The sequence below is a fragment of the Moraxella canis genome (genome assembly GCF_002014965.1).
GTDB classification, from domain to species: Bacteria; Pseudomonadota; Gammaproteobacteria; order Pseudomonadales; family Moraxellaceae; genus Moraxella; species Moraxella canis.
The window spans coordinates 57,672-101,674 of record NZ_MUXT01000006.1; the positions used below are offsets into that span (position 1 = coordinate 57,672).

The window sequence follows — 44,003 nt, forward strand, 5'->3', positions numbered from 1 at the left end:
CCTAAGCTCAGCTGCCAAATTGGCTTTTAGCTTAGTGTACCCAGATAGTCTTGATAGATTATTAGATAAACTTCATAATATTCTCGAGTACAATCCGGAGGCAAGTGTTATCATTGCTCATGTCAATCCGGAGAGACTAAGCCAAGATGTAATGCAGAAGGTTAAGACCTTTGAAAAAGAGAATAGCATTAAGGTTGTCATTAACCATGAATTGGATTATAGTAATTATAAGTTTAGACAGGTAGAGTATCTTGTTAGTAACTTTAATAAACTACTTCGTACTGGAATAGAATTTGATTATATTATTTTTGATAATTTTGATAGCTTATATGTGCAGCATCACTCTTACGACTATATCAAAAAAGCTGATATCGGAATGAATTTTGGTAAAGTCAATGGTTATTGGCAAGACAAAATTCTATCCCATCAGTCTCTTAAGCAGTGGACCAAGCAATATCTCAATAAAGATATTGCTGACATTCCAATTAAGGGTGCAGCCCAAGGAATGTTTATGAGTTATGAGGTAGCTAAACCAATTTTTGAGTTGCTAGAACAATTCTTAGAATTGTGTAAAGCAAATGACGATTACCCAAAGTATTTGGCAGAGGAAATATTGTTTCAGCTTATGACTTTGATATTAGAGAATCGGGATGGAATAAGCCTTAAGCGGTGTAATGCTTTAACCTATATGCCTTGGGAGCGAAAACTTCAATGGACCGAGCAACAAATTGAAGAAGCAAAGCAAGGGGTTGGTATTGCTAAGAATAAATTTATTATATATCAACTATAATATTTGAGTGAAATGAGTGAAATGAGTGAAATGAGTGAAAAGACAAGTTTTGTTACAATAACTTACCAAAATGATTTACGCATGGTGCTTCTGCAATTAATATCGGTTGATAGATTATTTGATATTAAAGCATTAGAAGAGTATTTTATTATTATTAATGATAAAAATACGCATTTGGAGGAAGAATTAAGAAACAAGACTCAATTATTTTTGAGTGAGGCTTTATTTTCTAAGCTGCGTTTTATTAGTTCTCATCACCTGCTATCAAAAAGAGACTTTGAAAAATCTGATGGACAGCGCTCTCAGCAGATTTTAAAAATGATTATTGCTAGCAAAATTAAGACCAAGACTTACATACTCTTAGATGCAAAAAATTTCTTCATAAAAAAGGCAGATTTAGCACTGTTTATAGATAGGGATTCAGGAAAATATACTACCAATTTTTCTCAATTGGGCGATAATTGGAGAGATTATGTTAAAAATTCTTTTAAAGCAATTGAATGCGATGAAGATATTGAAGATAAAATTATACCTACTATTACCCCTTATGTAATTGAAACAAACATAATGATACAGTTGCTAAAATACCTTCAACCACGCATTGGTAATGATTTGAGTAAATTATTTGAAAGCTTTCATGGTAAAATAACAGAATTCTTCCTATATTATGCTTTCCTATATAAATATAATTTACTTGCTAAATACAAACACAAGCCTATCATTTGCCGAACTCTCTTTGCTATTTACCCTTCTAATTATGCTGATGTCGATAAAATGATTAAGAATTTGAAAGAGGATAATATTTATCTTTTGGGTTTGCATCGAAAGAGGCTGGCTCAATTGTCAGTAGAACATACAGAGATAATAAATTTACTATTAAATGAAATACTAATATTTCCTTGGGAGAGGTTGGATTGGTTTATTGACCCAAAAAATCAATCTACAATTTAATAATAATTCTTTATGAAACTTAGATTATATGAAAAAAATCACAATCGCAGGCACAGGCTATGTTGGACTGTCTAACGCTGTATTATTAGCCCAAAAACATGATGTCATCGCTTTGGATATTGATCAGCGTAAAGTAGATAAAATTAATGCTCGTCAAACACCCATTGAAGATATCGAAATAGAGAACTTTTTGGCACGCAAAGAGCTTTCACTGATCGCAACGACGGATAAAACACTGGCTTATCAAGAGGCGGACTATGTCATCATCGCCACACCTACCAATTATGATACACAGACTGGTTATTTTGATACCAGTAGTGTGGAGGCGGTGATTAATGATGTATTGGGTATTAACCCCAAAGCATTGATCATCATCAAATCTACCATTCCTGTGGGCTTTGTGTCTGAGCTTAAAGATAAGCTTGGCGTGGATAACATTATCTTTTCGCCTGAGTTTTTAAGAGAAGGTAAGGCATTATATGATAACTTGTATCCAAGTCGGATTATCGTCGGTGAGAAATCTGAGCGTGCCAAAGCATTTGCTGACATGCTTCTAGACTGTGCTGTTAAAGAAGAGGTAGAGATTTTATTAACGGACAGTACCGAGGCTGAGGCGATTAAACTGTTTGCAAATACCTATTTGGCACTGCGTGTCGCTTATTTTAATGAGCTTGATACTTATGCAGGGGCTCATGGACTAGATACCGCTCAAATCATTAAAGGCGTGTGTTTAGACCCCCGTATCGGCAATTATTATAACAACCCATCATTTGGTTATGGTGGCTACTGCTTACCCAAAGACACTAAGCAGCTTTTGGCCAACTATAAAGAAGTGCCCCAAAATCTCATTCAAGCCATTGTAGAGTCTAATACGACCCGTAAAGACTTTATTGCCAAAGACATCGCCGCCAAAAGCCCCAATACGGTAGGTGTATATCGCTTGATTATGAAAGCAGGCTCCGATAACTTTCGGGCATCTGCGATGTTTGGGATCATTAAAAGATTGCGTGGACGCGGTATCTCTGTCATCATTTATGAGCCAAAGCATGATGCTGATGAGCTGGATAAAATGCAAGTGGTTGCAGATTTAGCTGAATTTAAACAAAAATCAGACATTATCATCGCCAATCGCATTACTGATGACTTGACAGATGTGCTAGACAAAGTCTATTCTCGAGACATCTCAGGTGTGGATGATTGAGCCTGTTGTTTAGAAGATGAATGGTTTTTTACCAAATCAGTTTTGGCAAGCGTATCAGCTTGGGCTGTATGAAAAGGTGCGCCAACAAAAATTTTATTTACCAATAAGGCAAATAAAAACCATTCGTCAGTTGGCAGCGCTTAAGCGCTTTGCTGTCAGTGAGCCGCGCTTTATGATCGGTCAGCTCCTTGATCAGCATCAAAATGATAAATGGTTTAAGATTATCATCAAAGAGCTATCACCAGTTTATCCCAAGATTATTTTTGACTATTTGCAAAACCATTTTGATCGACTACCAAGATGGTCTTGGCTGAGCCAAATTTATTTTGCCCTATCGCTTGAGTATGGCCAAATAAGACAGGAATTAATGACGGAGTTGGATAGCGATGAGCGCTTGCTGTTTTTGAGTAATCTTACTATTGATCGTCAGCAAAAGCGGGCATTGTTTAATGAATATCTACAGTGCTTTGACTTATTGCCTTTGATAGATGGTGATGGCTTTGGTTTGGATGCGTTTGAGTTTTTACCGACAGACAGCATCAGCAGTCCGCATCAAGTCACAATTTTGGTCACTGCATTTAATGCCGCCAAGACCATCACATCTTGCCTGAAAAGCCTGCTCAGCCAGTCTTGGCAAAACATACAGGTGATCGTCATTGATGATCAGAGTGGTGATGATACGGTCAGTCAGATTAACTCTATTGAAGATAAGCGAATGATGCTGATTAGACTGCCAAAAAATGTTGGCACTTTTGCTGCCAAAAGTATCGGGGCGATGTATGCCACGGGCGAGTTTATGACTTGTCAGGATTCGGACGACATCGCACATCCTGATAAGATCAAACAACAGGTAGAGCCTTTGATCAACGATGCTGATTTGATGGTGACTAATTCTTATTGGCTGCGCATTGATGATCAGGCAAATTATTACGCTCGGCAATATTATCCTTTGTTGCGTCAAAATCCAGCATCGCCACTGTTTCGCCGCCAACAAGTACAAGAAGAAGTCGGGCTTTGGCACGCAGTGCGTACTGGTGCAGACAGTGAATTTTTCGAGCGGTTAAAACTGGCTTATGGCGAGAGGTTTATTTCTATCAAAAAACCACTGACATTTGCCAGGCATTCTCATGATTCGCTGATGAATTCGGAGGATTACGGCATCCATAATAAGGCATCAGCACTCGATCGCTTGGATTATTGGGAGGCTTGGCGTCTGTGGCACATTGACCGTATCAAAAAAGGCCAGCTGCCTAATATGCCTGGTCTAGAACGGCAGATGCAAGAGCGATTATTTGATGTTCCTAATAAGCTAATGGTGAGTGCTGACGATATTCGCTATAATTTAAATGATTTACAAGAGAGTAAACTATGAACACCCCCACCCACGCCATTATCCCCACCGCAGGCTTTGGGACGCGTATGCTACCTTTGTCTAAGGCGGTGCCCAAAGAGCTTTTACCCTTAGGAGATAAGCCTGCCATTCATTATGTGGTTGCAGAAGCGGTGCGTGCCGGCATCAAAAACATCGTGCTGGTCAACCACGCCCAAAAGTCCGCCATTGAAAACTACTTTGACATCAACGCTGAGCTTGACAGTCAGCTACGCCAAAAAGGCAAAGACAGTTTGGCAGACAGCCTAAACTTTTTGCCTGCTGATGTGCGTGTGGTGAGTGTACGCCAAGGCAGACCACTGGGGCTGGGTCATGCGGTGCTACAAGGGCGTGCGGTGGTGGGCGACAATCCCTTTGCCGTGCTGCTGCCCGATGTCGTGTTAGACCCATTTACCACGGATTTTGGGGTGGATAATTTGGCGTATATGATGACTCAATTTGCTCAAACAGGTCGCAGTCAGATCTTGGTTGACCCTGTGGCGGATAGCGATGTGCATAAGTACGGCATCGCACGGCTCAGTGATAAATTAAGCATCCAAAAATCAGGTACCAATCAATCATTTGACGTACTGGGTTTTGTAGAAAAACCCAGTCTGGATGTCGCACCGTCCAATTTGGCGGTGGTGGGGCGGTATGTGTTTAGTCCAGAGATTTTTGAGTATTTGGCAAAAACCAAGCCAAGTGTGGGCGGTGAGATTCAGCTGACCGATGCCATTGACGCACTCATCAGCCAGCAGGGTATGGATGTGGTTACGATGAAAGGGCCAAGCTTTGATGCCGGTGATATGACGACCTATATACAGGCATTTGTTTATTTTGCCAGTCAAGTGGGTCAGTCGTTTTAATTTTTATCAAACCATAAAATAAGGACGTCTGATGACGACTTGGCATGATTTACAGGCGCTGGCACGCACACCGATCGATTTGCAGCAGCTATTCGCTGACGATGAGACACGCGGTCAAAGACTGTCTGCTTTTGCTTGCGATATTTATATGGATTTTAGTAAGCAGGCGATCGATGATGAAATTTTGGCAAAGCTCATCCAGCTTGCCGATACATTTGATTTATTCCAAAAAATCAGTGATCTTATCACTGGCGAAAAGGTCAATGACACCGAGCAAAGGGCAGCGCTTCATACCGCGCTTCGACTACCCAAAGGTGAAGCGCTTATCGTCGATGGCGCCGATGTAGGGCAGCAGGTGCATGATAGCCTAGATCAATGCGAGGTGTTGGTCAATCGCATTCGTAGCGGCGTGTGGCGTGGCTATTCGGGTAAGGCGATACGCGATGTGGTCAATATCGGTGTGGGCGGTTCGGATTTGGGTCCTTTGATGGCAGCCACCGCGCTGTCAGAGTGGGCGGATACGGATATTTGCGTTCACTTTGTGTCTAATATGGACGGCACGCAGTTAGACAGCCTATTAAAAGTGCTCAATCCGCAGACGACCTTGTTTATCATCTCATCAAAATCTTTTGGGACGATTGATACTTTATCCAATGCCAAAACTGCCCTAAGCTGGCTTTTGGCTGCTCATGATCATAAGCCGACGATTTTACGCCGTCATTTTATCGGCATCTCCACGCGACCTGATAGGATGAGCGATTGGGGCATCCATTCGGATAATCAGCTGCTTTTGTGGGACTGGGTTGGCGGCAGATTTAGTATGTGGTCAGTGATTGGGCTTGCGATCGCAGTGCGTATCGGCATGGCTAATTTTCGGGCACTACTGGCAGGCGCGCATGAGATGGATCGGCATTTTGCAAACACCGATTTTTCAAAAAATTTACCAGTGCTCATGGGGCTGATAGGGGTGTGGAATGCCACTTTTTTGGGCATTAATGCACATACCGTGCTGCCTTATGATGGCAGGCTTGAGTATTTCCCCAATTATTTGACGCAGCTTGAGATGGAGTCTAACGGCAAATCGGTCAAACGATGCGGCGAGTCGGTGGACTATGGCACTTGCCCGATTTTGTGGGGTGATATCGGCTCAAATGCACAGCATGCATTTTATCAGCTTTTGCATCAAGGCACGCAGCGGGTGTCTTGTGATTTTATCACGCCGATTCGCCGCTATAATGATGCACAGGTGGCAAATGCTTACTTGGCTGATCAGCACAAATTATCTTTGGCAAACTGTCTGGCGCAGTCGCAAGTGCTTGCTTTTGGCAATGCTGCCCTACCTTCTAGCATGACAAATAGCGCCGATGATTTTGCTAAATTTAAAGAATATCGGGGCAATCAGCCCTCAACCACGCTGTTATTAAGCGATCTAAACCCCAAGACTTTGGGTTCTTTGATTGCCTTATATGAGCATAAAGTCTATGTGATGAGCGTGCTTTGGCAAATCAATCCCTTTGATCAATGGGGTGTTGAAGTCGGTAAGGTCATGGCAAACCGTGTCTATGACGAGCTATCAAGCGTGCATGATGCAGATCAATTTGACAGCTCTACCAATACGCTTTTGTCTGTCATTAAGCGTATCCGAGGATAATTTATGAAACACATCTATGTGATCGGTCATCAGCACGAAGCCATCAATGCTTGCTTGTGGTTAGCAAGTTTGGATTATGAAGTTTGTCTGTTTGCAGATGAGCAAGATATCCAAGCGACACTTGAGCATTATCAATTTGACCATCAAATGTCGGCGCTGTGGCAACTGTACCGCGCTGAACAAAAAATCAAACTGTGTGATGAAAGTGTCCATGCTTTTTTAGCATCTGCACAAGCCAAGCTTTTGTGGCTGTTTTTGGATGATGTCGATGAGGATCTGATTGATCAAGTCGTCCATGCAGTGGACAGTCCGCACAGTCAAGTGATCTTAAGCGGTGTGCGCTCAATTGGCGATGTCGGGGCACTGGCACAGCGGATGAAGTCATCTTGGGTGTATTATTTGCCCATCAGCTTTATGAAAGATGGGGCGAATTTTAATGCGTTTTATCATTCAGACTTGGTGATGATTGGCGAAAAAACCAAGGACAGTGTGGCGCAGTGTGAGATGTTATTAAGACTCAAGCAGCACGCCAAGGACTGCCAAATCGCTGATATCGTCACAATAGAATTTGCCCGAAGTGCCATGATGGCGATGCTTGCAACTCGGCTGTCCTTTATGAATGAAATGGCAAGACTTGCTGATAAGCAAGGGGTAAATATCAAGTCAGTTGAGCGGATCATCGCCCAAGATAGCCGTATCGGTCCTGCGTATCTGTCGGCAGGGTGGGGTTTTGGCGGTAAAACATTACCGCATGAGCTTGAGCTTTTGATGGATAAGTTTAAACAAAACCGTGTCGATACCTCGCTCATCAGCGCCGTCAATCACATTAATGATGACCAAAAAGAGCTGATTTTTCGCAAGTTTTGGCGATATTTTAATGGCTTTATTGAGCAAAAGGCAGTGATGATTTGGGGTACTGGCTATCGAAATGGCGCCTCTCGCATGACTCATTCTGCCATTCATCCACTACTGAAGCTTTTGTGGTCTTATGGGATTCATACTCGTGTTTTTACGCGTAACACCGCCTTTGAGATGCAGTCAATTTATGGCGGGCATCCGCTGTTGACTTTGATCCATGATCCATATCAGGATTTATCAAAGGTGGATGCGCTGTTTATTATCAACTGGTCTTTGCTGACTCAGCCAGACATTCATGCGCTTAATCAGGTGAATATTCCGATTTTTGATGCCAAAAATATTTTGGACGATGACAGTGTTGTGGCGCTCACCGCGCCCTATTATGGCATCGGACGAGAAAAACGAGACTAATTTATCACAGAGGGGGGATACTATGCAAAATCACACAGTTAAAAAAATATTAGTCACCGGCGGGGCGGGTTATATCGGTTCGCATACGCTGATTGAGCTGGTTAAATCAGGCTTTAAGCCGGTGGTGTATGACAATTTATCCAATTCAAGCCCTGTGGCGATAGAGCGGGTAGCGCAGATTGTCGGTCAAGCAATCACCTTTATTCAGGGTGATGTGCTGGACAAAGACCACCTAAGCCAAGTCTTTTCTGAGTATGAGTTTTTTGGGGTGATACATTTTGCTGGTTTGAAGGCGGTTGGCGAAAGCGTGGCAAAGCCTTTAAAATACTACCAAAATAACGTGGCAGGCACGCTCAATCTTTTGGAAGTGATGACGGCATTTGGAGTCAAAAACTTCATCTTTTCATCGTCCGCCACCGTGTATGGCACGCCTGAGATGTTGCCGATTGTGGAGACTGCCAGACGCTCTTGTACCAACCCTTATGGGCAATCCAAGCTTATGGTGGAGTATGTTTTAGAAGACTTGGCAAAGTCAGAAAATGTGCCGTCATGGAACATTGTCAGTTTGCGTTATTTTAACCCCATTGGCGCGGATGTATCAGGCTTGATTGGCGAAGACCCAAGCGACATTCCGAATAATTTGATGCCTTATATCTCACAAGTGGCGGTGGGTAAGCTTGAAACGTTGTCGGTCTTTGGGGATGACTATGACACGCCAGACGGCACGGGGGTGCGCGATTATATTCATGTGGTGGATTTGGCAAAAGGTCATGTCAAGGCACTAGAATATATCGCCAAGCAAGCGTCGGCTTTTGGCTTTGAGCCGATCAATTTGGGCACAGGGCATGGTACCAGTGTGCTGGAGCTGGTTGGTGCCTTTGTCAGCACCACCGGTCAGCAGGTGCCTTATGTGATTGCCCCAAGACGAGCTGGGGACATTGCGATGTGTTATGCCAGTGCCGACAAAGCCAAAGCTGTGCTTAATTGGACGGCTGAGTTGGACATTGAGCGTATGTGCGTGGATACCTGGCGATGGCAGTCAAGCAATCCTGAGGGGTATCGCAACTCCTAATCAATAAGCTGTCATACAGATGGTTTATTGGTATTGATAAACTTGCTCAATTCGCTTGTCTGTTTTGGGGTGGGTGGACAATAATGACCAGTGTCCATGCCCATTACCTTGCTCTTGTTTCATTCTTTCAAAAAAATCAGCAAGATGTATCACAGAGACATTCAGGCGTTTTAGCTCATCAATGGCGAATCTATCGGCTTGCAACTCTGCTTTTTGTGAGTAGTCGGCGACAGTCAGTAGGGCAGGTAAGGTCAGCAGCATGTCAGACGTATCGCCTGTGATGACTACGATGAGCACACTTATCCCGAGGCTGTTGATGGCTTGTTCTAGGCTGTGGCGATGCACCAAATGCCCCTGTTCATGAGCCAGTACGGCTAGAATTTGGTTGTCATCGTCCGTCAGATGAATGAGTTCATCGGTGATGATGATGGTGTTATTGGGTATGGCAAGGGCATTTGCACCAACATCGCCACCGCCTCGCACGATGATTTTGGCTTTTGGGTTGCCATCTAGCTTATCATACAAAGCGACGATGTCATCTTGGCGAGATTTGGGTAAAGTGCTGGGCGTGGTCATGTCCATCACATAGCTTTCGGCTTGGTCGCCCACCGCCATCATGGTATCTGCAGGCAGTCTTTGAGCGATGTGGTGTGCCGCTAGGGGAATGGCAAATTTAAACATGCCAAATACCAACACACACATGATGACCACGCTTGTGCCAATCCACACCCATTGGCTCTCCATGCGAGCGATTTTGGCAAACAAAGACTGCTTTTCAAGCGTCAGCCATTCAGGCACACCATGGATGAATTCTATTCTAGACCCATCTTTCATCATCAACGCATGGGGCGAACCGCCTACCGCAGGCAGGTATTCGCCATCGTCGCTACAATAACGCAGCTCATGACCGCCGTAGCTTATGGTGAAGCCGTCTGTCTTGCCCTGATGAGACAGGGGCATGATGTCAGCTGTGTGAGCGGTGCTGATTTTGCCATCAAAATAGCGAACTTTTGTCGGTGTTGCCATCATTGTGATTACCATGAAATGTCAAAATCAAACACATCGCCAATTTCTTCTCCAAGCGGTGAGACATTGTCTGGGCTAGGCGTGGTCATCTGTGTAAAGTCGTCATAAGCAATCAAGCGAAGCGTGTGGGTTTTATAACGGTGAATGCGTACTGCTGCCCAAGGATGAAGCAGCCCAAGGCTAAATATGATGGCGATGTAGTTGGTCAGTTGGATGAGTGCAAATTTTAAGGGGCTAAAATCTATCAGCTCAAATTCGTTATCCCCCAAGGTCAGATGACGCCAAATCGCCTGATGGACATAGCCTTGCATGAGTGGCACTATCAGCAGCATACAAAGATAGAACACCCCAATCATCACTAAAAAGGCAGAGCCCATGACCACATCGTTGTCTTGACCGACTGTGCCTGCCCCCGCAAAAAATACCCCGCCTACGATGGCAATGATAAGTAGCAACAATATCGGCAGCAGCGTCGCTTTATAAAAATCCCAAATGCTGGCATGAAACCCAAAATTTAATTGCCCAAAATAGGTGTTGTCAAATTGATAGCGTTTAAACAGCCACCATACCAAAGGCGCAAGCAGACCGCCACTGATGGGAATGAGTATGACACCAGCAAGTAAAATCAGATACGCCGAGCCTAGCGAGCCTTCAAAGGCAAAGCGAACATTGTTGTACTGGCTATTTCTTGCTCGAAATCGCATGGTAGAACGCACAATCCAAGGCATGACCACAAAGATAATCAAAGAGCCCATCGCTGCGATTTCAGGCGAAAACTGCCCAAACACAGCAATCACCAAATAAATGCCAAGGGCGATGAGACGCCCAACCAAGATACGCTTGGGATTTGCAGTAAAATCAAATACTTGCCCATCAATCTGTGTATGACCATAAAAATAACGAAGCCTGCGTACTTTTGCCCAAGGGGAATAAAACCCAAGCGTGATGATGGTCAGCACCAAATTGACAATCCAAATTTTAAAATACCCCATGCCCGTACCATGAAAATAAAAATCATGCACGTCAGGTGCTTGCTGATAAGAATGATGGCGATTAAGTGGTGGGGGCGTGGGGTGAGTCATGATACAAATGATTTTAAAAATGATAATATTTCGCCATTGTATCAAAAATGTAGTAAAAATAAAATATTCTTTATCTTGATAAGGGTTTTATTGTCAAATGGCTGATCACTGTGGCTTAGAAGATTTGGAATGATTGACCTAGATCATCTTGATAAAGTATGTTTAAAAGTTGAATTTATCGTCTTTTGATGATTGAAAATATCAATGATATATTAAAAATTTTGTTGGTTAAATAAAAAAGCCAACCTTGCTAAAGGTGATCTCTTTAGCAAGGAAGCTTGATTAAAAATAAGATGATTTAGCACCAAAGCTCAAGTGTAGGCGAGTAATTAGGTATCATACTCGACCGCCACTTGAGCCATTTTCATCACTCAACTGTCACGGATTTGGCAAGGTTTCTTGGCTTATCAACATCAGTGCCGCGTACAAGCGCCACATGATAAGACAGCAGCTGCACAGCGATCGTATGCACAATCGGCGATAAAATGCCGATGTGACGCGGTGTGCGAATCACATGGATGCCTTCGCTTGCGGTGTAATCGCTGTCTAAATCTGACAATACAAACAGCTCGCCGCCGCGCGCGCTTACTTCCTGCATGTTGGCTTTGACTTTATCAAGCAATCCATCATTAGGCGAGATCACGACTACGGGCATATTTTCGTCGACCAAAGCCAGCGGACCATGCTTGAGCTCCCCGGCAGGATAAGCTTCAGCGTGGATATAAGTCAGCTCTTTTAATTTGAGCGCCCCTTCGAGAGCGATCGGATAATGGATGCCACGACCCAAAAACAGCGCACTGGGTTTATTGGCAAAGCTTTGTGCCCATGACGCAAGCTGCGGCTCCAAATTAAGCGCGTGCTGGATACTGCCTGGCAGTAGACGCAAATCTTCGGCGTAGTTTTGTGCTTGTGATTCATCGACATGACCGCGCATGATGCCCAAGGTTACCGCAAGACCAAATAACACCACCAACTGCGTGGTAAATGCCTTGGTCGATGCCACGCCGATCTCAGCACCGGCACGAGTGAAGATGGCAAGCGTGCTTGCGCGCGGCAGGGCAGATTCCATCACATTGCAGATCGATAAGCTGTAGCGGTGACCTTGTGCCATGGCGTATTTAAGTGCTTCCATGGTATCCAGCGTCTCGCCTGACTGACTGATGGTGATAATCAGCTCATTAGGATCTGCGATCACATCACGGTAGCGGTACTCACTTGCGATCTCGACATCGCAGCGAATCTTGGCGATGCTTTCAAGCCAATATTTGCCGGTCAATGCGGCATAATATGATGTGCCGCATGCCAAAATTTTGATGCTTTGGATTTTAGCAAAAATTTCAGGCGCATCTTCACCGAAGTTATCAGCAATGAATCCGCCTTCTAAGAAAATCTCAGCGGTATCAGAAACTGCGCGTGGCTGCTCGTTGATTTCTTTTTGCATGAAGTGGCTGTATGGACCAAGCTCAAGAGACGCCAAAGACATCTCTGAAGTCTTGATGGCGCGGTCGGCTTCGTTGCCGTCTTTGTCAAGCAGCTTTTGGATGCCATCGGCTTGGAGTAGAGCGATGTCACCATCTTCTAGATATGTTACGCGGCGTGTAAAGGCAATGACTGCTGAGACATCAGAGGCGATGAATACTTCATCATCACCGAATGCCACTAATAATGGACAGCCCATGCGTGCAACTACCATCTGATCTGGTGCATCATTGGCGATCACGGCGATGGCATAAGCGCCATGAAAGCGCGAACACGCTGTTTGCACCGCTCGATACAGATCGCCGCCATTGGTGGTGTATTCTTGATGGATACTATGAGCGATCACTTCGGTATCGGTTTGGGATTCAAACTCATAGCCTAAGCCTTCAAGACGACTGCGCTCTGACTCAAAATTTTCAATGATGCCATTATGCACCACTGAGATTAGCCCTGCAGAGATATGCGGATGCGCATTGGGCTTGGTGACACCACCATGTGTCGCCCAGCGCGTGTGACCGATGCCAGTCAGACCATAAATTTCTTTTTTCTTCGCGGCTTCTTCCATGAGCGCCACCCGCCCCACACGGCGTACGCGGCGAATGCCTTCATCGGTCTGCACGGCGATGCCTGATGAGTCATAGCCGCGATACTCTAGGCGTTTCAGCCCGTCTGTCAAAAAATCTACCACATTGTGATGCGTACGAATGGCACCAACGATACCGCACATAAGCTGTTCCTTAGTATCAAATTAAAAATTAGCAATCAATGACGCTGCCATGCCCCAAATCGTTAGGCAAAGCAGTAGATGAAAATTGTCATCAATCTGATAAATTATAGCACATCAGATAGGGGTAAGATGTTGATTTTTGATAAACAATCTGCTGATATTTTGAATCAAGGTTTAGGCGATGCGGCAATTGCAAATGATCAATTGATCCCCATATTAGCCTAAACACACCAAAAACGGACATAATATGACAGCCCAAACTTTGAATGACTACCGCCAACGGTTTTTTATTGATGACTCGGTGGTGCGTGGCGATGTGGTGAAGCTCACCGACGCTTATCAGACGGTCATCGCCCAAAAAGAGTATCCTGCTGCCATCAAAGCGCTGCTTGGCGAGATGCTTGTTTCGGCAAGCTTATTGATCAGCACGCTAAAGATAGACGGCAAATTATCCATTCAGCTACAAAGCTCTGATCCGAACGCTCGCCTTAGTTGGGCGATGGCGGAGTGTGATCACACCGGCGCTGTGCGAGGCTTAGCTGGCTTTGACGCCATAGGTGATCATGATGCAGTGTGGCAGCACCTGACAACTAGTGATGAAGCCTTCGGTGAGCTTGGCAAAGGCGTGCTGTTCATCAGCATCCATCCTGAAAAAGGCGAGGCGTATCAAGGCATTGTTGAGCGAGTCAGTGATAATTTGGGGGAATGTTTGGCGCATTACCAAAAGCAGTCTGCCCAAATCCCAACCATCATTAAGCTTGCCACTAATGACACGACCGCAGGCGGTGTTTTGGTGCAGCTGCTGCCCCAAAGCGATGCTGACAAAGAGGCTGACCCTGATTTGTGGGATCGCTTAACGGCGCTCACCGATACACTAAAGGTGGATGAGATCACCGATTTGGATGCCAACGAAATTTTGTATCGGCTATATCATGAAGAAGAAGTGGTGTTGCCAAGTCTTGCGCCGCTGCATTTTGCGTGTACTTGCTCAAGCGAAAAAAGCGAAGGCGCCATCTTGCAGCTGGGCTATGACGAAGCCAAGCAGGCGGTGATGGCACATGGCGGAGAGCTGACACTGGACTGCGGTTTTTGTGGTAGGACGTATCGATTTGATGATCAAGCGGTGGATCGCTTATTTGCAGATGCTCAAGCCTAAGTGCTCAACTTTCAAAGATTCCAAACCGACACCCACAAATTGCTTGGGTGTCGGTTTATAAAATAAAGCTATAAATCACAATCACCGTGATGATCCCTGCCATCACGCCTGCCAAAATATCATCCAGCATGATACCAAAGCCGCCAGACATTTGCTTATCTGCCCAAGAAATCGGAAAAGGCTTGACGACATCGAACAGGCGAAACAAGACAAACCCAAGCCCAAATAGCCAAGCCATCAGTGATGCATCACCATATAAACCGTTTAATAAGTCCATGTGATGCAGCACAAACACGGTCGGCAAAAGCGTCAGCCACATGCCCACCCACTCATCCCACACAATGTGCGGATCGTCATGCACATTCATCAGCTTAGAAGTTGTCTCACAAATATAATGCCCAAGCAGCAAGCCTAATGCGGTAGTCAGTACCAGTGCCCAAGCCCCAAGTGGCAGCAGCACCAGGGCGACCACCAAGCCGCCAACAGTGCCCCATGTGCCAGGCGCACGCTGCGGCAGTCCAGAACCAAGCCCAATGCCAAGCCAGTAGATCAATTTCTCTTGGCTGCTTGCGCTTAGCGGGCAGGGCGGGCAGGGATTGGCTTGATGGATATCGGGCTTTTGCTGTGTCATGAGTGTGGTTATTTAATGAGTTGATATGAGTGATTGACTGCTAATTGATCTAAAAATGCTGCCAACCTTTGATGGGAATTTCGACTGGCTCATCATGGTGCATCAAGGTTAGATCTTGAGCATCAATAATCTTACCAATCGGATAAATCGCCAAGTCAGGAAAATCTCTTTGAAATGCCATAAAACGATCAGGCGATAGACTAAAGCACAGCTGATAATCATCGCCACCATTTAATATATGTTGCCATTTTGACTGATTGGGCAACTCATGTAAGAGCGCATCAGTGGGAATTTTATCCAAATCCAGCCTTGCACCCACGCCGCTGGCTCTCAGAATGTGCCCAAGATCTTGCCCGAGCCCATCTGAGATGTCTATCATCGACGAGGCATAGCCACGCAGCGCCTGCCCAAGAAGCACCTGCGGTGTCGGATAGTCAAGCGCTGATCGCAACGGCGTATCATTACCTTTTAAAATGTCTGACAAAGCAAAACTTGCCAAGCCAATCTTACCGCTCACGCAGATGAGATCGCCGGATTTTGCCCCTTGTCTTTTGATCGCCTGACCTTGGGGGATAAATCCAAGCGCCGTCACCGTCACCGCCAGAACATCACTGCCAGTGGTGTCACCGCCAATCAGCTCCACCCCAAATGGCTGACACGCTGCTTTGATGCCTTGAGCAAAATCGTGACAAAATGCATCATTGGCAAGATGATCTGGCAAAGAGACGCCCATCAAAATCGCATAAGGCGTTGCCCCCATTGCCGCAAGATCGGATAAATTGACGGCTACCGATTTATAGCCAATGGCGTGGGGCGAGGTCGTGTGCGGAAAATGCCTGCCTGCCACCAAAGTATCCAAACAGCTGACCAATTCACTGCCTGTGGGGGGTTGGCTGATGGCACAATCATCGCCAATGCCTAAGATGGTATTGGCGTGGGTCGGAGTGGCGCTGCCAAAATGACGATAGATTAAGGAAAATTCGGACATTTTGAGCTATTGGGTGTCTGCTGATGCTGAGCTTTTGCCCTTATCGGCATTGACTTCTAAGCTGCGCGCTTGTTTGGCGTATTTATCCAACACCGCATTAATCAGCTTATGAGCATCGGTTGCGCCAAAATGCGTATTCAGCTGCATCGCTTCATCAAGGACGACTTTATAAGGAATGTGTAGGCTGTATTTGAGCTCATAAGCACCGATCAATAAGATCGCTTGTTCGACAGTGTCCAGCGATCCAAAATCACGGTCAAGATGGCTTGAGATATCAGCAATCAATTCATCCACAAGCTCAGGAATGCGGCGCATCATTTCATGATAATAGCCCAAATGCACCGTGTGCATGGCATTGTCAGCGCGAGTGCGTGCCACGATGGCGTGCGGCTCATTACCGCCGGCAAGCGCACGATCGATTTTGTTTAGGCGATAGTCTGTCGTGAGCCACTCATACAGACCTTGAAGGGCAAATCTGCGTGCCTTACGCACAGCAGTGTGAGAGGTTTTGTAGCCTTGTTCGGCAAGAAGAATGTCATGATCAGTCATAATGTTCCTAGCTTTAGAGTGCTTTGGCAAAGATAGTCATATCATAAAATAAAACTTGCCAAAGTCCAAGATGAATTGATTGTTAAATAGTATTGGAAAAATCCAAAAGCACACCGCATAAGTGTGCTTCAGTGGTCAGCTAAAGGGTAAATGCCATAAACGCTCAATCAGTCATGGCGTTTGAGATCATAGTGCTTTTAGCACAGAGACCATCTCAAGCGCAGTCATCGCTGCTTCATAGCCTTTATTGCCCGCTTTTGTGCCGGCGCGCTCAATGGTTTGCTCGATGTTTTCGGTGGTTAAGATGCCATTAATCACAGGGATATTGTGATGTAGTGCCACATGACTTAAGCCCTTAGCAGACTCACTGGCGACAATGTCAAAATGCGGCGTGGCACCGCGGATGATGGCACCAAGCACCACGATGGCGTCATATTTTTCAGACAGTGCCAGACGCTTGGCGACCAATGGCAGCTCAAAGGCGCCAGGTACGCGCACCACATCAATGTTCTCGCCGGCGACGCCATGGCGCACCAAGGCGTCTAGTGCGCCTTCAACCAAGCTTTCAACCAAAAAACCATTAAAGCGACCGACAGCGATGCCGATGCGTACTTTTTTATTACTGTCTAGCGCGCCTTCGATATGGGTGATGGCGGCTTTTTGTGCGGTATAAGTTGTCATAAGATGCCCTTAAATAAACGGTGTATTTTGCTTGTTATTCCGCCTATTTTACCACAATTTACCCAAAAATTTGCCCAGTTTATAAAATACTTCGTGATCACCACGCGGTCGGCTCAAATCGGACGGATAGGAATGCCTTGGGCTGTCATATATGCTTTGGCTTGTTGAATGGTATAATCGCCAAAGTGAAAAATGCTCGCTGCGAGCACCGCATCGGCTTTGCCTTTTAGGACACCGTCGGCTAAGTGCTGTAAATTACCCACGCCACCTGAGGCGATGACAGGGATATTGACCAAATCACTGATGGTGCGTGTCAATAACAAATCATAGCCTTGGCGCGTGCCATCGCCGTCCATGCTTGTCACCAACAGCTCGCCTGCACCGCGCTCGGTCATCTGCACCGCCCACTCGATGGCATCGATGCCTGTGGCTTTGCGTCCGCCGTGCGTAAAAATCTCAAAACCAATACTGCCATCAGCTTTGGTAACGCGTTTGGCATCAATCGACACCACGATGCACTGACTGCCAAACCGTGCGGCGGCATCATTGACCAAGTCAGGATTGGTGATGGCGGCAGAGTTGATCCCAACCTTATCGGCGCCTGCATTGAGTAGATTGCGGATGTCTTCGATCTTACGCACCCCACCGCCGACCGTCAGCGGAATAAAAATTGAGCGAGCGATTTTTTCGACCATATCATAGGTGGTGTCTCTGCCATCTGAGGTCGCTGTGATGTCCAAAAAAGTAATCTCATCGGCGCCTTGGTCATTGTAGCGCTTGGAGACTTCAACAGGGTCGCCTGCGTCTTTGATGTCCACAAAATTCACGCCTTTGACGACGCGACCATTTTCAACATCTAGGCAGGGGATGAGGCGTTTGGCTAACATGAGTATCCTTTACTGTAAGCTAAGCAAGATGCCAAGCATTATAGCAAGTTTTGCCAAATTTTGTGCATGATTTGGGCACACCAAGCTTACCAAAGCTCGAAAAATGCCGTCATCATTCTTTAATAAATTGAGAAAAATTTTATCGCAACTGCCTTAAAATCCATTACAATACAGTTTTTATTTTGCGTTAGGATTGCTCATGTCTGTCTATACTCACTTATCCGATGATGAATTTTTTGCTTTTTGTGGTCTGTTTGGGGTCAAGTTTCGCCGCGCCATTCCGATTGTTCAAGGCATCAAAAACTCAAATTGGTTCATCCAAACCGACAGTGATGAAGGCGATGAGTTTAGCTATGTGTTCACCCTGTACGAAGAGCGCGTCCCTGATGATATCATCAAGATGGCGACCATCATGCACACACTCAAGGACAGATTGCCCATCGCAGCGCCGCTCATCAAGATGACCGCCAAGGGCAATCACATCGGCGAAGACTGCGTGATGCGCTATGAAAATAAAGCCATCTTAATCGTCCCAAAGCTGTCAGGCAGCCATCCTGCGCTGACAGATGCCGCCATGTGTCATGAGATGGGCAAGGCTTTAGCCACTTTGCACAACACCTTGACAACCTTACAGCCGAGCGAAGACTACGGCGTGCCGCTGTATGACTGGACGCGTGTCAAGGCGCGCGAGACGGCATTTATGCCAACTGATGAAGCCAAGCTCATGCATGACATTTGGGAAGCGCACGCAAATCTGCCCCAAGCGTTGCCCAAAGGCTTATGCCATTTGGATTTATTTGCTGATAATACGCTGTGGGATTTTTCAGGGGGTGCTGCCAAATTGACAGGGCTTTTGGACTTTACCGAAGTCTCCACCGAGTATTATTTGATGGACATCGCCATCACGATCAATGATTTTTGTACCACATGGGGCACCGCTAATGATGGCGAGAGCGTGAATTTTGATACCCAAAAAATGACCGCCTTTATCGAAGGCTATCAAAGCGTGCGTGCTTTGACCTCAGCAGAAAAAGACGCCTTGCCTGTCATGTTGGCTTATAGTGCGACGATCTTTTGGCTTTTGCGCCTCAATGTCATTCACTATAACCGAGAGCAAGGGCGCACAGGCGATGACATCATGGTCAAAAATCCTGATCTGATGAAGCGCTTGGCGGCGTATCACTGGGGCAGGGTGGCTTGATGATAAGTAGGCAAGGATGGCGGCAGTGGTGATGGATAACTAACAGATGTTTGCACCCATTATTAACAGTCTGATACCACTTAGCTTGTGCATTGCGACAGGCTATCTGATGAATGCGCACAAGTTTTTGAGCCTAAAAACTTGGCAGCAGCTGGATAAGCTGAATTATTATGTACTCTTTCCTGTGCTGCTGTTTTTAAATCTTGCAACAGCAAAGATGGATTTGGCTCAATTTTCGCTAGCAATTACAGTGGTGCTCTCGGTGCTGCTTGGGGTGAGTGCTGCTATTTTTATCGCTTATGTGGTGTTCAAAATTCACAGCGATCATATTGGCGTCTATACTCAAAGCGCCATACGTTTTAATACTTATGTAGGTTTGGCGCTGGTGGCATCACTATTTGATGAGCTTGGGATGGTGCTATTTTCGCTCATCATTGCACTGTTTATTCCGCTGATTAATATCATCTCGGTGATTTCGCTCACGCTCAAACAAGGCTTTGATGTGCGTGTGCTGATGATGAATTTGCTCAAAAATCCCTTAATTGTCGCTTGTATATTGGCGATGGCTTTTAATGTTTCGCCGCTCAATTTGGCGGTGGGGATTGAGCAGTTTTTGCGTCAATTGGCATCGGCAAGCTTGCCTTTGGGGCTTTTGTGCATTGGGGCGGCGCTTCAGTTTAGATTAAATGCAGGCGAATTTAACATCATTGTGGCAAATAGCCTGATTCGCTTGATGGGTGTACCGCTGCTTGCCTATGGGCTTTGTACTTTGGTGGGGCTTGATGGGATTGATCGGCAAATTATCACGCTGTTTTTTGCGCTGCCCACCGCACCGACGGCGTATTCACTGACCCAAGCTTTGGGCGGTAATCACTTGCTCATGGCGAACATCATCAGTATGCAGACACTGCTTGCGATGCTAAGCTTGCCTGTGATTTTGTGGCTTGTGCTATAATGCCGACTTATTTTTTCATCGATTTATGAAGAGATTCTCATGTGTCAACTGCTTGGAATGAACTGTAATACGCCCACCGACATTGGCTTTAGCTTTGCAGGATTTAGAAAGCGCGGCGGACTGACCGACCATCACGAAGATGGCTTTGGGATTGCGTTTTTTGAGCGGACGGCGTCAGGCGATATTGGACTTCGTCAGTTTCATGATGATAAGCCAAGCCATCTGTCACCTGTGGCGGATTTGGTGAATCAGTATCCGATTCGAGCGATGAATGTGATTGCCCATATCCGTAAGGCGACCACAGGCGGTCATGGGCTTGCGAATATTCATCCGTTTGTGCGTGAAGTTTGGGGCGAGCAGTGGGCATTTGCGCATAATGGACAGATGACCGACAGCTTTATTCGTCGCACCCAAAGGCTGATGAATAATGGCAATGCAGAGCACTACGCGCCTGTCGGCACCACAGACAGCGAGCTTGCTTTTTGTTATCTGCTCAATCGCCTTAAGGCAACTTTTAAAACCCGCCCAACTGATGAGATGTTGTTTGCGTTCTTGACGGCGCAGTGCCGATATTTGGCGGCAAATGGGCTGTTTAATTGCCTGATTTCTAATGGCAATTGGCAATTGGCGTATGCAGGCAGCTTGCTGTTTTATTTGACACGCAAAGCGCCATTTGGCGAAGCTAAGCTGTCAGATGGTGAGATGACGGTGAATTTTAGCGATGTGACCACCGATAAGGACAAAGTGACGATCTTGGTGACCATTCCTTTGACTGACAATGAAAAATGGCAGCAGATGGCGGTGGATGAGTGTCTGGTTTTTCAAGATGGTGAAGTAGTTTTCAAAGACACCCCAAGCAAAAAAACTTATCTAAGCATTGAAGAAGGTGTGGCGCTCGCACGCAGCGTGGGAGCCAGTGTGTGACAGACGCTCAAGACACTGCTCAAGTTGATTTGGGTTTTTGGCAAAGTTTTCAACACATCAACCAAACAGCGCCCCATCTTGCGCCTTATCGTGAGATCCATGCAGCATTTGCCAAGAGTTATCAAGGCGGTCATCTGTCGGCATGGCTCAACGAGTATTTTTCTTCAAACGGCATTGTGCCATATTTGCATGGCACAAATACGCCGCTTCAATTCACTGCTCAAGACGATCTGCCACACGGCACGGCGTACGAAGCATATATTCATCAGACCGCCAAAATCCCCACGCGTGATAATCTGCATGACTGGTTTGGGGCGTGTGTATGGTCGGTATTTGCCAAGTCAAAGGCGCTACTCAACGCCAAGCACATCGCCTATGATGACGATCAAAACAGTGGCAATGGTCGTAGCCGTGTGCGCGATACCATCACCGTTTTTGATGAAAATGGTGCCATCGTGGTGGTGAGCCAAGATACCATCGGCGCGCAGATTGGCAGTGCCTTGGCGGCATTTGATTGGCAAAACTGCTTGGTCAAAACGCGCCAATATTGGGATCATCTGGCATCAAAAGATACGCACGCCAAAGTGTTCGTCTTTGGGCATGCGCTGCTTGAGCAGCTGATATCGCCTTATAAATCTTTATGTGCTCACACGCTCATTTTACATGTGCCCCAAGCATTTTTTGGGCTATCACAGCTTGAGCAGTTAAAGTATATTGATGAGATGCTCTGTGAACAACTCAATGACTTTTTGGTGGCAGGTGTGACCCCAAGGCAGCTGCACCCTTTACCCATCTTAGGTGTGCCGTATTTTTGGGATAATGCCGATCCAGACTTTTATCAAGATGCCTTTGTTTTTCGTACAGGGCGCAAAAACTCCAAGCGCTGACGAGCATCTGGTTCATAAGTTAGGTAATGTGAGCACCGATCACCAAGTGCTGCCCACGCGCATCAGCGCTCGCACAAAGTCAGTTGATGGCGGCGCCAGATAAATCAGCGCCAAGATGGTCATATACAAGCACGCATAACCCACAGGTTTTTTCATTTCAAAAAATTTAAAGGCAGTGCCTGCGGATTTTTTGAGCTTTAAGCCATAAATATTGACGCTATAAATTTCATCTAAGATCAAATGAATCAGCGCGCCAATGAACAACACAGCGCCAAACAGCCAGCTGACAAATGCCGTCAATTTGAGCCCATAAAACGCCCCACAAACTACCATAAGCGCAAAGATAGCCATATAAGGCACCGAATGCACCATGCCACGATGCACCGTCAAGCGGCTAAATGTCTCAAACAGCCCAAGACGCAACAGCAAAAATGCACCTGCCCACAAAATCAAAGAATCAATCAAAAGCTTGTCGGCGTGATAGCGATTGGCATATAAAATGGTGATCAGCGTTGAGATGACCAATGAGGCGATCAAAAAGCCTTGAGAGGCAGGCTTTGAGTGATCAAGATCAATGTCAGGCAGCAGGCTACCTAATGTCCCAACAGCCAGACAAAGCACGGCGGTCGTCAAGCCATATAACTCAAAATAAAAACCAGCCGCCGCAATGATGGCGCTGCCAACAACCCCAGCGGTGAGATGTGTGTGAAAATTTGCCATAGTTTAATATAAACTGTGCTTTAAGCAAAATTATAAAGCAAAAATAGATCAACAAAAAAGCCAGTCATGCGATCAGACTGGCTATTTGCTTCTTTTTCAAGAAAAATATTGGCATCCCATAGGGGATTCGAACCCCTGTTACCGCCGTGAAAGGGCGGTGTCCTAGGCCTCTAGACGAATGGGACGCAAAGGGTTTTGCTTTTGCAAAATAGAATGTAAGAAAATGCCTAGGTGCTTACATTCTTGTATTAACACTTTCTGATGTTCTTGACATCAGAATTTGGTGGAGCTAAGCGGAGTCGAACCGCTGACCCCTTGCATGCCATGCAAGTGCTCTACCAACTGAGCTATAGCCCCGTGCTAATGACAGCGTATTATACAGAATAAATTTTAGCCGTCAAGCATTTTTTTTGAAAAATTTTCAAAAAATATCGCTGCCTGTGCTGCGGCATAAAATTGGTCAAATCATTGCTACGGCACAGGCTTAAACGTTTAGGCTAAAAAATCTGGCAAAGATTGATTTTTCTCTTCTAGTTTTTTGAGCTTTTTCTTGCCAAGTCCGCCGAGCACCTCACACGCATGACGCAGACGCGCCAAAGTCATATCGGCGCCGATGATGTACATGGAATTCATGACAGGTGTGCTTGAATTTGAGCCTGCGATCGCCACAAAGAACGGCTGCATAAAGTCTTTTAATTTGATGTCAAAATGCGCCGCCAAGCCTTTTAGGGTTTGATAAATGTTCTCTTCACTCCAAACGGGCAGGCTTTCTAATTGCCAAGTTGCCAAGTATAAAATTTCCAACAGCTGCTCATGATCTAGGCTTTTATGCACAAAATCTTCGGCTGTGATGGCGGGCAGATTTTGGAAATAAAAACCTGCCCAATTGACCGCATCGGATAGCAGATTAATGCGCGGCTGAATGGCACGAGCGATGGCGGTGAGCTTGTCATCATCGCTTGCCCAGGTCAAAATCTTTGCCTTGAGATCATTAACACTCATGGCGCGCAGATATTCGCCGTTTAGCCAATACAGCTTTTCGATATCAAATACCGGCCCACCTAGCGATACGCGCTGAATGTCAAAGCTTTCAATCATCTCATCTAAGGTGAATTTTTCTTGCTCATTTGGCAAGCTGTAACCCATGCGACCCAGATAATTCATCAATGCTTCTGGCAGTACACCAGCATCGCGGTAGTAGGTGATTGAGGTTGGATTTTTGCGCTTGGACAGCTTAGATTTATCAGGGTTTCTCAGCAGTGGCATGTGGCACAGTGTCGGCATCTGCCAACCAAAATATTCATACAATAGCTGATGCTTGGGCGCCGAAGGCAGCCACTCTTCGCCGCGCAGCACATGAGTGATCTCCATCAAATGATCATCAACCACATTGGCAAGATGGTAAGTTGGCAAGCCATCCGTTTTTAGGAGTACTTGCATGTCCACCTGCTCCCAAGGGATGATGACTTCACCGCGCAGCATATCATGGATCACGCACACACCTTCAGAAGGGACACGCATACGAATCACATACGGTTTGCCTTGGGCGACCAATGCATCTGACTCTTCTCGGGATAAATTGGCATAGCGTCCGTCATATTTGACCGGCAAGCCTGCCGCCATCTGCGCTTCTCGCATGGCGTCAAGCTCTTCAGGTGTACAAAAGCAGCGAAACGCACGACCGTCATCTAGAAGTTTTTCAGCGTATTTTTTATAAATATCGGAGCGCTCAGACTGACGATAGGGCGCGTGTGGACCGCCCACATCTGGGCCTTCCGCCCAAGATAGCCCAACCCACTTTAGCGCATCCAAAATCATTTTTTCAGATTGTTCAGTGGAGCGAGCTTGGTCGGTATCTTCAATGCGTAGGATAAACTCTCCGCCCATGGATTTGGCGAAGGCTAAATTAAATAAGGCGATATAAGCGGTGCCCACATGAGGAAAGCCAGTTGGGCTTGGTGCGATTCGGGTGCGTACAGGTCGTGTCATAATTTTCTCTAAAGGTGTCAATGGGGGTGATAATTGGTTTATGCTATGATAACAAATCGCCACAATTTTTGGTAGATGGTGGTGTCAAGCTTCATGGAATTGTCAAAAATATCGTCGAACTGGCGAGATATGCAACAAAAGCACACAAAAAACCTTGACAAACTTCCCAAAAGCCTTTGATTTACTGCTAAAATAGTAAGGTTATGTTTCCATCTGATGATAGTTTGTTCGGTGACCAGATATCATGAGCAAATATTCTGATGCAGTCATCATTTTTGCTAAATAACCACAGTGAGCGCCATGTCAAACACCCCTTCCACTTCTGCTGAATTTAGCCATACGACGGTTTTGTTACAAGAAACGGTTGCGATGGTGCTTGGCGTCAAACGGTTGGAGGATTTGACTGCAAAAGTTTCAGGCGTGTATGTGGACGCAACGTTTGGGCGCGGTGGGCACAGTCGGCTTTTGCTTGAATATCTGGCACCTGAGGCTACCTTGGTGGTCTTTGATAAAGACCCGCAGGCGATCGCTGCTGCTGAAGCTTTGGCGGCTCAAGATGCGCGCGTCAAAGTCGTGCATGACAGCTTTGCTAATTTAACAAACAATCTACAGGCGCTCGGTATTGATCAGGTCGATGGTCTGATGGCGGATTTGGGCGTCTCAAGCCCGCAGCTGGACGATGGCGCGCGCGGATTTAGTTTTATGCGTGATGGCGCGGTGGATATGCGCATGGATACCACGCGAGGTGAGCCGGTATCTGAGTGGCTACAGCGCGTCTCGGCAGATGAGCTGGCTGATGTGTTATATCAATATGGCGAAGAGCGACATTCACGAAAAATCGCTCGGGCGATCAAAGCGATGGAAAGTTATACGTCCACGCTACAATTGGCAGAAGTCATCAAACAGGCGCACCCTGCATGGCAAAAAGGCAAACATCCCGCCACCCAAAGTTTTCAAGCGATGCGCATTTTTATTAATAATGAGCTTGGGGATGTGGAAGCGTTTTTGGCGCAAAGCATCGGTGTGCTAAAATCAGGCGGTATGCTTGCGGTGATCAGTTTTCATTCGCTTGAAGATCGTTTGATTAAGCAGTTTTTGCAGCGCCACAGCCGTGGGCAGTATGAAGAAGACGCACATCTGCCGATCATCCCCAAGCGTCCAAAATATTTTGGTAAGCCAAAGCGCGTCGGACCCAGCGATCAGGAAGTCAAAGCCAACCCAAGAGCTCGCAGCGCTTGGCTGCGTGGCGCTGAGCGTAGTGATGTCGCTTTGGCACAAGACAAAGCACAAAACGAAGATTGATACATTTTATTTTGATAGGCGGCGATTTTCATGAGCAACACTCCTTTGATGACAACACTCAACTCAAGTATGACTTGGGTTTTGCGTTTGGTGTTGGCGGTTTTGGTTGTGATGATTTTTGCAACCGCTTTGGGTATCGTCACCCAGACCCAAGAGCGACACGAAACCTACATTGAATTACAAAAACGCAGTCGTGAATTAAATGAGCTAAAAATTGAAGAGCAAAGACTGATGATTGAGCAGCAGACCTTCAGTGCCACGCCGCAAGTCGCTCAGCGCGCCGTCAGTGAGCTTGGGATGTTTTTTCCGACCAATGAAAGCCGCCGCGTCATCACACCAGGCACTAAGCCTGACCCTGAGCCAAGCCAAGATAGCGAGTAAAGCATGACCACACAAAGAAAAAATCCAAAAACTGGCTCAGCGACGGTGACGGCTCCTTTACGCCGTCCAAAGACTTCTGCCAAGACTTTTGGGATTTTGACCAAAAAACGCATCAAAAAATCTGGCGCTAATTTGGCTGGTGGCAAGCAGGATGCTTGGCGATATTTGATCATTTGGGGGCTGATGCTGTGCATCTTTGTGACGATTTTTGCGCGCGCATTTTATTTACAGATCATCAATCCGCAGTTTTTTATTGATAAAGGCGATGAGCTGATTACAGGCAAACACACCGAGCCTGCCTATCGCGGCGTGATCACAGATCGCGAGGGTGCGCCTTTGGCTGCCAACGCGCCACTGTATACGGTCTTTTTTGATCCTTATGCCTATGCCGAGGAATACTATCGCTTAGACAATGAGATCAAAACCACCAAAAGCGACGCCGTCAAACAAAAAGCGCTTGAAAAGCTCAAAGAAATGGACTTGGTCAGACTGGCAGCAGCGGCAAATTATCCGCTTGAAAAACTCGAAGCAGCCGTCGGCATCGATCATACGCTTGATACGTCTAACAGCCAAAAAGTCAAAGACGCTTTGCCAAAAGGCGCAAGCTCACGCCGCTTGGTGCTATTAAACCGTGTCTCACCCGAAGTCGCTAAGTCTGTCACGGATTTGGGACTGTTCGCCATCGGTCGTGAGCAGTATTTTCAGCGCTATTATTTACAAGCCGAGCCGAACGCACAGCTTTTGGGCTATATGGCTCAGTCAAGTGATAAAGCTCAAGGCGGCTATATTGGGCGCGCAGGCATCGAGGCAAAATATAACGAGCGCTTGGCAGGTAAAGATGGCGTGGTGCGGATTTTACGCGGTACTGGCAGACAGTCAATTCAAGAGATTGAGCAAATCGAACCGCTCATCGAAGGCGAAAACATTCGCCTAACGATTGACTCGCGCTTACAATATGTGCTTTATAAAGAGCTTGAGCAGGTTGGGCGCTTGCAGTCGGCGCGTTCAAGCTCAGGCATGGTGGTGGATGTCAAGACAGGCGAAGTGCTGGCGATGGGATCATGGCCATCGTTTAATTCTAATAATCTGTCCGAACGCGATGGCGCTAACGAAAGAAACCGTCCTGTGCTTGATGTGTTTGAGCCAGGCTCGGTGATGAAGCCGTTCACGGTGGCAGCCGCGCTTGAATCGGGCAAATACACCACCAATTCTGTCATCGATACCAGTCCAGGCAGCGTGTCGGTGGGTGGATATACGATCCGTGACGGCGGTAATTATGGCGCCATCACGCTAGATAAGCTGATCCAAAAATCCAGTAACGTCGCCTCAACAAAAATTGCGTTAAATCTACCGACTGACGCCATCGCTAATACACAGCTTAAATTTGGCTTTGGTAGTAAGACGGCACTGGATTTGCCTGCTGAGGCATCAGGACGCGTTGGGATTCCAAAAGAGCGCGAGCTGTCACGCCGTGCGACACTCAGCTATGGCTATGGTCAGCAAGTCACATTGGCGCAGCTGACACAAGCTTATGCAGCGCTTGGCAATCGGGGGCTGATGCAGCCTTTAAAGCTTGTCAAAGATCAAGAAGTGCCTGAGCCCACCCAGGTCATTAGCTCAGGTCATGCTGAATCCATCGTGCGTATGATGGAGCTGGTGACAGGGCCGGGCGGCACAGGTCAGGCTGCTGCCATCAATGGCTACCGCGTCGCGGGCAAAACGGGTACCAGCCGCCGCACTAATCCCCAAGGCGGCTATTATACCGATCAGCATCGCACGATCTTTGTGGGTTTGGCGCCTGCGTCAGATCCGCGCTTTGCGGTGACGATCTTGGTTGAAGATCCGCGTCGCCAGTCTTATGCCGGTCAAGTATCGGCACCGGTATTCCACCAAGTGATGAAAGAGGCGCTGCGCTTATATAATGTGCCTTATGATAAGCCGTTACGGGTTTCGGCGCCCTGAATTGACCGACCCATTTAGCTGATTGAGGATATGTGATGACGCCAATAAGTTTTCGTGAAGTGATCCAAAAAGCGGTTGCTACTCCCCATACCGTGACGGCGGCACTGGGTTTGACGGCGCTTAAGTCGTTATTTGCACCGATTTTGGAGTGCCAATTTGACCAATTTTGTTTGGACAGTCGTAAGATTGGCACAGATGATGGGTTCATACTTTTAAAAAGTAGCAGCCAAGATGCTCAAGCAGCCTTAAGCAATGCCAATCGTTATCTGTTGTCGGTCAAAGACAGCGCCGCATTTGTCATCAGTGAGCTTGATTTGGGCGTCCTGGATTTGGAGGGCGTTCAAATACCTGTCATCAGTGTACCAAATATTCGCACCTGTTTGGGTGATCTGATCGCCGCACGCCTTCAGCTGCATCATGCGGTAGCATTACCAAAAGTCATTGCAGTGACAGGCACCAACGGCAAAACCACGGTCAGTCAGCTGATCGCACAGCTTTGCCAAGCATCCGGCATCGACTCTGCTGTCATGGGGACAGCAGGTAATGGGCGGTTGGGTCAGCTGGTACAGTCTGCCAACACCACAGGTGATGTGTTATTGGTGCATCAATTTATTCATCAAATGGCGCAAGAAGGCGTGCAGGCGATTGCGCTTGAGGCAAGCTCCCATGGGCTTGATCAGTATCGCTTACAAGGTGTGCCAATCATTGGCGCCATCTATACCAATTTATCCCGAGATCATTTGGATTATCATCCTGATATGGCGTCGTATCGCGAAGCCAAAGCCAAGCTGTTTGATCAATCATTGTTCCCGACGCTGCGTTTTGGGGTAGTGAATTTGGATGATGAGACTGCTTTATTCGATTATGATGCTGTGGATTTTCAGCTGATTGGGTATAGCCAACAAAAGCCGAGTGCTGATTTTTATGCCAAGGCGGTACGACCAAGCCTTGAGGGCGTTGAGATTGAGGTGCAAACGCCCCAAGGTCAGATGAGCGTCATGAGCCCTTTGCTTGGGCTGTTTAATGTGGATAATTTGCTTGCCAGTATGGCAGCATTTGCCGCTTTAACTCCTGCAAAGCTCGCCGATTTACCAACTTTGATCACCAAGCTACAAGGCGCAAGAGGGCGTATGCAGCGTGCGCCATCTCAGACAGGCTCTTTTATTGTTGATTATGCACACACGCCCGATGCGCTTAAGCAAGTCTTATCAAGCCTGCGCCGCCACTGCACAGGTCGGCTGATTGCGGTCTTTGGATGCGGCGGTGATCGCGATCGAGGCAAGCGCCCGCAGATGACCCAAGCAGGTTTGGCGTATGCAGACCAAGTGATTTTGACCGCCGATAATCCGCGTTCTGAATCGCCATCTGCCATCTTAGCAGATATGCAAAAAGGGCTATCATGTGAGGATCATTACAAGATCATCATTGAGCCTGATCGAAAAAGCGCCATCGAATTGGCAGTCAAAACCGCAGGCGAGACTGACATCGTGGTGATCGCAGGCAAGGGGCATGAAACTTATCAAGAAATCCAAGGCGTGCGCCACGATTTCGACGATTTGGCAGTATTGGGCGAGTTTTTACAAAAATATCAAAAATAACAGTCATTAAAAAGGCAAGAACATGACAAATCCAAGCGCATATCTGTGGCGCCAAGACACCTTAAAACAAGCCACGCAAGGACAATGGCACCATGCTGATGGCGCCAAGATTTGCGCCAGTCGTATCGTGACTGACACACGCCAAATCCAAGCCGGTGATGTGTTTTTGGCGATCAAAGGTGAGCGATTTGATGCGCATGATTTTATCCAAAGTGCGCATCAGCAAGGGGCGTCTGCGGCGATTGTTGAGCGCGTTATTGACTGTGATATGCCGCAGCTGTTGGTGTCAGATACCAAGCTTGCTTTGGGGGATTTGGGCAAGTTTCGTCGAGAGGCGCACCCTGATTTGACGGTAGTTGCCTTGACCGGCTCTAGCGGTAAGACGACGACCAAAGAGATGATTGGTGCCATTTTGGGGCAGATTGCGCCCACGCTCATGACGCGCGGCAATTTGAATAACGATCTTGGCGTGCCGATGATGCTGCTTGAGCTGACTGATGAACATCGGTTTGCGGTGTTGGAGCTTGGGGCAAATCATCTGGGTGAGATTGCCTATACTGCGTCGATGGTGCGTCCTGATGTGGCGCTGATATTGAACATCGGTACCGCACATCTGGGCGAATTTGGCGGTCGGGCTAATATTGCGCGTGCCAAATCAGAGATTTATTCGGCGCTGACAAATCAAGGCGTGGCAATTTTACCGTTTTCAGATGAATTTTATCCAGAGCTGTTCAACGAAGCGTCTCAATTTACAGAGCTGCAGTTGTCATTTGGTGAGCGCACTGTGCCCATTGAGCAAGCAGGACTTGAGCCGGCAGATCAAACGATGCTTGAAGCTGAAGGTGTCAGCTGTGTGCTCATGATGGGGGATTTATTTGCTGATGATATCGAAACTTTTGCCACGCACAGCACATTTAGCCTAAATACCAATATTGACATTGACCAAATCGACAGCTTGCCTGTGCATCTACCATTTATTGGCGAGCATAATGTGGCTAATGCTTTGGCGGCGGCTGCGGCGACTTTTGCCCTGGGTGTACCGCTTGAGCAAATTGTCACAGGGCTTGAGCGTGCGACACCGCCAAAGGGTCGCTTGACGCGTCTGTCCGTGGATGGGCACAGCGTTATTGATGACACTTATAATGCCAATCCCACATCTATGCTTGCTGCAGCAAAAGTGCTCGAAGCTGAATTGGGCACCAAGATACTGGTGCTCGGCGATATTTTTGAGCTGGGCGACGCGGCAGATGATGAGCATGCCAAACTGGGGCATCAGCTGGCTTTACTTGAGATTGATCATGTATTGACTTTGGGTAATCACATGGCGCACACCGCCGCAGCCATCAATGAACAAAAGCCGATTGCCAAGCATTATACAGATAAGCCAAGTCTTTTGAATGATTTGCGTCAGATATTATCACACGGTTCTGCCACCGTGTTATTCAAAGGGTCTCGCGGTATGGCAATGGAGAGCCTGATCGCTGATTTGACCGCTTCTAACCATTGAAACTTAAGGATACTTCATGTTGTATTGGCTATTGCAGCAAACAGACATTGCCATTGGTTCATTGACCTTGCGTGCACTGCTTGCGGTGATCACATCACTGCTTATTGTCATTATTGGCGGTAAGCCTGTGATCAATTATCTGCGTACCTTAAAATACGGTCAAGCCGTGCGTGATGATGGACCAAAAACCCATCTTGCCAAACAAGGCACGCCTACGATGGGCGGTGTGCTGATCTTGGCGGCAATTGGTATCTCAACGCTGGCATGGGCGGATTTGAGCAATCCTTATGTTTGGATTTTGATGGTGGTGATGGTCATTTTTGGTGCCGTAGGCTGGGCAGATGATTGGCTAAAAATCAAGCACAAAAACCCCCAAGGACTGATTGCGCGCAAAAAATATTTTTGGCTGTCGGTCGGTTCGCTGTTTGCTGGCTGTTCGATGTATTATATCGCCACACAGCAAGATGCTGCCACCATGATTGCCATGCAAGACATGCTGATTCCACTGTTTAAAGACATTGTCATTCCATTTTCGGCGATTCCACTGGGTTTGGGATTTATCATTGCGACTTATTTTGTCTTAGCAGGCTCATCCAATGCGGTGAATCTGACCGATGGCTTAGATGGATTGGTGATTTTGCCTGTGGTTTTGGTGGCGGCAGGCTTGGGCGTTTTTGCTTATATTTCTGGCTCGCCAAATTTCGCCGACTACATGCACGTGCCTTACATTGCTTATAATGCTGAAGTTACCATCGTTTGTGCTGCGATGATTGGTGCAGGTTTGGGCTTTCTTTGGTATAACGCGGCACCTGCTGATGTATTTATGGGCGATGTGGGTGCGTTGAGCCTTGGGGGTATGCTTGGTACCATTGCTGTGATGACTCGCCAAGAGCTGGCATTTGCGATCATGGGCGGTATCTTTGTTGCTGAAGCGGTATCAGTGATTTTGCAGGTCGGCTCTTACCGTCTGCGTAAAAAACGCATTTTTCTGATGGCACCTTTACATCATCATTTTGAAGAACTTGGACTCAAAGAAACCAAAGTGGTGGCGCGCTTTTATATTGTGTGTATCATTTTGGTGGTGCTTGGACTAATGACCCTAAAACTACGCTGATTTGCCATCAATCACCGATGATCTGCCCCTTTTGAGCCAGTGCATCAGGTGATTTTGGTGGTATTGAGTTTATAAAATTTTAAAAATTCTTAGGGAAATTGATTAAGTTGGGCTATAATAGCAGGTTCGTTTGGGTATTTTGCTCATCGACTGTCTTATTTAAAGTGTTATAAGGATAGCAACTATGAATGTACAAAGATGCGTCATCGGCAATTGGAAATTAAACCCAGCAACCAAGTCAGAAGCGCATGAGCTGGCGCAAGGCTTGAGCGGCATAGCCTGTGATGCAGTCATGGTGGGCTGTGCACCGAGTTTTGCTCATCTATCGACCGTCTCAGAGGTACTGGCGGGCACGCCGATCTGGGTGGGTGCTCAAGATATTTGCGCGCATACCCAAAGCACAGGGGCTTATACTGGTGATGTGTCTGCTGAGCAGCTGACAGATCTGGGTGCAGGCTTTGTCATCATTGGGCATTCTGAGCGCCGCAGCTATTATCGTGAAGACAATGCCTTATTGGCTGAGAAAATGAAGCAAGCCTTTGGTGCGGATTTGAGTGTTGTATTTTGTATTGGTGAAACCAAAGAGCAATATCAAGCCAATCAGACCTTATCGGTACTTGATGATCAATTATCAGTATTGCAAGCCATTCATGCGCCGCGCGGTAAGCTGATCATTGCTTATGAACCAGTTTGGGCGATTGGCACAGGTCTTACGCCAACTGTCCAAGAAGTCACCACAACCCACAGGCACATCAAGTCAGTCTTAGCATCGTATCATCTTGAGGGCGTGAGCGTGCTTTATGGCGGGTCTGTGAATGAGCAAAATGCTGCTGAATTTGCTCAAGCTGAAGGTGTTGATGGGGCATTGGTTGGCGGCGCTTCTTTGAAAGTGGATACTTTTACACAGATCATTGCTGCATTTGAGTCAGCCTCATAGTTTGTTTTACTTCTTGCATACCACACGATTGAGAAATTTATGCTTACAGTTCTTTTAGCCATTCATATTATTGTTGCCATTGTCATGGTGGGTTTTATCTTAATTCAACATGGTAAAGGTGCCGATGCAGGTGCATCTTTTGGCTCAGGTGCAGCAGGCACAGTCTTTGGCGCAGCAGGGTCGGCGAACTTTTTGACACGCACAACCGCAGTGCTTGCGACGATTTTTTTTATTACCAGTCTGGCACTGGCTCACTTTGCCCAAAAACAAGCCGAAGATCAGCTGCGCTTAGATGTGCCAGCCGTGGTGAGCGAAGCACCGCCCGCCCCTGCTAATTAAGCAATGATTTTGCTTGCACTTGGCAGGCTTTTTGGGTAGAATACACCGACATTTTGCGATCGTGGTGGAATTGGTAGACACGCTATCTTGAGGGGGTAGTGCTTCACGGCGTGAGGGTTCAAGTCCCTCCGATCGCACCAAATACTAGTACGAACGAGTACGAGAATGTGCAGATAAGCCAATAAATACAAGGCTTGAGTATTAAAACAATGTACCATAATGTACGATAATGTACATTGCAAACCGCCAAAAATAACAGTACAATTAGCAGTAAATTTGATTTACTGCTATTTTTTTTTTTTTATTTTTCGTACTGTTATTATGGCGCGCACCACCAAACCACTGACCGCGACCGAAGTCGCAAAAGCCCAGCCAAAAAATAAGCTATACCGCCTTTATGACGGTAATGGGCTTGTACTCAATATCCTACCTTCTGGCACTAAGACTTGGTATCTGCAGTATAAGCACCCACACACCAAAAAAGCTGACATGTATAAGATTGGCAATTATCCAGCCGTCGCTTTGGCGGATGCGCGCAAAGCCTGCCAGGACTGTCATGCGCTCCTTGCTCAAAATATCGATCCTAAACAGCATGCTAAGCAGCAAGACCAAGCCAAGCGCATTGCCTTGGCTAATGATTTTCGCTCGGTGTTTAACGAGTGGCTGGCAACACGTGATTACGCTGATGCAACTGTTAATAAGCTGCAGACTTACACTGCCGAGCTGTTGGCAGTAATTGGCAATAAGCCAGTGGATCAAATCACTGTCATGGATTGCATGACAGTATTACGACCAATTGAGCGCGCTGGACATCTCGAAAAACTCAAAAAAATCCGCAGTCTCATCAATCAAACGATGGCTTATGCGATCGCTACTGGTCGAGCTGAGAATAATCCAGCTGTCAATCTGACAGGCGTTTTTAAATCCCCAAAGAAGAAGCACAACCCTGCCATTTTAGATGAAGCAAGGCTTGCTGAAATGGTGCAGGCTATGGATGGTTATCATGGCTCATTTGTCACTAAAAAATGCTTGATGTTCAGCCTGTACACTTTCGCGCGCCAAGGTGAAATCCGTAATCTGAAATTTGGTGATATTGATTTTGACACAGGCACTTGGCATTACACGCCGTCAAAGACCGCTAATAGCACACAAATACAGCTTAGTACACCACTATCCACCCAGGCAATGGAAATTATCAGGCAGTTGCGAGACCACCACCGTGGCGATTATGTCTTTGTATCGCCTAATACGACACTGCGGCCAATCTCTGAAGGTTTGGTGAATCGAGCGCTAAGACGACTTGGATTTGACAAGGACGAGCAGACGGCACACGGTTTTCGGGCAGTGGCGCGCACCTTGCTTGAAGAAAAGTTTCGCTATGATTATCGTATGATAGAAATGCAGCTCGGTCACCAAGTGCGTGATAGCAACGGCAGAGCTTATAACCGTGTGCAATGGATTGATGAACGGCGTGAGATGCTGCAAGTCTGGGCTGACTTTATCGACGACCTAAAAAATAAGCCCCTTGATTAAGGGGCTTTGGATTAGGCGCTTTGTTGCTGCGCCAGTTTGTCGGCAAGATAAGCCTGTATTTCGTGATGCCACCAAAGCGAACAGTGGCCGTCTTTGTGGCTTTTGGGAAACTGTCCTAAACGCATTCTATCATAGATAGTTGTTCGGCTAAGCTTAGTCATTTCGCACACATCATTAATTCTTAATCGTTTCAATTCCATATTTACTCCGCAATTCTCTCATACACTTTAGCGGTCGCTAACGCATCATCCAGGGCATCATGCGCTTTACCAAATTCAATACCTAGACGCTTGCACGCGTTCACTAGACTTAGCCATTTCTCTTCGCCGAAGTGCGCTTGGGCCATTTGCATGACACAGACGCTTTCAAATACTTGTAGGCATATAGTTGCAGACTGGCGCATCATACGCATATCAAAATCAGCATTATACATGCCCACCTTACGATCACATAACAGGCGTTGAATTGATGCTTCAATATCCCTAAAGTAGGGGTAGCCCTTGATTTGCTTTTTGCCGATGCGATGCACTCGGTATGCTTCTGGGCTAATCGCTGCGTCACTATCTAGATACGTATTGACAATTACATCCCCATCTTCGTCAACAATTGCAAGCTGGATAATTTGTGCTTGTTCGTCCAATCCAGTCGTTTCGGTATCCAAAAACAGCATATTGTATGACTTTCTTTCATCCATGAGATAATCGTCAATTTCGTCCCGAATTAGTTCTATGATGTTTCTTCGGTTCTCAAGCTTGTTTTCTTCGGCTATCATTTTGTCAATCTCATCTTGGATATACCAAATCGCTTTCTGCAAGTCTTGCACGGCTGGCTGACCGCCTTTTAAGCCATTGCGCCATAAGTATTTGACAGCATTGCCAAGATTAAATCCCATGTGTCGAGTTATCTCAATGCACTCGATGCCACTTGGGTGGCTAGTGTAGTGTTTTGGGTGGTTTACTGCGTGTGTCATGGTTTAGTTCTCCAAAAAGCCAAGTTGATCACCACTTGGGTGATGAGCAGGGCAAAATTAAATCCTAGACTCCAATCTGTCAGTGCTTTGTTTGTAGCTATTACACATAGCAGGGTGAATATCCATAGGTGTAGGCATAGTATTTGAATGTGCGCCATTCTCAACTCCTAATGAACGATCAAAAATCTAAACAAGGCAATATTAGCCATGACCAATAATGAAATACACAGAATCAAAATAAACCCTGACATAAATTCGTCGATCAAGATATCCAAAGCGAGTAGTTTTGGTTTATCACCAGCGTTAACTATGCGTTTTGGGCAGTAGTTGATAATAAATGTCTCTGATTTTGTATATCCAATGCGATTCTCTTTAACTCTATAAAAGTAAACATAGTTATCTATCGTGCGCACAATCATTACTTCGTCACCTGTGCTTGTCTTGACCCAAACTTCGCCTTTTTTGTAGCCTTTCATTATTTATCTCTCATAATTTATTGCTCTAAAAATCAAGGTTTTGCGGTTTTTGTACATTTCTTTGGTGATGCTAATGTATTCGCCATCTTGATTAATGCGCTCAGCCGTGAATTTTGGGTTTGTGATACCAAACATCTCTCTGGCTTCGCGGCTGGTCATTGGACATCCGGTCGTCTGCAGGTATTGCAGCCAGTCATCGCGCCGTTTAGCCAGCGCCTCCAAGCGGTTCATGGGTCTGCGCACCATCTTTTTAGGCTTGGTGGCGCTAATAGGTAATTTTTTGCGCACTTGGCGTTGTTGCTTAGCCAGAGCGTCTTTGATTGCTTTGCTATCTAGCCGCTTAACTTGCTTGCGCTTCTCGGGTTTACTCCTGATGCCGACACTGATGCTGTGGTCATAAGCAGTGTTATCAAGACGCTGCACACGGTCAGGATTAGCATTCATCCACGCTTCGACCTGCTCATTGGTTAGAATGCCTGGGCGTTTGGCTAGTGGGGTTTGTCTGATTAACATCTTTTGCTCCTTTTAAACTATCTTTAATGATTACCCCACTCTCGCAGGAGCTCTCGGTCATCACCCAGCATCGGTGTAACCCGATGAAAGGAGCCTGTTGATGACTGCCTAGGTTATTTCCAGTAGCAACACTCTAGGCTTGTCGCACGACGCTCGATTACCAAAGCGTGCTGGGCTGCAAACTACAGTATGATTACTAAGGCGAAAATTCGCCAATCAGCACATCATATTCTTCACCGATGGCGTCTTGGATTAAGTCTGCAAATACTCGAGTACGCTCACGCTCCAGCAATTCTAGACCGTCAATAATGAGCTTAAATTCAGGCTCACCGCCTTGGGTATCAATCGCCAAACGCAATGCAATCTGACGCAATGGCAGGCTTTCATAGCATGCATCTTCAACTACAAAGCGCACTGGCGTATTGTTATTGGCAGTCTTTGCGCTGACTTGCTCAAACTTCGAGCGGCTTTCGCTCATGTCCTGCACTTCGCTATTTGCTGTGGCGGTCGCTTTGATGTCGATTGAGCGCAGCGCGGTAATAGCATCTGTGATACGGATAATCTCATTATTTGCGTTGTAAGCAGTTAAGACAGGCGACCAATCAATCAGCAGATCAATAAAATTGCGATGACTGATGCGATTGCGATTGTTTTTGCTTAGCGTCTCAAATACTGGCGTCTTTCTGGCTTGGCAAGTGGCATGATACTCACATTTACCCATCACATAATCATCATGGCCAAAGTCCAATAAAGCCAAGGCATCCATCTCGACATCATTCACAAAAACCACCGTGTGCGCTGGCACGCCATAATTGGACACAAAGTGCGCAAATTGGGCAATGTGATAAGTGACAAATTTGCCACGAGCACGGTTGCGGCCATCTTGATAACGCTCCAAATCAGTAATTTTGGTGTGCTCGTTATGGCTGATGGCATTAATACCCTCGATTGGGTAGGCAACAGGGTCGGCAAGGGTTGCGCCAACAGCAGCGTCAGACATTTCTTTTAAATTCGACATAAAATAACTCTCAATATTAATTTGCGTTTACGACAGGTTTGGTTTCGCCATAAGCTTGGCTTGTTGTGGCATCAAACAGTTCGTTGTCTTCGCTCACAATAGTTACTGTACCGTTTAGATTGACATACATTGGCGTCTCGGTTGTGTGCTCTTCTGAGCGTGAGCCCTTGCGGGTCGGCTCTTTATAAGTCAGCTTGTGCTCAACTCGCACTTGGCGACTATCACCAATCGAGCTGAATGTTAGCTTGAGTGTCGCTTCGCCTTTTTTGCCAGTATTGACGACGCCATCGGCGACATCACTGATGATCTGTGCAAGCATATGTTCGATGCTGCCTGCACCTAAGTCACTGATAAAGCGTTGTACTTGAGTTGGTTTTGCCATGATTTTTACTCCTTTGGCTGGATTAACAGTTATAATGTGGCACGCTTAAGCTTGCCATGCGTCTAGTAAGCTGAGTGATGGGCTCGCCGGTTGTGACATCGAATGGCGTGGCATATTGCCACAGCTCATGATTCTCATCGATATATCGACCGTCGTGATGAATGCCTTTGATAAACACATGAAAACACACATGATTTGGTTCGGTGATGCTGTCATGAACGTAACACGGAACATATTTATCGCCGCTGAGCAACTTAGTTGTGATAATCTTACGAGCATCGATCATCGGAAGTTCTCCGAACACTGAACAGCATGTCCGTCATTTTTCCATGACAGGCATTCCATATAATCAGCCTCAGCTTGTCGTTGTAGTGCATAAGTGCCGATATAAAAAAGCAATGCACTTACGCCAACCACAATCAACATCTTCAAAACTATCTCGGCGGCAAATTCAATAAAGACTGGTAATGAGTTTTGCATAAATCCTCCTATAATGATTTTTCGATATCGTAGCGTTGCTGACATATGCGCGCTGCTTGACACAAAAACAGTCGCTCACTGGGTAGTACTCGCTTATCATCAATATGAGTGATATGATCAATCATCCAGTTCATATTAATGATCGCTGCACCTAACGCTCCCACATTAAGCGTATGACCAGAGCGGATGCTCTCTTCATACGACAGCAGATGAGCGATGGTGTTGCTCTTGACGCGTCTGCCGTGTTCTGTAGTCAGCCGCATTTGACGTAATGCGTGGTAAATACGTGAAATAGTGACAGCTTTGGATTGTGTCTGCTGACTTTGAGCATCGTTGGTATGTAGCATGATATCCCCTATCGTTAGTGATAGGTATTATAGGCAAACCTTTTAATATTTGTCAATAGGTTTAATAGTAATTTCTATAAATTAACCTATAAAATTAATGTAAATTATTGTAATAACTTAGATTTTAGGCAATAAAAAACCGCCAATTAGGCGGTTATCAAAGTTTAATAATGTGATTTATGAGTGAATGTATCGCGATTGGATGGGTTTTATCTGCGAACTCGTCTAGTCTGCGACTTCCACCAGAATTGTCCGATAATCTCAATATTTTCAGCTTCGATATCTTGGGCTGTATAGATTTCATCTGGAAATCTTAGCTTATCATCATTACGCGATACCGCTTTAAAACCATCTCCATGTTTAAAAAGGTATTTGACTTTAAGCTCGCCACTTTTGCGGAATGCGTAAATTTCGCCATCAAAAATACGTGTCGCTGATGTATCGACAGCGATCGTCTGACCGTCTGTGATATCTGGTGCCATGCTATCGCCACGAGCGATAAATGCTTTGGCGGATATAGGATTCACATTGCATTCTCTGAGCGTTTCCTCGCGAAACCATAGCTTTGATTCAACCGTTGGCTCTTCGTTCGCATAGCCATTACCCAAACTGCCACAAATATCATGCAGATAGCCAATGGCAATCATGCCATCAGGAATGTTATCGCCATCTTGCCAGGTGGCGATAGCTTTATTCGAGAATTCAATATTGGCGCCCTCATTTGTCATTAGACCCTCGCCCGTGGCCAGCCAATCAGGATTTACTTTCAACGCATTAGCAATTTGTACCAGCTTGCGACTTGATTTTGCTTTGCCATTTTCTAGATCGCCATAGCTTGGCTGAGCCATCCCTGCCAACTCCGCAACCTTGGCTTGGGAATAACCAAGTTCATCGCGACGTTGTTTTAATCTACTTGCTAGGCTCATTTTTTTACCTCATTCATCAATATTGCCTCTCGTTTATATTATAAAAGGATAGCCTTTACTTTACAAGGTGACCTTTAAAAATTACACTTGACAATCAATAGGCAAAACTATATGATAACCTTTATTTTGTAAAGGTTTGTATATGAAAAAGTCTGCAATTATTGAAAAACTCATCTCAGAATTTGGTAGCCAAACAAAGCTCGCTAAGGCTATAGGCGTTGAGCAAGGCACTGTTACCGGATGGCTATACCAAAAGCATGGCGTTAAGGAGCTAAATGCTCTAAAAATTGAAAAGATTACGAATGGTAAATTTCGTGCGGTGGATCTGTGCCCACGCCTTGCTGAATTGGACAAATAATCAGCAAAATAAAAACCCATCGGCGGCAACCGATGGGGTGTGTATGCTTTCATGGATATAAGGAAAAGCACAATGTTATTTTATGAAATACTAATTAAGAAATCAAGAGGTATATGATGACAGATAAACGCACACCACTTGATTTTGAATCAATTAGAGCCCAGGCGGAAGGTTATTATATCGACCGCATCTTTCCAGCTGTCGGGATTAATTTTACCAAAGCGCCACACCTGCATCAGCCTTGTCCTCTTTGTGGTGGTAAAGACCGTTTTCGGTGCGATGACAAAGATGGTAGCGGTTCATATATTTGTAGCCAGTGCGGCGCTGGCAACGGCTACACTTTAGTGCGTGACTACACTAAGTCTGATGCTTACGAAGCCCATGCGCTGATTGCGGATATTCTTGGTATTGATGGCGGTAAGCCTATCAGCAATCAAGATCGAGCCAAATGGCAACAAGCGCGCGCCGAAAAAGACTCGGCAAATAATGCCGCTAAAGCCAATATACGCCGAGAAGTCGCAAATATTGCTAAAGATCGATTTGCTAAGGCAGTCATTGCGACAGAGCATCCTTATCTTGCCAAAAAAGGCGTGATGAGCCATGGTCTGCGCATTGATGATGCGGGTCATTTGCTGATACCTCTTTATTATCACAACACCAAGACGGGCAATATCACATTATGCAATTTACAGACCATCTCCGAGACGAATGATAAGAGATTTCTTAAAGGTGGTTTGGTTAATGAATGTTTTTATACGCTTGGCACAGTACCTGTAGGTAGTGGTGTGATTTTTGTCACGGAAGGCTACGCCACTGGCGCTAGTATCTATGAAGCAATGGGGCATTCTTATCCAGTAATTGTGACATTCAACGCAAACAATATGATCAAATGTGCGCCCATTGTCCGTGCATTGTATCCGGCACACCGAATTATATTTTGCGCTGATGACGATTATGCCACCGCTCAAAAGATGGGTAAAAATGCAGGCATCGACGCAGCTCAGCAAGCATCAACCATCGCTTCGGCTGAATACATCAGCCCTGACTTTGGCGGCGATAATCGCATCGCTACTGGTGAGCTGACTGATTATAACGATTTGCACATGGCGTTTGGCATTGACAGCGTCCGAGCGCAAATATCCCATGCCCTAAATCGTCCAATGCCTGAACAAAGCCAGCCAAAGACGTCAGGGGTCACCCTGGATGCTTTGCTTGAGCAATACGCAGTTATCGACGACATCGGCAAACGCACAAATAAGATTTATCATTTAAGTGAGCAAAAAGAGCTTACCAAAACGCAGTTTGATGAAGTTGTGGGTGACAAACAGCTTGCCAACCAGTGGCACTATCACCCAAACAAAAAGACAATCACACGTCAACAAGTTCAGGCTAATACATCCAAGCTTACCGCTGAGATATATGCGGATATCTTTGATAAATATTGGCTGATCGCAGGCACCAAAGAGATTTATAACCGTGAGGATAAGATACGTCAGCCAGCCGATACTTTGCGCTTGGAATATCCGCTTGAGTATGACATTTGGCTTAAGTCCGATCGTCGTCAAAAAGTCAAACAAGCCAATATCTGGTTTGACCCGTCGTGCACCAAACGCCCCGCTAATCCAGATGATAACTATATCAATACCTTTGACCGCCTGCCATTGACGCCATTTAGTCGTGAGGAACTGCACGACATGATGGGCGATAATAACGCAAGCAATGAACAAATCGAAGCGTTTTTATATGGCTTAGCATCACCATTCATTAATTTATTGCGCCATTTGTGTGGTGATGACGGCAGTGATGAAGTGGTTAATTGGATTCTTAATTGGCTTGCCATCCCCTTGCAGAATATGGGCACTAAAATGGATACTGCCTTAATTTTTCACGGTCATGTCCAAGGTGCTGGTAAATCTTTTTTCTTCGACCGCATCATGCGCCGTATCTACGGTAGTTATGCTTTGACACTAGGTCAGGGTCAATTAGTCAGCCAATACAATGATTGGGTTGAGGGTAAGCTTTGGACTGTGTTCGAAGAAATTTTTGAAGGCAAAGACAGGTTTAACCACATGGGTATGATTAAGCAATTAATCACCGGTGATACCATTTGGATCAGTAAGAAGTTTTTAAATGGCTGGATGCAGGACAACTATGTCAATGTGGTGTTTTTATCTAACGATTTACAACCTCTCAGCTTGGAGCAAACCGACCGCCGTCATGTAGTGCTTTATCCCAAGCAAACGATGCCAATCGAGCTCAAGACAGCGTTATCAGATGCCTTGATGGATGCTGATGATATGATGGTGCGCGCGTTTTATAGTTACTTGATCGTCAAAAATGTTGGCGACCAAGACGCTCACACCAAAGCCATCCATACAACGGCTAAGCAACATTTGCAAGAATTATCTATGTTTAATTATGAGCGCTTTTATAACGACTGGAAAGATGGTAAACTTGATATTCCTTACGCAACTTGCCGGACAGAAGACTTGTTTAATTATTATGCTTTTTTGTGCGGCAACGACAAAGAAAAAGCAACATCAAAAACACGATTTGGCACCTTTCTTGGTAAGCGTGAAGAGAAAAAGGTGGTGCGCTACTTGCCAGAAAACTTCAAAGGTCCGAAGACACCGCAAGCGACCGTTATCATTGTTCGGTATGCAAACACGCCCGAAAACCCCGACCAAAAGTGGTTTGGGCAGGCGCTTGGCAGTTTTCAAGAAAAGGTACGTCAGATCATAGGCAAGCAACAACAATAAAGCCAGGATACATTTACTCCCAAAATCATTGTGTGAAGGGTGTGAAGGGT

The 44,003-nt window shown here is 46.1% G+C and carries 45 protein-coding genes and 3 tRNA genes (1 of these 48 only partly in view); 26 read left to right on the plus strand and 22 right to left on the minus strand.

Translation table 11 applies throughout. The annotated features are described in order from the left end of the window. The 8 genes in view from B0180_RS05300 to galE are tightly spaced (at most 31 nt apart) and all read left to right on the plus strand, a layout consistent with a single transcriptional unit that may run on beyond the window. On the plus strand, nt 1-790 hold the final stretch of the coding sequence (locus B0180_RS05300; protein WP_078255998.1) for a glycosyltransferase family 2 protein. The gene continues 2,069 nt to the left of window position 1, outside the view; only the last 790 of its 2,859 coding nucleotides appear in the window; its start codon lies beyond the left edge, outside the window; the stop codon is at nt 788-790. Nucleotides 791-811: 21 nt separating this feature from the next. Continuing rightward, a complete protein-coding gene (locus tag B0180_RS05305) occupies nt 812-1,741 on the plus strand; it encodes a DUF6492 family protein (RefSeq protein WP_078255999.1) in 930 nt (309 codons plus the stop codon). A gap of 28 nt (nt 1,742-1,769) precedes the next feature. Beyond that, nucleotides 1,770-2,942 carry a nucleotide sugar dehydrogenase gene (locus B0180_RS05310; RefSeq protein ID WP_078256000.1) on the plus strand — a complete coding sequence of 391 codons (1,173 nt, stop codon included), beginning with the start codon at nt 1,770-1,772 and terminating at the stop codon, nt 2,940-2,942. Between the two features lie 16 nt (nt 2,943-2,958). Further along, nucleotides 2,959-4,314, plus strand: a complete 1,356-nt coding sequence (locus B0180_RS05315; RefSeq protein ID WP_078256001.1) for a glycosyltransferase family 2 protein — start codon at nt 2,959-2,961, stop codon at nt 4,312-4,314. Continuing rightward, entirely contained in the window at nt 4,311-5,177 is an 867-nt protein-coding gene (locus B0180_RS05320; RefSeq protein WP_078256002.1) for a UTP--glucose-1-phosphate uridylyltransferase, read from the plus strand. The genes B0180_RS05315 and B0180_RS05320 overlap by 4 nt, the downstream gene beginning before the upstream one ends. 31 nt (nt 5,178-5,208) lie before the next feature. Further along, nucleotides 5,209-6,828 carry a glucose-6-phosphate isomerase gene (gene pgi, locus B0180_RS05325; RefSeq protein WP_078256003.1) on the plus strand — a complete coding sequence of 540 codons (1,620 nt, stop codon included), beginning with the start codon at nt 5,209-5,211 and terminating at the stop codon, nt 6,826-6,828. 3 nt (nt 6,829-6,831) lie between these two features. Then, a complete protein-coding gene (locus B0180_RS05330) occupies nt 6,832-8,097 on the plus strand; it encodes a UDP-glucose/GDP-mannose dehydrogenase family protein (protein WP_078256004.1) in 1,266 nt (421 codons plus the stop codon). Between the two features lie 22 nt (nt 8,098-8,119). Further along, on the plus strand, nt 8,120-9,169 hold the full coding sequence (galE, locus tag B0180_RS05335; RefSeq protein ID WP_078256005.1) for a UDP-glucose 4-epimerase GalE: 1,050 nt from the start codon (nt 8,120-8,122) through the stop codon (nt 9,167-9,169). Between the two features lie 24 nt (nt 9,170-9,193). On the opposite strand, the gene B0180_RS05340 is transcribed toward galE, so the two are convergent. The 3 genes from B0180_RS05340 to glmS all read right to left on the minus strand — a co-directional run bounded on the left by B0180_RS05340 (nt 9,194) and on the right by glmS (nt 13,483). Beyond that, nucleotides 9,194-10,195 (minus strand): M48 family metallopeptidase, encoded by a 1,002-nt coding sequence (locus B0180_RS05340; protein ID WP_167366926.1) that lies wholly within the window; start codon nt 10,193-10,195, stop codon nt 9,194-9,196. Nucleotides 10,196-10,203: 8 nt separating this feature from the next. Beyond that, nucleotides 10,204-11,277: a YjgN family protein gene (locus tag B0180_RS05345; RefSeq protein WP_078256007.1), complete on the minus strand. Its 1,074-nt coding sequence runs from the start codon at nt 11,275-11,277 to the stop codon at nt 10,204-10,206. A gap of 367 nt (nt 11,278-11,644) precedes the next feature. Beyond that, the gene (glmS, locus tag B0180_RS05350; RefSeq protein ID WP_078256008.1) at nt 11,645-13,483 is read right to left on the minus strand and encodes a glutamine--fructose-6-phosphate transaminase (isomerizing); all 1,839 of its coding nucleotides are present in this window, start codon (nt 13,481-13,483) and stop codon (nt 11,645-11,647) included. A 78-nt stretch (nt 13,484-13,561) separates the two neighbouring features. Between glmS and B0180_RS10160 the strand changes: the two genes are divergently transcribed. After that, the gene (locus B0180_RS10160; protein ID WP_167366927.1) at nt 13,562-13,708 is read left to right on the plus strand and encodes a hypothetical protein; all 147 of its coding nucleotides are present in this window, start codon (nt 13,562-13,564) and stop codon (nt 13,706-13,708) included. Between the two features lie 22 nt (nt 13,709-13,730). Further along, a complete protein-coding gene (gene hslO / locus B0180_RS05355; protein ID WP_078256009.1) occupies nt 13,731-14,639 on the plus strand; it encodes an Hsp33 family molecular chaperone HslO in 909 nt (302 codons plus the stop codon). A gap of 55 nt (nt 14,640-14,694) precedes the next feature. Here hslO and B0180_RS05360 read toward each other — a convergent pair whose 3' ends face one another. The 5 genes from B0180_RS05360 to hisF form a co-directional block, all read right to left on the minus strand. Further along, nucleotides 14,695-15,270, minus strand: a complete 576-nt coding sequence (locus B0180_RS05360) for a phosphatidylglycerophosphatase A family protein (RefSeq protein ID WP_078256010.1) — start codon at nt 15,268-15,270, stop codon at nt 14,695-14,697. A gap of 49 nt (nt 15,271-15,319) precedes the next feature. Beyond that, complete coding sequence (gene thiL, locus B0180_RS05365) at nt 15,320-16,258, minus strand: thiamine-phosphate kinase (RefSeq protein ID WP_078256011.1); 939 nt, start codon at nt 16,256-16,258, stop codon at nt 15,320-15,322. A 6-nt stretch (nt 16,259-16,264) separates the two neighbouring features. Further along, nucleotides 16,265-16,807: a transcription antitermination factor NusB gene (gene nusB, locus B0180_RS05370; RefSeq protein ID WP_078256012.1), complete on the minus strand. Its 543-nt coding sequence runs from the start codon at nt 16,805-16,807 to the stop codon at nt 16,265-16,267. Between the two features lie 186 nt (nt 16,808-16,993). Then, the gene (gene ribH, locus B0180_RS05375; RefSeq protein WP_049235667.1) at nt 16,994-17,488 is read right to left on the minus strand and encodes a 6,7-dimethyl-8-ribityllumazine synthase; all 495 of its coding nucleotides are present in this window, start codon (nt 17,486-17,488) and stop codon (nt 16,994-16,996) included. Between the two features lie 113 nt (nt 17,489-17,601). After that, complete coding sequence (gene hisF, locus B0180_RS05380; protein ID WP_078256013.1) at nt 17,602-18,375, minus strand: imidazole glycerol phosphate synthase subunit HisF; 774 nt, start codon at nt 18,373-18,375, stop codon at nt 17,602-17,604. A 199-nt stretch (nt 18,376-18,574) separates the two neighbouring features. Between hisF and B0180_RS05385 the strand changes: the two genes are divergently transcribed. From B0180_RS05385 to B0180_RS05400, 4 genes are read left to right on the plus strand one after another with little or no spacing between them, the layout of a single operon-like run. Next, nucleotides 18,575-19,576: a homoserine kinase gene (locus B0180_RS05385; RefSeq protein ID WP_078256014.1), complete on the plus strand. Its 1,002-nt coding sequence runs from the start codon at nt 18,575-18,577 to the stop codon at nt 19,574-19,576. A gap of 46 nt (nt 19,577-19,622) precedes the next feature. Then, entirely contained in the window at nt 19,623-20,531 is a 909-nt protein-coding gene (locus B0180_RS05390; RefSeq protein WP_078256015.1) for an AEC family transporter, read from the plus strand. Nucleotides 20,532-20,570: 39 nt separating this feature from the next. Next, nucleotides 20,571-21,455 carry a class II glutamine amidotransferase gene (locus B0180_RS05395; RefSeq protein ID WP_078256016.1) on the plus strand — a complete coding sequence of 295 codons (885 nt, stop codon included), beginning with the start codon at nt 20,571-20,573 and terminating at the stop codon, nt 21,453-21,455. After that, nucleotides 21,452-22,342, plus strand: a complete 891-nt coding sequence (locus B0180_RS05400; protein ID WP_078256017.1) for a DUF3025 domain-containing protein — start codon at nt 21,452-21,454, stop codon at nt 22,340-22,342. The genes B0180_RS05395 and B0180_RS05400 overlap by 4 nt, the downstream gene beginning before the upstream one ends. Nucleotides 22,343-22,381: 39 nt before the next feature. On the opposite strand, the gene B0180_RS05405 is transcribed toward B0180_RS05400, so the two are convergent. The 4 genes from B0180_RS05405 to gltX form a co-directional block, all read right to left on the minus strand. Further along, nucleotides 22,382-23,062 (minus strand): metal-dependent hydrolase, encoded by a 681-nt coding sequence (locus B0180_RS05405; protein WP_078256018.1) that lies wholly within the window; start codon nt 23,060-23,062, stop codon nt 22,382-22,384. 109 nt (nt 23,063-23,171) lie between these two features. Then, a tRNA-Glu gene (locus B0180_RS05410) sits at nt 23,172-23,247 on the minus strand. A 96-nt stretch (nt 23,248-23,343) separates the two neighbouring features. Then, nucleotides 23,344-23,419: transfer RNA gene (locus tag B0180_RS05415), tRNA-Ala, on the minus strand. Nucleotides 23,420-23,554: 135 nt separating this feature from the next. Further along, on the minus strand, nt 23,555-25,051 hold the full coding sequence (gene gltX, locus B0180_RS05420) for a glutamate--tRNA ligase (protein WP_078256019.1): 1,497 nt from the start codon (nt 25,049-25,051) through the stop codon (nt 23,555-23,557). 300 nt (nt 25,052-25,351) lie between these two features. Here gltX and rsmH point away from each other — a divergent pair, with 300 nt between their 5' ends. The 10 genes from rsmH (at nt 25,352) to B0180_RS05475 (ending at nt 35,724) form a co-directional block, all read left to right on the plus strand. Continuing rightward, nucleotides 25,352-26,353 (plus strand): 16S rRNA (cytosine(1402)-N(4))-methyltransferase RsmH, encoded by a 1,002-nt coding sequence (rsmH, locus tag B0180_RS05425; protein WP_078256020.1) that lies wholly within the window; start codon nt 25,352-25,354, stop codon nt 26,351-26,353. A gap of 30 nt (nt 26,354-26,383) precedes the next feature. After that, nucleotides 26,384-26,734 carry a cell division protein FtsL gene (ftsL, locus tag B0180_RS05435; protein ID WP_078256022.1) on the plus strand — a complete coding sequence of 117 codons (351 nt, stop codon included), beginning with the start codon at nt 26,384-26,386 and terminating at the stop codon, nt 26,732-26,734. 3 nt (nt 26,735-26,737) lie between these two features. Continuing rightward, nucleotides 26,738-28,696: a peptidoglycan D,D-transpeptidase FtsI family protein gene (locus B0180_RS05440; RefSeq protein WP_078256023.1), complete on the plus strand. Its 1,959-nt coding sequence runs from the start codon at nt 26,738-26,740 to the stop codon at nt 28,694-28,696. A 35-nt stretch (nt 28,697-28,731) separates the two neighbouring features. Continuing rightward, nucleotides 28,732-30,294: a UDP-N-acetylmuramoyl-L-alanyl-D-glutamate--2,6-diaminopimelate ligase gene (locus tag B0180_RS05445; RefSeq protein WP_078256024.1), complete on the plus strand. Its 1,563-nt coding sequence runs from the start codon at nt 28,732-28,734 to the stop codon at nt 30,292-30,294. A 22-nt stretch (nt 30,295-30,316) separates the two neighbouring features. Beyond that, nucleotides 30,317-31,801 carry a UDP-N-acetylmuramoyl-tripeptide--D-alanyl-D-alanine ligase gene (locus tag B0180_RS05450; protein ID WP_078256025.1) on the plus strand — a complete coding sequence of 495 codons (1,485 nt, stop codon included), beginning with the start codon at nt 30,317-30,319 and terminating at the stop codon, nt 31,799-31,801. A 16-nt stretch (nt 31,802-31,817) separates the two neighbouring features. After that, nucleotides 31,818-32,915 carry a phospho-N-acetylmuramoyl-pentapeptide-transferase gene (gene mraY / locus B0180_RS05455; RefSeq protein WP_049237211.1) on the plus strand — a complete coding sequence of 366 codons (1,098 nt, stop codon included), beginning with the start codon at nt 31,818-31,820 and terminating at the stop codon, nt 32,913-32,915. A 184-nt stretch (nt 32,916-33,099) separates the two neighbouring features. Further along, complete coding sequence (gene tpiA / locus B0180_RS05460; protein ID WP_078256026.1) at nt 33,100-33,852, plus strand: triose-phosphate isomerase; 753 nt, start codon at nt 33,100-33,102, stop codon at nt 33,850-33,852. 39 nt (nt 33,853-33,891) lie between these two features. Next, the gene (gene secG / locus B0180_RS05465; protein WP_078256027.1) at nt 33,892-34,191 is read left to right on the plus strand and encodes a preprotein translocase subunit SecG; all 300 of its coding nucleotides are present in this window, start codon (nt 33,892-33,894) and stop codon (nt 34,189-34,191) included. 55 nt (nt 34,192-34,246) lie between these two features. After that, a tRNA-Leu gene (locus B0180_RS05470) sits at nt 34,247-34,331 on the plus strand. Between the two features lie 181 nt (nt 34,332-34,512). Continuing rightward, entirely contained in the window at nt 34,513-35,724 is a 1,212-nt protein-coding gene (locus B0180_RS05475; protein WP_078256090.1) for a tyrosine-type recombinase/integrase, read from the plus strand. Between the two features lie 11 nt (nt 35,725-35,735). Here B0180_RS05475 and B0180_RS05480 read toward each other — a convergent pair whose 3' ends face one another. The 10 genes from B0180_RS05480 to B0180_RS05525 all read right to left on the minus strand — a co-directional run bounded on the left by B0180_RS05480 (nt 35,736) and on the right by B0180_RS05525 (nt 40,836). Next, nucleotides 35,736-35,924 (minus strand): helix-turn-helix transcriptional regulator, encoded by a 189-nt coding sequence (locus tag B0180_RS05480; RefSeq protein ID WP_049237218.1) that lies wholly within the window; start codon nt 35,922-35,924, stop codon nt 35,736-35,738. 2 nt (nt 35,925-35,926) lie between these two features. Next, nucleotides 35,927-36,694 carry an exonuclease domain-containing protein gene (locus B0180_RS05485; protein ID WP_078256028.1) on the minus strand — a complete coding sequence of 256 codons (768 nt, stop codon included), beginning with the start codon at nt 36,692-36,694 and terminating at the stop codon, nt 35,927-35,929. A 167-nt stretch (nt 36,695-36,861) separates the two neighbouring features. Further along, nucleotides 36,862-37,170: a hypothetical protein gene (locus tag B0180_RS05490; RefSeq protein ID WP_049237220.1), complete on the minus strand. Its 309-nt coding sequence runs from the start codon at nt 37,168-37,170 to the stop codon at nt 36,862-36,864. 3 nt (nt 37,171-37,173) lie between these two features. Next, nucleotides 37,174-37,683, minus strand: a complete 510-nt coding sequence (locus tag B0180_RS05495; RefSeq protein ID WP_078256029.1) for a hypothetical protein — start codon at nt 37,681-37,683, stop codon at nt 37,174-37,176. 196 nt (nt 37,684-37,879) lie between these two features. Continuing rightward, nucleotides 37,880-38,701 (minus strand): DUF2303 family protein, encoded by an 822-nt coding sequence (locus B0180_RS05500; RefSeq protein WP_078256030.1) that lies wholly within the window; start codon nt 38,699-38,701, stop codon nt 37,880-37,882. Nucleotides 38,702-38,717: 16 nt separating this feature from the next. Continuing rightward, nucleotides 38,718-39,083 (minus strand): hypothetical protein, encoded by a 366-nt coding sequence (locus B0180_RS05505; RefSeq protein WP_049237225.1) that lies wholly within the window; start codon nt 39,081-39,083, stop codon nt 38,718-38,720. A 22-nt stretch (nt 39,084-39,105) separates the two neighbouring features. Further along, a complete protein-coding gene (locus B0180_RS05510; RefSeq protein ID WP_049237226.1) occupies nt 39,106-39,369 on the minus strand; it encodes a hypothetical protein in 264 nt (87 codons plus the stop codon). Beyond that, a complete protein-coding gene (locus B0180_RS05515) occupies nt 39,366-39,563 on the minus strand; it encodes a hypothetical protein (protein ID WP_078256031.1) in 198 nt (65 codons plus the stop codon). The genes B0180_RS05510 and B0180_RS05515 overlap by 4 nt, the downstream gene beginning before the upstream one ends. An 8-nt stretch (nt 39,564-39,571) precedes the next feature. Continuing rightward, on the minus strand, nt 39,572-39,910 hold the full coding sequence (locus tag B0180_RS05520) for a hypothetical protein (RefSeq protein WP_078256032.1): 339 nt from the start codon (nt 39,908-39,910) through the stop codon (nt 39,572-39,574). Nucleotides 39,911-40,119: 209 nt separating this feature from the next. Further along, nucleotides 40,120-40,836 carry an XRE family transcriptional regulator gene (locus tag B0180_RS05525; RefSeq protein WP_078256033.1) on the minus strand — a complete coding sequence of 239 codons (717 nt, stop codon included), beginning with the start codon at nt 40,834-40,836 and terminating at the stop codon, nt 40,120-40,122. Between the two features lie 142 nt (nt 40,837-40,978). Between B0180_RS05525 and B0180_RS05530 the strand changes: the two genes are divergently transcribed. Further along, a complete protein-coding gene (locus B0180_RS05530) occupies nt 40,979-41,194 on the plus strand; it encodes a transcriptional regulator (protein ID WP_049237232.1) in 216 nt (71 codons plus the stop codon). A 113-nt stretch (nt 41,195-41,307) separates the two neighbouring features. After that, complete coding sequence (locus B0180_RS05535) at nt 41,308-43,953, plus strand: DUF5906 domain-containing protein (protein WP_078256034.1); 2,646 nt, start codon at nt 41,308-41,310, stop codon at nt 43,951-43,953. The last annotated feature ends 50 nt before the right edge of the window (nt 43,954-44,003 follow it).

Excerpts from the sequence above, each read along its gene's own strand:
- B0180_RS05305 (WP_078255999.1), top strand. The coding sequence starts at position 812 with ATGAGTGAAATGAGTGAAAAGACAAGTTTTGTTACAATAACTTACCAA.
- B0180_RS05310 (WP_078256000.1), top strand. The coding sequence starts at position 1,770 with ATGAAAAAAATCACAATCGCAGGCACAGGCTATGTTGGACTGTCTAAC.
- B0180_RS05315 (WP_078256001.1), top strand. The coding sequence starts at position 2,959 with ATGAATGGTTTTTTACCAAATCAGTTTTGGCAAGCGTATCAGCTTGGG.
- B0180_RS05320 (WP_078256002.1), top strand. The coding sequence starts at position 4,311 with ATGAACACCCCCACCCACGCCATTATCCCCACCGCAGGCTTTGGGACG.
- pgi (WP_078256003.1), top strand. The coding sequence starts at position 5,209 with ATGACGACTTGGCATGATTTACAGGCGCTGGCACGCACACCGATCGAT.
- B0180_RS05330 (WP_078256004.1), top strand. The coding sequence starts at position 6,832 with ATGAAACACATCTATGTGATCGGTCATCAGCACGAAGCCATCAATGCT.
- galE (WP_078256005.1), top strand. The coding sequence starts at position 8,120 with ATGCAAAATCACACAGTTAAAAAAATATTAGTCACCGGCGGGGCGGGT.
- B0180_RS05340 (WP_167366926.1), bottom strand. The coding sequence starts at position 10,195 with ATGGCAACACCGACAAAAGTTCGCTATTTTGATGGCAAAATCAGCACC.
- B0180_RS05345 (WP_078256007.1), bottom strand. The coding sequence starts at position 11,277 with ATGACTCACCCCACGCCCCCACCACTTAATCGCCATCATTCTTATCAG.
- glmS (WP_078256008.1), bottom strand. The coding sequence starts at position 13,483 with ATGTGCGGTATCGTTGGTGCCATTCGTACGCATCACAATGTGGTAGAT.
- B0180_RS10160 (WP_167366927.1), top strand. The coding sequence starts at position 13,562 with ATGAAAATTGTCATCAATCTGATAAATTATAGCACATCAGATAGGGGT.
- hslO (WP_078256009.1), top strand. The coding sequence starts at position 13,731 with ATGACAGCCCAAACTTTGAATGACTACCGCCAACGGTTTTTTATTGAT.
- B0180_RS05360 (WP_078256010.1), bottom strand. The coding sequence starts at position 15,270 with ATGACACAGCAAAAGCCCGATATCCATCAAGCCAATCCCTGCCCGCCC.
- thiL (WP_078256011.1), bottom strand. The coding sequence starts at position 16,258 with ATGTCCGAATTTTCCTTAATCTATCGTCATTTTGGCAGCGCCACTCCG.
- nusB (WP_078256012.1), bottom strand. The coding sequence starts at position 16,807 with ATGACTGATCATGACATTCTTCTTGCCGAACAAGGCTACAAAACCTCT.
- ribH (WP_049235667.1), bottom strand. The coding sequence starts at position 17,488 with ATGACAACTTATACCGCACAAAAAGCCGCCATCACCCATATCGAAGGC.
- hisF (WP_078256013.1), bottom strand. The coding sequence starts at position 18,375 with ATGTTAGCCAAACGCCTCATCCCCTGCCTAGATGTTGAAAATGGTCGC.
- B0180_RS05385 (WP_078256014.1), top strand. The coding sequence starts at position 18,575 with ATGTCTGTCTATACTCACTTATCCGATGATGAATTTTTTGCTTTTTGT.
- B0180_RS05390 (WP_078256015.1), top strand. The coding sequence starts at position 19,623 with ATGTTTGCACCCATTATTAACAGTCTGATACCACTTAGCTTGTGCATT.
- B0180_RS05395 (WP_078256016.1), top strand. The coding sequence starts at position 20,571 with ATGTGTCAACTGCTTGGAATGAACTGTAATACGCCCACCGACATTGGC.
- B0180_RS05405 (WP_078256018.1), bottom strand. The coding sequence starts at position 23,062 with ATGGCAAATTTTCACACACATCTCACCGCTGGGGTTGTTGGCAGCGCC.
- gltX (WP_078256019.1), bottom strand. The coding sequence starts at position 25,051 with ATGACACGACCTGTACGCACCCGAATCGCACCAAGCCCAACTGGCTTT.
- rsmH (WP_078256020.1), top strand. The coding sequence starts at position 25,352 with ATGTCAAACACCCCTTCCACTTCTGCTGAATTTAGCCATACGACGGTT.
- ftsL (WP_078256022.1), top strand. The coding sequence starts at position 26,384 with ATGAGCAACACTCCTTTGATGACAACACTCAACTCAAGTATGACTTGG.
- B0180_RS05440 (WP_078256023.1), top strand. The coding sequence starts at position 26,738 with ATGACCACACAAAGAAAAAATCCAAAAACTGGCTCAGCGACGGTGACG.
- B0180_RS05445 (WP_078256024.1), top strand. The coding sequence starts at position 28,732 with ATGACGCCAATAAGTTTTCGTGAAGTGATCCAAAAAGCGGTTGCTACT.
- B0180_RS05450 (WP_078256025.1), top strand. The coding sequence starts at position 30,317 with ATGACAAATCCAAGCGCATATCTGTGGCGCCAAGACACCTTAAAACAA.
- mraY (WP_049237211.1), top strand. The coding sequence starts at position 31,818 with ATGTTGTATTGGCTATTGCAGCAAACAGACATTGCCATTGGTTCATTG.
- tpiA (WP_078256026.1), top strand. The coding sequence starts at position 33,100 with ATGAATGTACAAAGATGCGTCATCGGCAATTGGAAATTAAACCCAGCA.
- secG (WP_078256027.1), top strand. The coding sequence starts at position 33,892 with ATGCTTACAGTTCTTTTAGCCATTCATATTATTGTTGCCATTGTCATG.
- B0180_RS05475 (WP_078256090.1), top strand. The coding sequence starts at position 34,513 with ATGGCGCGCACCACCAAACCACTGACCGCGACCGAAGTCGCAAAAGCC.
- B0180_RS05480 (WP_049237218.1), bottom strand. The coding sequence starts at position 35,924 with ATGGAATTGAAACGATTAAGAATTAATGATGTGTGCGAAATGACTAAG.
- B0180_RS05485 (WP_078256028.1), bottom strand. The coding sequence starts at position 36,694 with ATGACACACGCAGTAAACCACCCAAAACACTACACTAGCCACCCAAGT.
- B0180_RS05490 (WP_049237220.1), bottom strand. The coding sequence starts at position 37,170 with ATGAAAGGCTACAAAAAAGGCGAAGTTTGGGTCAAGACAAGCACAGGT.
- B0180_RS05495 (WP_078256029.1), bottom strand. The coding sequence starts at position 37,683 with ATGTTAATCAGACAAACCCCACTAGCCAAACGCCCAGGCATTCTAACC.
- B0180_RS05500 (WP_078256030.1), bottom strand. The coding sequence starts at position 38,701 with ATGTCGAATTTAAAAGAAATGTCTGACGCTGCTGTTGGCGCAACCCTT.
- B0180_RS05505 (WP_049237225.1), bottom strand. The coding sequence starts at position 39,083 with ATGGCAAAACCAACTCAAGTACAACGCTTTATCAGTGACTTAGGTGCA.
- B0180_RS05510 (WP_049237226.1), bottom strand. The coding sequence starts at position 39,369 with ATGATCGATGCTCGTAAGATTATCACAACTAAGTTGCTCAGCGGCGAT.
- B0180_RS05515 (WP_078256031.1), bottom strand. The coding sequence starts at position 39,563 with ATGCAAAACTCATTACCAGTCTTTATTGAATTTGCCGCCGAGATAGTT.
- B0180_RS05520 (WP_078256032.1), bottom strand. The coding sequence starts at position 39,910 with ATGCTACATACCAACGATGCTCAAAGTCAGCAGACACAATCCAAAGCT.
- B0180_RS05525 (WP_078256033.1), bottom strand. The coding sequence starts at position 40,836 with ATGAGCCTAGCAAGTAGATTAAAACAACGTCGCGATGAACTTGGTTAT.
- B0180_RS05530 (WP_049237232.1), top strand. The coding sequence starts at position 40,979 with ATGAAAAAGTCTGCAATTATTGAAAAACTCATCTCAGAATTTGGTAGC.
- B0180_RS05535 (WP_078256034.1), top strand. The coding sequence starts at position 41,308 with ATGATGACAGATAAACGCACACCACTTGATTTTGAATCAATTAGAGCC.